Annotated in this window: 56 protein-coding genes, 1 tRNA gene and 4 pseudogenes (1 of these 61 running past the window's edge); 31 read left to right on the forward strand and 30 right to left on the reverse strand. The window is 68.4% G+C overall.

Translation table 11 applies throughout. The features are described 5' to 3' along the window. Positions 1-305: 305 nt before the first annotated feature. Positions 306-500: a hypothetical protein gene (locus IPJ59_RS35880; RefSeq protein ID WP_293275687.1), complete on the reverse strand. Its 195-nt coding sequence runs from the start codon at positions 498-500 to the stop codon at positions 306-308. A gap of 1,408 nt (positions 501-1,908) precedes the next feature. Here IPJ59_RS35880 and IPJ59_RS35885 point away from each other — a divergent pair. After that, complete coding sequence (locus IPJ59_RS35885; RefSeq protein ID WP_293275688.1) at positions 1,909-2,325, forward strand: hypothetical protein; 417 nt, start codon at positions 1,909-1,911, stop codon at positions 2,323-2,325. 269 nt (positions 2,326-2,594) lie between these two features. Here the strand turns inward: IPJ59_RS35885 and IPJ59_RS35890 are convergent, their stop codons facing one another. From IPJ59_RS35890 to IPJ59_RS35910, 8 genes and pseudogenes are all read right to left on the reverse strand, one after another. Continuing rightward, complete coding sequence (locus IPJ59_RS35890) at positions 2,595-3,416, reverse strand: hypothetical protein (protein ID WP_293275689.1); 822 nt, start codon at positions 3,414-3,416, stop codon at positions 2,595-2,597. A 1,219-nt stretch (positions 3,417-4,635) separates the two neighbouring features. Then, the gene (locus IPJ59_RS35895) at positions 4,636-5,427 is read right to left on the reverse strand and encodes a WD40 repeat domain-containing protein (protein ID WP_366524763.1); all 792 of its coding nucleotides are present in this window, start codon (positions 5,425-5,427) and stop codon (positions 4,636-4,638) included. Next, the gene (locus tag IPJ59_RS38555; protein WP_366524765.1) at positions 5,310-5,618 is read right to left on the reverse strand and encodes a WD40 repeat domain-containing protein; all 309 of its coding nucleotides are present in this window, start codon (positions 5,616-5,618) and stop codon (positions 5,310-5,312) included. The genes IPJ59_RS35895 and IPJ59_RS38555 overlap by 118 nt, the downstream gene beginning before the upstream one ends. Then, positions 5,504-5,932: pseudogene (locus IPJ59_RS38560) on the reverse strand (WD40 repeat domain-containing protein); the annotation flags it as partial. The gene IPJ59_RS38555 and the pseudogene IPJ59_RS38560, both read right to left, overlap by 115 nt. Then, complete coding sequence (locus IPJ59_RS35900) at positions 5,869-8,583, reverse strand: NACHT and WD40 repeat domain-containing protein (protein ID WP_293275691.1); 2,715 nt, start codon at positions 8,581-8,583, stop codon at positions 5,869-5,871. The gene IPJ59_RS35900 and the pseudogene IPJ59_RS38560, both read right to left, overlap by 64 nt. A 15-nt stretch (positions 8,584-8,598) precedes the next feature. Continuing rightward, a complete protein-coding gene (locus tag IPJ59_RS35905) occupies positions 8,599-9,873 on the reverse strand; it encodes a metallophosphoesterase family protein (protein WP_293275692.1) in 1,275 nt (424 codons plus the stop codon). Positions 9,874-10,707: 834 nt separating this feature from the next. Continuing rightward, positions 10,708-11,118, reverse strand: a complete 411-nt coding sequence (locus tag IPJ59_RS38565; RefSeq protein WP_366524764.1) for a HEAT repeat domain-containing protein — start codon at positions 11,116-11,118, stop codon at positions 10,708-10,710. 171 nt (positions 11,119-11,289) lie between these two features. After that, the gene (locus IPJ59_RS35910) at positions 11,290-12,045 is read right to left on the reverse strand and encodes a TIGR04255 family protein (protein WP_293275693.1); all 756 of its coding nucleotides are present in this window, start codon (positions 12,043-12,045) and stop codon (positions 11,290-11,292) included. Between the two features lie 787 nt (positions 12,046-12,832). Between IPJ59_RS35910 and IPJ59_RS35915 the strand changes: the two genes are divergently transcribed. Together IPJ59_RS35915 and IPJ59_RS35920 are read left to right on the forward strand one after the other, a co-directional pair. Beyond that, positions 12,833-13,063 carry a hypothetical protein gene (locus tag IPJ59_RS35915; RefSeq protein ID WP_293275694.1) on the forward strand — a complete coding sequence of 77 codons (231 nt, stop codon included), beginning with the start codon at positions 12,833-12,835 and terminating at the stop codon, positions 13,061-13,063. Then, positions 13,060-13,263 carry a hypothetical protein gene (locus tag IPJ59_RS35920; protein ID WP_293275695.1) on the forward strand — a complete coding sequence of 68 codons (204 nt, stop codon included), beginning with the start codon at positions 13,060-13,062 and terminating at the stop codon, positions 13,261-13,263. Before IPJ59_RS35915 ends, IPJ59_RS35920 begins: the two co-directional genes overlap by 4 nt. A 17-nt stretch (positions 13,264-13,280) precedes the next feature. On the opposite strand, the gene IPJ59_RS35925 is transcribed toward IPJ59_RS35920, so the two are convergent. The 8 genes from IPJ59_RS35925 to IPJ59_RS35960 all read right to left on the reverse strand — a co-directional run bounded on the left by IPJ59_RS35925 (position 13,281) and on the right by IPJ59_RS35960 (position 23,323). Continuing rightward, positions 13,281-15,257 (reverse strand): hypothetical protein, encoded by a 1,977-nt coding sequence (locus tag IPJ59_RS35925; RefSeq protein ID WP_293275696.1) that lies wholly within the window; start codon positions 15,255-15,257, stop codon positions 13,281-13,283. 12 nt (positions 15,258-15,269) lie between these two features. Continuing rightward, positions 15,270-15,629, reverse strand: coding sequence for a hypothetical protein (locus tag IPJ59_RS35930; RefSeq protein ID WP_293275697.1), 360 nt, complete (start codon positions 15,627-15,629; stop codon positions 15,270-15,272). Positions 15,630-15,690: 61 nt separating this feature from the next. Further along, positions 15,691-15,960, reverse strand: a complete 270-nt coding sequence (locus tag IPJ59_RS35935) for a hypothetical protein (RefSeq protein ID WP_293245903.1) — start codon at positions 15,958-15,960, stop codon at positions 15,691-15,693. 9 nt (positions 15,961-15,969) lie between these two features. Continuing rightward, positions 15,970-18,066 (reverse strand): beta clamp domain-containing protein, encoded by a 2,097-nt coding sequence (locus tag IPJ59_RS35940; protein ID WP_293275698.1) that lies wholly within the window; start codon positions 18,064-18,066, stop codon positions 15,970-15,972. After that, positions 17,958-20,033 carry a helicase-related protein gene (locus IPJ59_RS35945; RefSeq protein ID WP_293275699.1) on the reverse strand — a complete coding sequence of 692 codons (2,076 nt, stop codon included), beginning with the start codon at positions 20,031-20,033 and terminating at the stop codon, positions 17,958-17,960. The genes IPJ59_RS35940 and IPJ59_RS35945 overlap by 109 nt, the downstream gene beginning before the upstream one ends. Beyond that, a complete protein-coding gene (locus tag IPJ59_RS35950; RefSeq protein ID WP_293275700.1) occupies positions 20,017-20,352 on the reverse strand; it encodes a hypothetical protein in 336 nt (111 codons plus the stop codon). The genes IPJ59_RS35945 and IPJ59_RS35950 overlap by 17 nt, the downstream gene beginning before the upstream one ends. After that, the gene (locus tag IPJ59_RS35955) at positions 20,349-23,006 is read right to left on the reverse strand and encodes an Eco57I restriction-modification methylase domain-containing protein (protein WP_293275701.1); all 2,658 of its coding nucleotides are present in this window, start codon (positions 23,004-23,006) and stop codon (positions 20,349-20,351) included. Before IPJ59_RS35955 ends, IPJ59_RS35950 begins: the two co-directional genes overlap by 4 nt. Then, complete coding sequence (locus IPJ59_RS35960; protein ID WP_293275702.1) at positions 23,003-23,323, reverse strand: hypothetical protein; 321 nt, start codon at positions 23,321-23,323, stop codon at positions 23,003-23,005. The genes IPJ59_RS35955 and IPJ59_RS35960 overlap by 4 nt, the downstream gene beginning before the upstream one ends. 231 nt (positions 23,324-23,554) lie before the next feature. Here IPJ59_RS35960 and IPJ59_RS35965 point away from each other — a divergent pair, with 231 nt between their 5' ends. From IPJ59_RS35965 to IPJ59_RS36050, 18 genes are all read left to right on the forward strand, one after another. After that, entirely contained in the window at positions 23,555-23,869 is a 315-nt protein-coding gene (locus IPJ59_RS35965; RefSeq protein ID WP_293275703.1) for a hypothetical protein, read from the forward strand. An 800-nt stretch (positions 23,870-24,669) separates the two neighbouring features. Then, positions 24,670-24,927 (forward strand): hypothetical protein, encoded by a 258-nt coding sequence (locus tag IPJ59_RS35970; protein WP_293275704.1) that lies wholly within the window; start codon positions 24,670-24,672, stop codon positions 24,925-24,927. 1,069 nt (positions 24,928-25,996) lie between these two features. Then, complete coding sequence (locus IPJ59_RS35975) at positions 25,997-26,278, forward strand: hypothetical protein (RefSeq protein ID WP_293275705.1); 282 nt, start codon at positions 25,997-25,999, stop codon at positions 26,276-26,278. A 224-nt stretch (positions 26,279-26,502) separates the two neighbouring features. Continuing rightward, positions 26,503-26,676, forward strand: a complete 174-nt coding sequence (locus IPJ59_RS35980) for a hypothetical protein (protein ID WP_293275706.1) — start codon at positions 26,503-26,505, stop codon at positions 26,674-26,676. Positions 26,677-26,688: 12 nt separating this feature from the next. Continuing rightward, on the forward strand, positions 26,689-27,234 hold the full coding sequence (locus IPJ59_RS35985; RefSeq protein WP_293275707.1) for a hypothetical protein: 546 nt from the start codon (positions 26,689-26,691) through the stop codon (positions 27,232-27,234). Positions 27,235-27,238: 4 nt separating this feature from the next. Further along, positions 27,239-27,598, forward strand: a complete 360-nt coding sequence (locus tag IPJ59_RS35990) for a hypothetical protein (protein ID WP_293275708.1) — start codon at positions 27,239-27,241, stop codon at positions 27,596-27,598. Further along, entirely contained in the window at positions 27,573-27,866 is a 294-nt protein-coding gene (locus IPJ59_RS35995) for a hypothetical protein (protein ID WP_293275709.1), read from the forward strand. Before IPJ59_RS35990 ends, IPJ59_RS35995 begins: the two co-directional genes overlap by 26 nt. A gap of 12 nt (positions 27,867-27,878) precedes the next feature. Beyond that, the gene (locus IPJ59_RS36000; protein WP_293275710.1) at positions 27,879-28,601 is read left to right on the forward strand and encodes a hypothetical protein; all 723 of its coding nucleotides are present in this window, start codon (positions 27,879-27,881) and stop codon (positions 28,599-28,601) included. Next, the gene (locus IPJ59_RS36005; protein ID WP_293275711.1) at positions 28,602-29,498 is read left to right on the forward strand and encodes a hypothetical protein; all 897 of its coding nucleotides are present in this window, start codon (positions 28,602-28,604) and stop codon (positions 29,496-29,498) included. 828 nt (positions 29,499-30,326) lie between these two features. Further along, complete coding sequence (locus IPJ59_RS36010) at positions 30,327-30,575, forward strand: hypothetical protein (protein ID WP_293275712.1); 249 nt, start codon at positions 30,327-30,329, stop codon at positions 30,573-30,575. Positions 30,576-30,584: 9 nt separating this feature from the next. Further along, positions 30,585-31,172, forward strand: coding sequence for a class I SAM-dependent methyltransferase (locus IPJ59_RS36015; protein ID WP_293275713.1), 588 nt, complete (start codon positions 30,585-30,587; stop codon positions 31,170-31,172). Next, positions 31,169-31,825: a hypothetical protein gene (locus tag IPJ59_RS36020; protein ID WP_293275714.1), complete on the forward strand. Its 657-nt coding sequence runs from the start codon at positions 31,169-31,171 to the stop codon at positions 31,823-31,825. Before IPJ59_RS36015 ends, IPJ59_RS36020 begins: the two co-directional genes overlap by 4 nt. A gap of 3 nt (positions 31,826-31,828) precedes the next feature. Then, a complete protein-coding gene (locus IPJ59_RS36025) occupies positions 31,829-32,620 on the forward strand; it encodes an alpha/beta hydrolase (protein ID WP_293275715.1) in 792 nt (263 codons plus the stop codon). 1,432 nt (positions 32,621-34,052) lie between these two features. Then, on the forward strand, positions 34,053-34,589 hold the full coding sequence (locus IPJ59_RS36030; RefSeq protein ID WP_293275716.1) for a nucleotide exchange factor GrpE: 537 nt from the start codon (positions 34,053-34,055) through the stop codon (positions 34,587-34,589). 15 nt (positions 34,590-34,604) lie between these two features. Beyond that, entirely contained in the window at positions 34,605-35,177 is a 573-nt protein-coding gene (locus IPJ59_RS36035; RefSeq protein WP_293275717.1) for a hypothetical protein, read from the forward strand. A gap of 34 nt (positions 35,178-35,211) precedes the next feature. Beyond that, positions 35,212-35,865 (forward strand): hypothetical protein, encoded by a 654-nt coding sequence (locus IPJ59_RS36040; protein WP_293275718.1) that lies wholly within the window; start codon positions 35,212-35,214, stop codon positions 35,863-35,865. A gap of 419 nt (positions 35,866-36,284) precedes the next feature. Next, positions 36,285-38,768 carry a S8 family serine peptidase gene (locus tag IPJ59_RS36045; protein WP_293275760.1) on the forward strand — a complete coding sequence of 828 codons (2,484 nt, stop codon included), beginning with the start codon at positions 36,285-36,287 and terminating at the stop codon, positions 38,766-38,768. A gap of 19 nt (positions 38,769-38,787) precedes the next feature. Further along, entirely contained in the window at positions 38,788-38,976 is a 189-nt protein-coding gene (locus IPJ59_RS36050; RefSeq protein WP_293275719.1) for a hypothetical protein, read from the forward strand. Between the two features lie 164 nt (positions 38,977-39,140). Here IPJ59_RS36050 and IPJ59_RS36055 read toward each other — a convergent pair whose 3' ends face one another. After that, a complete protein-coding gene (locus IPJ59_RS36055) occupies positions 39,141-40,241 on the reverse strand; it encodes a tyrosine-type recombinase/integrase (RefSeq protein WP_293275720.1) in 1,101 nt (366 codons plus the stop codon). Between IPJ59_RS36055 and IPJ59_RS36060 the strand changes: the two genes are divergently transcribed. Next, positions 40,195-40,608, forward strand: a complete 414-nt coding sequence (locus IPJ59_RS36060) for a hypothetical protein (protein ID WP_293275721.1) — start codon at positions 40,195-40,197, stop codon at positions 40,606-40,608. The two genes, IPJ59_RS36055 and IPJ59_RS36060, sit on opposite strands and share 47 nt — an antisense overlap. Here IPJ59_RS36060 and IPJ59_RS38570 read toward each other — a convergent pair. From IPJ59_RS38570 to IPJ59_RS36085, 6 genes and pseudogenes are all read right to left on the reverse strand, one after another. Further along, positions 40,546-40,713, reverse strand: a pseudogene (locus IPJ59_RS38570) (Arm DNA-binding domain-containing protein); the annotation flags it as partial. The gene IPJ59_RS36060 and the pseudogene IPJ59_RS38570 sit on opposite strands and share 63 nt — an antisense overlap. A gap of 102 nt (positions 40,714-40,815) precedes the next feature. Beyond that, positions 40,816-41,181, reverse strand: a complete 366-nt coding sequence (locus IPJ59_RS36065) for an FG-GAP repeat domain-containing protein (protein WP_293275722.1) — start codon at positions 41,179-41,181, stop codon at positions 40,816-40,818. 113 nt (positions 41,182-41,294) lie between these two features. After that, positions 41,295-42,380, reverse strand: a pseudogene (locus tag IPJ59_RS38575) (FG-GAP repeat domain-containing protein); the annotation flags it as partial. An 87-nt stretch (positions 42,381-42,467) separates the two neighbouring features. Further along, positions 42,468-42,902, reverse strand: a complete 435-nt coding sequence (locus tag IPJ59_RS36075; RefSeq protein WP_293275724.1) for an RCC1 domain-containing protein — start codon at positions 42,900-42,902, stop codon at positions 42,468-42,470. Continuing rightward, the gene (locus tag IPJ59_RS36080) at positions 42,899-43,606 is read right to left on the reverse strand and encodes an RCC1 domain-containing protein (RefSeq protein WP_293275725.1); all 708 of its coding nucleotides are present in this window, start codon (positions 43,604-43,606) and stop codon (positions 42,899-42,901) included. Before IPJ59_RS36080 ends, IPJ59_RS36075 begins: the two co-directional genes overlap by 4 nt. Beyond that, complete coding sequence (locus tag IPJ59_RS36085) at positions 43,587-44,126, reverse strand: RCC1 domain-containing protein (protein WP_293275726.1); 540 nt, start codon at positions 44,124-44,126, stop codon at positions 43,587-43,589. Before IPJ59_RS36085 ends, IPJ59_RS36080 begins: the two co-directional genes overlap by 20 nt. Positions 44,127-44,255: 129 nt before the next feature. Here IPJ59_RS36085 and IPJ59_RS36090 point away from each other — a divergent pair, with 129 nt between their 5' ends. Both IPJ59_RS36090 and IPJ59_RS36095 read left to right on the forward strand, forming a co-directional pair. Further along, on the forward strand, positions 44,256-44,738 hold the full coding sequence (locus IPJ59_RS36090) for a hypothetical protein (protein WP_293275727.1): 483 nt from the start codon (positions 44,256-44,258) through the stop codon (positions 44,736-44,738). Next, positions 44,701-45,354 (forward strand): hypothetical protein, encoded by a 654-nt coding sequence (locus IPJ59_RS36095; protein ID WP_293275728.1) that lies wholly within the window; start codon positions 44,701-44,703, stop codon positions 45,352-45,354. The genes IPJ59_RS36090 and IPJ59_RS36095 overlap by 38 nt, the downstream gene beginning before the upstream one ends. Before the next feature lie 3 nt (positions 45,355-45,357). Here IPJ59_RS36095 and IPJ59_RS36100 read toward each other — a convergent pair whose 3' ends face one another. After that, a complete protein-coding gene (locus IPJ59_RS36100) occupies positions 45,358-46,155 on the reverse strand; it encodes a serine/threonine-protein kinase (protein WP_293275729.1) in 798 nt (265 codons plus the stop codon). Between IPJ59_RS36100 and IPJ59_RS36105 the strand changes: the two genes are divergently transcribed. Continuing rightward, a complete protein-coding gene (locus IPJ59_RS36105) occupies positions 46,141-46,350 on the forward strand; it encodes a hypothetical protein (RefSeq protein WP_293275730.1) in 210 nt (69 codons plus the stop codon). The two genes, IPJ59_RS36100 and IPJ59_RS36105, sit on opposite strands and share 15 nt — an antisense overlap. A gap of 194 nt (positions 46,351-46,544) precedes the next feature. Here the strand turns inward: IPJ59_RS36105 and IPJ59_RS38580 are convergent. The 4 genes and pseudogenes from IPJ59_RS38580 to IPJ59_RS36125 all read right to left on the reverse strand — a co-directional run. Further along, positions 46,545-47,357, reverse strand: a pseudogene (locus IPJ59_RS38580) (CHAT domain-containing protein); the annotation flags it as partial. Between the two features lie 207 nt (positions 47,358-47,564). After that, positions 47,565-49,250, reverse strand: coding sequence for a hypothetical protein (locus IPJ59_RS36115; protein WP_293275732.1), 1,686 nt, complete (start codon positions 49,248-49,250; stop codon positions 47,565-47,567). A gap of 102 nt (positions 49,251-49,352) precedes the next feature. Beyond that, positions 49,353-49,426 (reverse strand) — tRNA-His (locus tag IPJ59_RS36120). Between the two features lie 131 nt (positions 49,427-49,557). Then, entirely contained in the window at positions 49,558-49,818 is a 261-nt protein-coding gene (locus IPJ59_RS36125) for a hypothetical protein (RefSeq protein WP_293275733.1), read from the reverse strand. Here IPJ59_RS36125 and IPJ59_RS36130 point away from each other — a divergent pair. Beyond that, entirely contained in the window at positions 49,810-50,106 is a 297-nt protein-coding gene (locus IPJ59_RS36130) for a hypothetical protein (RefSeq protein ID WP_293275734.1), read from the forward strand. The two genes, IPJ59_RS36125 and IPJ59_RS36130, sit on opposite strands and share 9 nt — an antisense overlap. Positions 50,107-50,357: 251 nt before the next feature. On the opposite strand, the gene IPJ59_RS36135 is transcribed toward IPJ59_RS36130, so the two are convergent. Further along, positions 50,358-50,768, reverse strand: a complete 411-nt coding sequence (locus tag IPJ59_RS36135) for a PilZ domain-containing protein (protein WP_293258772.1) — start codon at positions 50,766-50,768, stop codon at positions 50,358-50,360. A gap of 189 nt (positions 50,769-50,957) precedes the next feature. Between IPJ59_RS36135 and IPJ59_RS36140 the strand changes: the two genes are divergently transcribed. The 5 genes from IPJ59_RS36140 to IPJ59_RS36160 all read left to right on the forward strand — a co-directional run. Then, positions 50,958-52,814, forward strand: a complete 1,857-nt coding sequence (locus tag IPJ59_RS36140; RefSeq protein WP_293275735.1) for a GNAT family N-acetyltransferase — start codon at positions 50,958-50,960, stop codon at positions 52,812-52,814. A gap of 85 nt (positions 52,815-52,899) precedes the next feature. Then, positions 52,900-53,370 carry a hypothetical protein gene (locus tag IPJ59_RS36145; RefSeq protein WP_293258768.1) on the forward strand — a complete coding sequence of 157 codons (471 nt, stop codon included), beginning with the start codon at positions 52,900-52,902 and terminating at the stop codon, positions 53,368-53,370. Positions 53,371-53,382: 12 nt separating this feature from the next. Further along, positions 53,383-53,637 carry an NADH-ubiquinone oxidoreductase chain 4L gene (locus IPJ59_RS36150; protein ID WP_293258766.1) on the forward strand — a complete coding sequence of 85 codons (255 nt, stop codon included), beginning with the start codon at positions 53,383-53,385 and terminating at the stop codon, positions 53,635-53,637. Positions 53,638-53,640: 3 nt separating this feature from the next. Then, positions 53,641-55,782, forward strand: coding sequence for a hypothetical protein (locus IPJ59_RS36155; protein WP_293275736.1), 2,142 nt, complete (start codon positions 53,641-53,643; stop codon positions 55,780-55,782). Then, positions 55,779-56,093, forward strand: partial view of a hypothetical protein gene (locus tag IPJ59_RS36160; protein ID WP_293275737.1) — the 5' portion only. The gene runs 1,179 nt beyond the window's last position; 315 of the gene's 1,494 nt are visible here — the first part of the coding sequence; it begins with the start codon at positions 55,779-55,781; its stop codon lies beyond the right edge, outside the window. Before IPJ59_RS36155 ends, IPJ59_RS36160 begins: the two co-directional genes overlap by 4 nt.

A 56,093-nucleotide genomic window follows, 5' to 3' on the forward strand; every position in this document is an offset into this window, starting at 1 on the left:
TCGGGACAGGATCGGGCCAAGACCCGGGGATCTTGCGGCCGCGCAGGTGCCCGTCCGGGGCTCGTACGGGGGGCACGGTCGACAGCCGCGAGGCCGGATCGGGTCGCCTTTGAACCCTGTCTCGGTGTCTATTGGATATGTCCTTCGGACCAGGTTGCGTGACGCCGCGCTCGCTACCTGTCGCAGCTTGGGGCCCTCGAGACTCCTTCTGGCGCGGCCATGCGAGCGGCGGGTCGACGCGGCCGACACGATGGGCGGCCGATACCAGCGGCGCATCCATCGTCGGATGGGAAATGCCGTGGGGCTCAGCGCCAGCGGATGAGCCAGAGCACCGCGCCGGTGGTGGGATCATGGACCGCCGCGGTGGGTTGGGTCCGTTCGAGTCCGACGACCTCGCCGGTGCCGAGACGATGCAGGCGACGGAGGTCGGGCAGGTCGGGCGTGGCGACCTGCTGCGATCGTGGGAGCAGCAGCCCCGATCGCAAGGCGACGCGCGTCACTCCGGGTCGTGCATGGTGAGTGTGTGGACCAATGACCGACGTCGCGCTGGATGCTCGCAGGGGCGCGTGAAGGGCTGCGCACGACCTCGCCAAAACAGTTACTCTGGTCCGCGTCATGCTTCTTCGCGCTTCCGTGCCAAGCCTGTCGCGGCGATACGTACGAACACCGTTCACGCGGCTTCCCCGGCCAATGCGGGAGATCATGACCCGCCGTGATAGTCTCCCATGAGTGCCGGCTGCACGCCCCCTCGCGCTGACGACCTGTTCATCGCCGCGAACCCCTCGACGACCGAACGGATCCGGCTCGACGCGGAGATCAAGGAGATCGATCGCAAGCTCCGCGACTCGCCGCACCGCGACGGTATCGTCCTCGACGCCTGCTGGGCCGCCGGGGCCGACGACCTCCAGCGCGCGCTCCTCGAGCGGACCCCGCACATCGTCCTGTTCCTCGGGTCGCCAAGACGCGCCTGCAGATCGACTGGCCCGAGCACTCCACACCCCGCAGATCCGGGCCCGCGGCGGCCTGCCTGGCCGACCTCGTCCTGCTGCCCGCCGGCTCGCTGCTCGGGCGGTCGATGCGAGCGGCCGCTGGCTCAACCAAGGTCTTGTTTTAGTGACGCGACATCCGAACCGTTTCGACTCCGATTTCAACGTCATACCATCTTTAGACCCCATGCAACCGTACAATCAGGAAACTCTTGATGCGCTCCTAAATAAGGCTGTACGATTGCCGATCGATTTCGCGCAGCATGCGGTACCTCCACTGACGCCTCAGTACGCTCCACTCTTCGAGGTCCAAAAGACTGGTCTTCGATTTTCTCTGCGCTCTCTATTGCACGCCGTCGGATGTAAAACGGCTCGCTTAAGTATGAGTGAGGCACAAGAAGCCCTCCAGTGTGCATATGTTTACACAAAGGTCTTGGACATGCGGCGGAATGATATTGGCTTCAGTCAGAGGCATCTTGAATACGACTCGGATCTCCTTGGCAATCGTTCGAATGAATTGGAATTGGAGTGGCGTGTCTTCTTGCTTGGGAGGTCTGGAAGGCCCCCTGGGACCAAATGGAACCAATACCTGGAGCGAAGTCCAGATTCGACTATCGCGCAAAAGTGGGCAGTTTACGTGCAATCTTCGAGGCGAAGGGTGCATCAAGTCAGTCAACTCACAATAGACAGATTAAAGACGGATTAAGGAAAAAGGGGGAGCATCGCAAGAGGGGGGAGCGCTTCGACATCGAGCTTGTCATCGCAACCCATTTGGCTTCATATGGTGAAGGGTCGAGAATCACGGTAGCCGATCCACCATTTGATATTCCCGAATGGACATTCACCTCTTTGGCGATCAATCTTTGCTCGCCGCCATTGGACACGAGTCCTAAACTTTATAGGAGATACCACTACGGCAAGGATGGTTTATGAGGAATCACTGGAGATGCTTGGGCGTGAGCCCATGTTTCATCCACCGCCGAGAGTCATGCCGCAGATTCTGGAAGAGATACAGATCGGTAGAACTGTGTTCTCAGGAACGTGGCATCAGGGGATTATTGGCGGCTCGCCGGACAGGTATTGGATCTCAACAGCAGGACGGAAAAATCAGCGAGGTCGCACTATATTGGAACGCATCGAACACCTAGGTCCGTCTATTTCGATTTTTCAAGGTTTGGATTGCAATGTTCTTGAGATCCTTCGGTATGGAGGCATTCCTGAAGGGGGAACATCATATGAGCCTCTGGCGATGCGCCAAGCTGTAACCGATTCTGGAGAAATTGCATCTATCTTTCCAGGTGGCACCGTGCTGGTGGTGCGTTTTGAACCTTCTGAGTGAGCACCGACGGCGAATGCTCGGGGAAGTCCAGTGGAGCAGGTGGCGACCGGGTGCGGGCCCGATCGACGAGCGAGAAGGCATAGTGGCTCATATCGTCTGGCGGCCGTTGGTCCACCACACGAGGGCAACGCTAGCTGCATTGCCCTCAGCGCTCATTGGAACTCGATGTCGCTGGAGGTGCTGCTCCTGGGGAATCCTCCCCGCCCTCTGAGCCGTCTTCATCGGGAACTTGAACAGTGCACGACGCCTCGTACTTGCGCTGTAGCCACTTACATGGCCCCGCGCACGATATACGCAAAGACATGAAAATGCATAGGAGATGTCTCAGATTCGAACGTCGTGCCACCATATCCAAGGCCACCATGTGGCCGCTCCCCATAGCGGCCTTGTCCTCCAGATTCATCTTCCGGGCGGCGAGTCATTGGAGTTGGGAAGGGAAATCCAGCATGCAGGTACTGAGAGCGGTATGCGTATATCTGCTGCAGCGCCGCCCTGAGGCTGTTCCAATCGACTTGGTGATGAGGTGGCCTAACCGAGGGGGGATCAGGGAGATTTTGAATTAGCAGATCTAAAAACTTCTCTTTAACTCCGGTGATCTCCCCAGGGACCTCCGCCAACGTCTCTATCGCGCTCACACACCAGAGCCATGCGAGGTTAGCATCCTCATCACACTCGACAAGCGCCTTTTGGTACATGCGAGCCGATCGAAGAAAGGTGGCTGCATCATGTTTATTGAGATGAAGATACTTCTTGAGAATCTCCTTTGCAGGGTCAAGCCTCTCCGGATCTGTATGTGAATAATAAGGTAAGAGCGACCGCTCGGCGTGATGAAGGTGAGGAGGCGGCCCCGCGTGCTTAGGTTGTCCCTTTGCATCGAACTCAGTTCCAAAGATCCTGATCGTGCTTCCCTCAAGAAGACGCTTGTCGGTCGCCACTGACAAGACGGCCGCCATTTCGCCGCAAAATGAAATAACAATTCTTTCCCGAAATCCCAAGTATTCCCTATGCCCTTTGTGCAGTTCTTTCGGGATATATTGATCGTAAAACGAAAAGGATCTGTGGATACCTGCTCTGAAAACAAGGGCCCCCATGATGGGCTCTTGCTTCGGAACAGTATTGATGATGTCATACGGCGCGAGATCCAGATTTCACCAGCAAAGCGAGCGTCTGAATACATGACCCATTCTTCGGAATACCAAACATTCCCGTCGCGTTTGATCTCGTTCCAGTTTCTGTGCAGGGAGTTCCTTTGAAGGGCTGCAGGATGCGAAGTCCGGCGACGAATCTCTCGATGCTCCTTTGCGATTTATCAGGTGCGTCGTATGGGTTAAGATAGCTAAACATCAAGAACCCTTGAAACAATTCTTGCTTGGCCCCGCTGGGGAGCAGTCTTGATTGTTACTTCGCTTGAAGAAAGCGAACCTACTTCCCACCATTTTTTAAGCCAAGACTTTCCTTTGACGTCTATCTCGTCAATCCAAATTTCGCTGGCTAAGACGTAAGCCGTCCCCCTGTAAACTCGACGCTTTCCAGCTTCGTCCGTAGCGATGAAGAGAACGGGTTGCAGCTCGGGCTGTGTTGACTCGGTCATAAACGAGATCGAACCTCACCCGCTCGCAGAGGTCAAGCCGCCTCTCAACTTCTCGACCCCCGAGGCGCCGTTCATCCGGCTGCGGGGGCCCACACCCGAGCGTGCCGCGGCGATGCAGCGCGCGCAGCGGCTGCTCGCGGACCTCCCGGCGACGGACACGCTGACCGAACGCGGGATGCTCGCGGCCCTCGCGGCCGGCGAAAGCCGCGATGCGGCGGCCTCGCCCTGGCGGTGGGCACGACGTGCGCCGACCTCGGACCATCGCTGTCGATCCTCGATCACGGCGCCCTGGCGATCGCCTGCTTGATCGCGGCGACCGACGTCGCGGCCGCCGGCCCCCACGCGGCGGCGCTCCTCGCAACAGTCCGGACGCGCGCCCACGAATTGTCCGCCACGCTCACCGACATCGCCGAAGCCGTCACGCTGACGTGGACCGCGCGTCTGCTCGCGCACGCCCTCGGGGTCGATCCACCGCTGATCGAGCCGAGCTCCGCTCCGAGCGGCACATGGGCCAGCTGCGCTTGCGGCCGCTGCCGCCCGGGCAGGGCTCGTGGCGGCCTTGGGCCCGGGCTGGAGGCGAGAACTGGCTCTCCGGACTGGAACCGTTCCACTCGTGTTTCTTGTGCTTGTTGTGCGGATGGACAAATAAACGGCGTTCTGGCTCTCGGAGAGCTGAGATATTACTCCTGGGTCTCCGTCGTGCGCCGCTGAACACGCCGCTACGGCGCCTCGCAGAGCGGCAGCAGCAGCGGCTCGTCGTCGGCGAGTCGCAGGCCTTCGACGAACTCGTCGAGTTCGCCGAGCTCGTAGCGCGCGAGGCCAATAGTGTGCCAGACGTGGCCCTCAACGCCGCCCTGAATGCGGTAGCGCCCGTCGCGCGGGCGAAACACGACGGCGCCTGACGGCGTCACGACATGAACCGCGAGACACTGGCCTGTGGCGACGTCCCACACGCGGAGGCTTCCGTCGCTGCCCGCCGAGACGAGGTGACGCCCGTTGCTACACCAACTCGCGGCACGCACCATTCCCACGTGCCCCCACAGCGTGGTGAGAGCCTTGCCGCTGGCGGCCTCCCACACTCGCACGCTGTTGTCGTCGGACCCGCTGGCGAGCCGCGTCCCGTCTGGGCTCCACGCCACGCTCATGACCCCGGCCGTATGTCCCTTCATCGCCTGCAGGGCCTTGCCGCTGGCGGCCTCCCACACGTGCACGCTGTTATCGCCAGACCCGCCAGCGAGCCGCGTCCCGTCCGGGCTCCACGCCACGCTGCTGACCCGGTCCGCGTGCTCCTCCATCGCCTGCAGGGCCTTGCCACTGGCGGCCTCCCATATGCGCACGCTCTTGTCGTTGGACCCGCTGGCGAACCGCGTCCCGTCTGGGCTCCACGCCACGCTCATAACCGTGTCCGTATGTACCTTCCTCGCCCACAGGACCTTGCCGCTGGCAGCCTCCACACGCGCACGCTCCTGTCGTCGGACCCGCTGGCAAGCCGCGTCCCGTCTGGACTCCACGCCACAGTCCTGACCCGGTTGTGTGCCCCTCCATCGCCCACAGGGCCGTGCCGCTGGCGGCCTTCCACACGCGCACGCTCTTGTCGGAGGACCCGCTGGCGAGCCGCGTCCCGTTCGGGCTCCACGCCACGCTCATGACCCGGCTCGTGTGCCCCATCGCCCGCAAGACCTTGCCGCTGGCGGCCTCCCACACACGCACGCTCGTGTCGTCGGACCCGCTGGCGAACCGTGTCCCGTCCGGGCTCCACGCCACGCTCCTGACCCCGCTCGTGTGCCCCTCCATCGCCCGCAGGGCCTTGCCGCTAGCGGCCTCCCACACACGCACGCTGTTATCGTCGGACCCGCTGGCGAGTCGCCTCCCGTCCGGGCTCCACGCCACGCTGCTGACCCTGTTCGTGTGCCCTTCCATCGCCCGCAGGCCCCTACCGCTGGCGGCCTCCCCTACACGCACGCTGTTATCGTTGGACCCGCTGGCGAGTCGCCTCCCGTCCGGGCTCCACGCCACGCTGCTGACCCACCTTGTGTGCCCTCCATCGCCCGCAGGCCCCTGCCACTGGCGACCTCCCACAAGCGTACGCTGTTGTCGTCGGACCCGCTGGCGAGCCGCGTCCCGTCCGGGCTCCACGCCACGCTCCTGACCCAGTCCGTATGCCCTCCATCGTCCGCAGGACCTTGCCGCTGACGGCCTCCCCACACGCGCACGCTGTTATCGGAGGACCCGCTGGCGAGCCGCGTCCCGTCCGGGCTCCACGCCACGCCTATGACCATCCCCGTGTGCCCCTCCATCGCCCGCAGGGACTTGCCGCTGGCGGCCTTCCACACGCGCACACTGTTGTCGGAGGACCCGCTAGCGAGCAGCGTCCCGTCCGGGCTCCACGCCACGCTCCTGACCCCGTCCGTATGTCCCTTCATCACCCGCAGGGCTTTGCCGCTGGCGGCCTCCCACACGCGCACGCTGTTATCGGAGGACCCGCTGGCGAGCCGCGTCCCGTCCGGGCTCCACGTCACGCTCATGATCACGTCCGTGTGCCCCACGAAACCACGAAGTGGGAGCCCGCGCGTGGCATCCCACACCCAAAGCGAACCGTCCCTGTGAGTCGTCGCCAGCAGGAGCCCGTCGGGGCTCCACGCCACGGCAATGCACCCGGCTTCCCCCCCTAGGATGCTGATCACCGCCAACTCCGCTGACCAGGCCGCAGCCTCGGTGTGTCGCGCCGCGGTGCGGTCGAAGGCGCCGCGAGCCGCCAATACTCTCGCCGCCAGGAAACTTGCCCCGGTAAGCTGGGCGCCCTCCAACGTCGCACGGTCGAGCGTAGCGAAGGAAAAGTCGGCATTATCGAGCCTCGCGCCACGGAGGTCCGCTCCCCGAAGATTCGCGTGGCACAGCCTCGTCTCTTTGAGGGAGGCCCCGCGTAGATCACGGCCGGAGAGGTCGGCCCCACGTAGATCGGCCCCGTCCAGGAGGGCCCCGCGGAAGCTCTGCCCCGCCAGCGATTGGCCACGAAGATCTTGCCTCCGCACGTCCGCACTCAACTCCACGATTTCGTGCTGCATGAATGCAAGCACGAGACGCGCATTCTCGGCGAGCCGGGTCCCGGATGCGTCACTGAGCGCCCGCTTCGCCCAGGCCACGAGCCCTGCCTCGCCGACGAGCTCGCATAACACGTCCATCATGAACTCACTGAGCCGCCCCACCTCCAGCTCGGCGCAGCGCTCGGCTCGCTTGAGCTCCTCCGCGATCAACTGCGCGACGAGCCACTCCATCACGGTTTGGTGCACAAACTCAAAGCTGCCGTCGTCCGCGTGGGTGAGCAGGGTGCGACTCTGAACCATCTGACGCGCAACGTCCCGGTCGTCGTCGCAGAGTTTGCGGAGCTGCTCGCTCGTGTGCGCGTCGAGCTCGCTCGCTACGATGCGCTTCACAGTCGAGCGCCACAGGTGCAGCGCCAGGCGCGTCGCCACGTCGAGGAGCACGGCGCGTGTGGGCCCGGGTGCGCCGCCGGGCGGGTTCAAGTGCTCCTCCTGATGACCGAGCCAGTCGTCGACGATGACGAGCCGGTAGAGCTCGGCCGACGTGATCGCGTCACGCCGCGCCGCAGCTGCATCGAGCTGCGCGTCGGTCAGCCGCACGAGAAACGACAGCATCCTCGGCGTCGCCGCAAGGCCCGACAGGTCATGGACCTTCTTGAAGCGGTCCATGCGCCGCTGGCCGGCCTCCTTGCTGCCGAGCACACGCCCGAGGTATTCGGCGATCTCGACCGGGCTGAACTTCTCTGTCACCACCAGCCTGCGCCGCGCGATCGCCTGCCACTGCCCCGCGAGCCCCGCGACGTCGGGTGAAACGCGGCACATCAACGCTTCGACGGCCGCCTTGTGCGTCACGAAGTGTTCTGAACGGCTCGCCACCAGCACGCGGGCGCGATCGCGGGCGGCCCCCGCGATGCGCGCGAAGTGTTCGGGGATCGCTGCCGGCCGCACCCGGATCGCCAGCTCGTCGAATCCGTCGAACAGTAGCGCGATGCGGCCGTCGTGGAGGTCACGCTCGAACGCCCGGACAGGCAACGAGAGCCGGCGGCGCGCGAACTCGAAGGCCACCAACTCGACGACGTTCTGCGCGCGGTCGAGGCCCCGCAGCTCCACGACGATCGGCGTCACCAGGGACTGCCGCTCCATCATCGTACGGGCTACCTCGCGGAGGAGAAACGTCTTGCCCGTACCCGCCGCACCCAGCACGAGGACGAAGCTCCCCTCGGGCTCGCACAGAACCGAGGCAACGCGCTCCACCGCCGGATGGACGGTCTCTGTCCGGTCGTCCACGGGGCTCCAGAGCCTGACGCGCTGCTCGATGTAGAGTTCATGGGCGTACTCGAGGTCGCCGTCGAGACGCGCCCGGAGGAGCTCCTTCACGCGCTCCGTGTCGATGACCCGTTCGTAATCCATCCGCCTAACCAGCGTGATGCCCCCCTCCGCGGCGCGAGCGACCACGCGATCGTCCAGAAGATCATGACTCGCCACAACCAGGTCGCTGACCCGCCCGGGGTTTCCCCTGCGACGGAAGGGATCGTGCACATCGCCCGCCCAGCGGTTGATCAGTTCGAAGCTGGCAGGGCCCTCGTGCGCCCCGAGGACGTAGACTCCGCGAGCCCGGTCCGTCACCCGTGCGTAGTCCTTCTATGGGCCAGGGTTGCGCACCCGTCGAACCTCGACACGGCCCCCCTCGTCGCGGACCTTGCAGATCTCGATCACCTGCGCGAGCAGGTCGTCCCGCGCAGGCTCGAGACGAGCACGCCCGTATGGGTCACCGGAGTCGTCGTCCCCTCCATTGTCCAACTTCAGACTCGCCTGCCGCTCCCGGCCGCCGAACGTTGCGCTACACCGCTGGTGCTTGCACCGCTGGTGGTCCTCCCACTTGTCGCCCTTCGTGGAGATGCGGTTGTCGCCGACCCACTTGCGCTCGTGCGGCACGTACTGCCGTCCCCACCGGTGCAGCCCGTGCCGATGCACCTGTATGATCTGGTACTGGTTCGGGATCTCCTCCGGCCGCTCCTTAGCGACCACCGATGCGCTCCCCGTCGAGACAACCGGAAGTGTCCCCGCCAGCCACTCGATACGACCGTGGTGGGTGTGGCCATGGAGGAGCGCGTTGAGCAGCTCGCCAAGGCGGTCGCGGAGCAGGTCCACGTCGCGGAGGTTGTGGTCGTCACCGACCGGCCCGCGGATGGCGTTGTGGTGGACGAGCCCGATGCGCAGCCACTCCTTCGCCTCATACGCCTCGAGCTGCCGCCGGAACCACTCGAGCTGTGACTCTCCGAGCCAGCCGTAGTGGCCGAAGATGCTCTCGGGGACGTTCGGCTTCTTCGGGTCGGGCGCCTCCTGCTCCTTGTGGCTCTCGCGCATCGTGGAGTTGAGCCCGGCGACCACCGTCTGGAGGTCCGGCAGCTCATACAGCGTCCACGGCTGTTCCTGCGTGAAGCTGTATTTCCCGCCGTACAGGGTGTCGAAGAACTGCGCGAACGGCTCCCACTTGGGCCACCAGGGCTCCTTCGGCGTCTCGTCGTCGCCCGCGCAATTGGCGAAGTAACCCAGGCACTTGTTCCGGTTGATGTCGTGGTTGCCGGGCACCACGAGCACCCGCTCGACGCCGTGGCCCAAATGTGCTGCGAGCCCGCGACAGAAGCCTAGCACATCGTCGTATTCCTTCTTCAATCCCCACTCGGCGAGGTCGCCCGTCAGCGCAACGATGTCCGGATTCGGAACCTTCGCTTTGCGGAGTACGTCGAGGTCGTCTGTCACGCGCCGGAGCAGCGTATCGAATGACTCGTCCTTTGCGCCAAGCCCCAGCCGCCCGAAGCGGTGGTTCACACCGAACTGGATATCGGACAGATGAAGGATTGTGACTGTCTTCTCGTCCGTTGCGCCGGAGGTCTCACGCGGGATCTCTGCCATGCCGGCGCGAGTCTACGCCTAAGTGGCGCGAGAGGATAGTGGGTGCGGAGTCCCTCGAGGTCCAGGCCCTGGTTGATGAGTTGCTCCAGCACAAGGGCAAGCGCCCTGGTGTCGCCAGTGCTCGTCGACGTGGAACGGTTGTGGCGGAGGCTCAGGTAGCCTTCCCAGCCTTGATTCGTCGCGGTATTTGATCAAAGGCAGCCTTTCCGCTAGTTGATACCAGAATCCTCGATCATTTTGGTATTTTATTCGGACGAGTCGTTGGATCGGCTCATGTTCTAGGATGTACTGACGGGCGACCGCGATTTGCAACCATAGTTCGAATTCTTCCTCGAAAAGTCTGGTGATCCGTTTCCAGCCGTTCTCCTTACCCGGCAGGTGCATCGTCTTGGTTCAGCAGATCCGCAATCCCTTCCAACATCACAATGCGGGGGATTTCATTAACACGCGCGTGGTCACTATCATAGAAGTCCGCCATCTTACGCGCTACACTTTCATGGCCTTCATATATATCATGATGGGCGGCATTGTACGCCGCGGGCCAGGGCGGTTCTGCGTCACTCGACCGAAGGCGCCCTCCAGCGTCGAATACCTCAGAGTCGAGGAATCGATAATAAAAGGCCATCACCGGGCCTGGCCCACGACGCGCACCGTGGAGCGAGGCTACAACCAGTTCTGGTGGGCAATCCTCCGTAATGTGGGCCACGCTAATGTCATCTTGTGGACGTCCTCGAAAATCAGCGGCTCGCGCCTCCGGTGTTCCAGAGTCGGTCCACGCGCTTGGCACGTCGACCATCCTACAGAATGGCTTTCCACTCGCGGTCGTCATGATACCTAGCCGAGGACACGGAGGACGTGCTCCATTGTCAATCGGGTGTGCGGGTGCGTCTCTCGCTCCAATGCCGAGCGTAATGCGTCGATGACCGAACGATCGCCAATCTGCCAGATGGCTTCAGCTGCAGCGGTTCGCACGGCCGGATGAGCCAATGTCAGGATGTACAATATGTGAGGGAGTACAGTCTCACGACGCGCGAACCCATCTTCCGCAATGCCACCGAGCAGACGTGTTGCCGCAAGGACTTCAGGTAGGGTCCGCGATGGCATATCTGTGGCAATGTTAGCCAGGTAAGATATGTCGACTCCGGAGACTACGGTAGGGTGCAATTGCAGGTAGTCGAGTATGCTCTCAGGCAAGCAATTCCACAACGCCTCCCGGTGCGCGGCGCTCGCTTGACTCCACTGCATTCTCAGCCACTTTGAGGGACCAACGAGTGGCTTCGCAAGTAGGACGGACTCGCCCTCGCCAATGACGCGCGAACCAACAGCAGTATCGTCGTCAGGCGGCTCGAATGCTGGATCCGTCGTAGGGGTAGAATGGCTGACCCAGCAGACATGCGGCAGTGGCGGTGGTTAGGATCATTGCAGCGACTCCTTTAGCTTCGGCCCCATGAAGCCGAAGAACAAGTCATTCTTGAATTCACGAAGGTCTTCTAGGATATCCCAGATATCTGCGCTCGCCGCCGGCACCTCTTGATCGAGCCAGGCTTGTATATCGTAAATGAAGAATCGAAACGGACCGCCGTCGAAAGGGGCTGGTCTAAAATTTACGATAGCCTTGTGTTCCGGTGACACAGAGTGTGAGAGTGAAATATGTTCGTTGAAACCGTCAATCGGGCCGAGTTCCCGCGGAAACTGAGGGTAAATCTTGAACCAATCAGCGAGCGCGCTCGCCTCGGATGGGATGCGTATACGGTTGATGTAACGCACTCCCAAACGAAGCGTCCGCTCCGGTGCTGTAGCGGTTACGTAGTGGTGCCAGGCGTCCCGGGCTTCGTCACGAAGTTCCTGCCATGAGGTATATCCGTGAAGGCGGCTATACGTAAATCCATCACGTCGCGCCTGGAAGGCGCGTCGTTGGGTATCGTTGATAAACAAGAAACCGCGCACGTCGTGCATTGTACTGGTGACCGAAGCCTGCCCCCCCAGCGAGAGTGCGGCTTCAAACTCACGCTGGGCTAAAATTCGTGGGAAATCCCCGACCTTCAAGCCAACCCCCTGCAGTGTTTCAGCGTCCAGATCCCGGTTCGGCACGCGGATCTCGATCAAGGCCTCCGAGATCGGTGCCTTGGTTCCGAGGTTCCTGCGGTCGGCAATAAGACGAGGAAGACTCATAGTTTCCTGAAGTGGCTGGCGTCGAGGCTAACGCCTGCGAAATCTTGCCGCAAGCGGCTGCACACCTGAGCAGGCCACAGGCTCATCACTGCGGCGAGCCACAGTCTATTCCCTGCATTGGGGCGACAACCATCACCACATCCGCCAGCGCGGGCGCACAGCGCGTCGCATCCACCGAGCTACCGTCACCTGCTGCGGCTGGCGGAGATCTTCGGGGTGCCGAGCTGCTCGGCGGCCGCGGCCTGCGACAGCAGGTGCGAACAAACATTCGCACGTGTGGGCGCTCACCCCAGGCTCCGGCGGCGAGCCCGGATCCTCGTCGTCAACAACCGGCGCTGTGCAAGCGGGGTGTGGACAGGGGCATGCCGTCTTGAGGAGGTCAGCTCTCATGTTGAACGAAGTCGCCGCGGCTAAGCGCCGCACGGATCCCGCCCCAAGACATGTGGGCCTCGAGTTGCTGATGCACCCAGGCTGCCTGCGCCGGGGCGTGGACGGGCCACCGCGCCATGCGACCGCGGGCTCCCCCGAAGTAGATCTCCGGGGCTGGTAGCACGCCCATCTTGGCCCAGCGGAGCGCCGTGCCTGGGGAGACACCCGCGGCGGCTGCCACCTGTGCGGTCGTGACCCAGTCTCCCACCCGGCGCGAGTGTAACTGCGCGGCGCGGCCCGCTTCTACCCTTCCAATTTTGCGTCCGGTGTTGTAGTACGTGAAATAAGCGAAGAATAAGCAGGGAACAAGGGAGAAGTAACTGTGAAACGACCAGCCAAATCCGCTCCCCCGCTCTCTGTGGTCCCGAGCGAAGGGACCCCAGCGCCCTATCTGGGCCGGGTCATCACCCTCGAGCTTTCCAGTGGGCACGTCCTGGAGCTGGGCGTCGCCCACGTCGTGAACATGCGGGTCATGGAGCTGGACCTCCCGCTGAACTCTGCGGCCGTGTACGACGGGCTGGGAACCCTGCTGCACCGGACCAGCTTCGAGAGCTGGCTGGCCAGGTTCAGCCGACGGCAGGCGCCATGAGCCAGCAGGTCGAGTATCTCGGCGATTACCCGACCGTCGACGAGTACTTCAGGTCTCAGCTCGAGGAGCTGGTGATCCCTGCCGGCCTGTGGCTCCTCGACTGCCTCGACCCCGAGCGGATCCGTGAGCGATTCGAGGCCGGTGTGTTCCGCTACTTCGTGGCCAGCGGCTGCGTTTTCAGGGTGTCGACGGACGAATAGCGAGCGCGGGCGGCCAACTACAGCGGCCCGGACTTCCGCTTGTAGACCTTGCTCAGGGCCCACCCGGCGGCGAACAGGGCGCCGAAGCCACCGATGCCCGCCACCATGGCCCGCTCCCGGGTCCACAGCGGCGGCGGGTCGTCGCCCATCACCGCCGGGTCGGCGTCGCGGTCCTGGCGACCCCGGCGGACCGGCGGGTCATCCCACGCCGGGGGCACGGGGTTGCCGACCCGCAGCGGCGGCAGGTCGGGCTCTGGCTCCTCCGGCTTGCCGTCGCCCGCGCTGAGGCGGGCGTGGATCCCGAACCTGCTCGGCACCTTGGGGACGCCCGACGCGAGGAGCTGGGCGCGCCAGTCCTTGCCGTTGTGGCGCTCGCCCTCGGGGACGTCGAGCATGTTGATCGCCATGCGGGCCTCGCTCTTGAGCAGCAGGGCGCGCATGTCGTCGAGCAGCGACTGCAAGCCGGCGTCGCCCGCGAAGGCGGCGTCGCTGCGCCGAACGTAGGCGGACACGAGGCTGTATTTCAGGTTGTGCCGCTGCCGTTTCTGGAGCGCGTTGAGCGTGTCGTAGATGGCCGGGTTCCGATAGTAAATGGTGCCCATGCAGCTCTGAAAGCCCTTGCTCGGGGTGTCGAGAATGGGCAGGAAGGGCCCCGAGTACAGGCTCCCGGGGTAGAGGTTGCTGGTCTTCATCTCCTCGCGGAAGTAGCCGGTGGGGGTGTCGAACTTGGTGTAGATCGGGTGGAGATTCGTTCCGCCGAGGGTTTGGCAGGCCCACGATCCGACGCCGTAGTAGACCGCGGCGCCGAAGAAGCCCTCAAGGTTGCGGCTCTTGATCGTGCCGTCGCCGTTGAGGTTCTTGCCCCACCACGGGAACACGCGCTCGCGGAGGTAGTCGATGCCCGCCTCGCAGTAGGCGAGCCACTCGGCGTGCATGCGGATGCAGTCGAGGCGGTAGAGGTACGGCGAGCCGGGCTTGGTCGCCCACTCCCAGGCGAGACCGGCGAGGCGGGCGGTCGCGGGGTAGAAGCTGCCGGTGTCGATGATGTACTGCGCGCCGTTGACCGGGTTCGAGTGACTGTATGCGCCGCGCGGGTCGCTACCCCGGTTGAGGAACGCTTTGAAGGCGGCGCCGCGGGGGTCGAGGTTGACCTGGATCACCGAGGTCAGGATCGTGGTGCCGGGGATGAGACCCACGCCGCCGGAGGGGACAAACGCCTCGCCCTCGTCGCCGGCGAACTCGTCGCTCCACTTGTCGACCTCGCCCTGGGCGAAGGCGAAGCCCCTGTCGCGCTCGATGCCCACCCACTCACCCTTGAAGCGCGGGAGAAACAGCCGGGTCCAGTCTTGCGTCTGCAGGGTGGTGCGGACCTGATTCTGGACCAGGCCCGAGTCGGTCACGCTGTCGGCGGTCTGGAGCGGCGGGAACGACCGATACATGGCCTCGCGCACGGCGGCGTCGTGCCGGTCCTGCTTGGCCTTCCGCGCCTTGATGATCTTGACGATGCCCGTCACGAGCGCCGCGATCGCGGCGCCGATCTGCCCCACGACGGGGATCGCCGTGCCGACAGCGGCGAGGCCCACACCGAGCGTGACGGTGGCTACGACCTTGCCGGCGTTGCCCTTGCTGGCGGCGTCGAAGATGTCGGCGACGTCGCGCTCCGACAGCGCGGTGCCGATCGGCGTGGCGTCGATGACGGACTTCAACCCGCCGAGCAGGCCCGACGGGTAGTTGTTGAACTTCGTGATCTCGGTGCCGAAGTCGGTGGCGAGATCGAAGAGCAGGAGCCGTGAGCCGGTGTGCAGATCGCGGGCCTGGTGCGCCGCGGTGGTATCGAAGCGGTCGAGGCCGAAGCTCGCGCCCACGGAGGGGTCCAACCAGGCGTTCTGGAGCTCTTGATGCGAGGGGAATTCGGATTTGAAGGTGTCGTACTCGCTCAGCGCAGCGCCGAAGGCGGCCTCGAAGGCGGCGCTACCTGGCCGCAGGGCTACCACGGCGCACCTACTTCATCGCTCGGCCTGACACTCGATGTTCTCGAGACACACGTAGCCGGTCGGGCAGGCGGTTTGCGCGTTGCAAGGGACATAGCAGTGTCCCCCATTGCACTTGCCGCTGATGCCGGATAGCGATGGACACTCCGCGTCCTCCATGCACTCGGGCTGACAAATGCTCGAGTTGCTGGTGAAGCGGCACTGGGAGCCCCCCTCGCACTTGTAGTCGCAAGTACAGGGGGGATAGTTGGGGTCCTTGTCGCCGATGGCGTCGTCGGTGCATGCGTCGCCGGTGCTCGATCCGCCGGTGTCGTCGCCGGAGTCGGGCTTGCAGGCCAGGAGGGCGACGAGGAAGGGCAGGAGGACGGCGCGCATGGTCGGGGTCTTACCATGAGCCCCGCGACCGTCGCCAGGGTCGACGCGGCGATCATGGCGATCATGGGGCCCGCCCCAGGTGGACGGCGCCCTCGCCGTCGATGGCCACACGTGCGACGACGCAGCCCTCGACCGTCTCGAGGCAGCAGTTGCGAGTCACGGGCAGGTGGCGCCAGCGCTCGAGCACCACGCCGTTGCAGCGGGCTTTGCCCGACACGAGGATCACGGCGATGGCCCGCTCGCCGAGCTCCTCGATGCTCGTCTCGCCGGGCGCGAGCACCACGGCGTCGAGCTTGAACGCGCCGAGGGTCAACATTGTGCGGTCAAACATGGTTTCTCCTCAGTTTTGGAGCCGGTACGGCATGACGATCGTGATGTTGTTCGACTCGAGGGCGGCGAGCACCGGGCCGCGGGCGTCGCGGCGGGTCTTCGGCAGGGCGCTGTCGGGCCAGGTGATCACGAGGATCGGGCTGGTCGGGGTGGTGAAGGCGAGCGCGACGAGGGGGCCGCCAGAGCGCAGGCCCTCGAGGACGTCGCGCATGTAGGCCGCGTTGATGCCGATCTCGATGGCGGGGCCGTCGACGAAGACGTCGCGCAGGTTGAAGCTGAAGGTGTCGCTCTTGATCTCCAGCGGAGTCGCGACTTGCACGCGCGCGAGCTCCTTGGCCGACGCGAGGGGCTTCACGGCGTCGAAGAGCTCGGCCCGGTTCACGACGCACACGGTCGTCAGGTCGCCCGCCTTGGGGATGACGTTCTGATAGGCGATCGGTTCGGCGGGGGCGCGGCTGGCGATGAAGGTGAACAGGTCGGTGGCCAGCGCGAGCCGCTTGGTGCCGCCAGTGGCGGTCTGGATCCGCAGCGGGGGCGAGGCCGCGTCCTTGCGGCGACGGCCGGGGCGAACGGTCTTCTCGTACTCTTGCAGGAGCTTTTGCAGGCGGAGCAGCGCCGGGTAGGCGATGCGCTGGCCGTCGAGCGCGGCCGCGTCGGGCGTGTCGATCGAGGCCAGGGCGAGCATGTGGCCGTTGGTGGCGATCGCGGTGAGGCGCTCGCCCTGGGCGTGGAAGGCGAGCATGTGGAGCTGGGGCCGGTTCGCGTCGGTCGAGACGGCGAACATGCTGCGATCGAGGAGGTCCATGAACGCCTCGAGCGGGATCTGGGCGGCGCCCGTGAGGTCGTCGTCGAGGCGGACGGGCACGTACGCGACGGTCGGCACTGATACCTGGCGGCCGACCACGCCGACCTGCAAGATCGCCTCGCGCGGCTTCTTCTGCACCTGCAAGGCGCCGGAGGTCAGGTGCTTCGTGCTGGCCGCGAGCTGCTTGCTCTCCACGGTCGCGTCGCCGGGGCTGACGCAGCGCGTGGTCGTGAAGCGCAGCTCGAAGTACTGGTCGGGCGAGCCGACGCGGAAGAACACGTGGCCGCGACACTCGATCTGGACGAGGCTGAGCTTTGCGTCGCCGGGCACGGACACGCGGCGGATTAGATTGAGGGCGCCCTGCAGCTCCTTGGCGTCGACCGTGAAGGCGAGCTCGCCGGCCACGGCGGGCACTGGCGGTGGAGCGAGCAGGTCGGGCGCGGGGGGCTTCGGCGAGGGGCCGGGCTCGTCGTCGCTGGCGTCGACGTCGTCGGGCGGGGGCACCTGTGCGAGCGGTGCGGGCGCGGAGGTCTCGGGCTCGCCGGGAACGCGTGGCCAGTCGTCAAAGGTGCCACCGGACTGCGCGAGGCCGGCGGTGGCGAGCCGCTCGAGCACGCCGGGAAGATCGGTGCCCTCACGCAGCGAGAGCTCGTGCAGGCGGCCGGATTGACCGGGGAGTTGCTTCTGGTCCCGGCGTGAGAAGTAGAGCGAGCCGCCGGGTACCCTGGCCTGGAAGTCACCGTAGCCCATGTGTTGCGCATTACTCGGGATCAGGGCGGTGTCGCCGAACCAGCGATCGCCGACGCGATAGAAGCGACCCGGCTCCCGAGCGGATGCTGTGGGCGGGGTGCTGATCATTTTGTCGACCGCAGTCAGGTCGCGCTCGATGGCCGCGCGCTCGGTCGGGGTGGCGGGCCTCGCAGGGACGGCCTTCTCGGCCTGCTCGTCGGCGGTGATCTCGTCGATGCTGTCGCGGACGTACTGGCGGATCGCCCGGTACTGCTCCTGCGGCCGCTTGCGGTCGCGGATCGCCTGCTTCAGCTCGGCGTAGTCGCCCAGATCCTCCGGACTGCCCGAGTGCCGTACGGACACGGTGGTGAGCAGCGTCCCGGCGGGGATCTCGGTGAAGACTCGATCGGTGTCCCGCGAGCGCAGGTCGATCACACGGTAGCCGTGGCCGCTGCGGACGGGATTTATTGTGAAGCGCTCGCCGAGTCGGGCGACGATGCGATCGAGGATCTGGACCGAGGACGGATCCTGGTGAACGAGCGGGACTGATCGGTCGGCAGAGGGCGCTCCCACCACAGGCGGGCGGCGGCTCGCAGTTCGGAGACTGTGTAGGCGCTCGCTGCGGCCTGCCGCATGAACTCGGCGAAGCCGGCGACACCTGGCGAGAACAGGCGCATGCCGGCGAGGCTGCGTGTGTTGGCGAGGAACAGCGCGCCAGTGCCGTCCTGCGCCGGGTACAGCTCGTCGCTGTTCGACCATGTCCGTTGCGCGAGGCGGTCGCGTACGGCGTCGGCGATGCGGGGCCAGTACACGCCCAGGAAGCGCTCGCTGGCCCACATGAGGCCGAGGTCTTCCCACGCACCCTGGCGGCCCATCGTCTCGAGCGCTTGGGCGATGGCGGCTTGCGTGGTGGCGGCATCGTCGGGCCAGCCGCCGGTGAAGCTCGCGGGGGTCAACGCGATCGGCTCGAGGCCGTCGAGGCCGACCGTGCTCCACACTGCCCGGCCGGAGCGACGCTCCCCGATCCGGCGGTCCTCGACGCGGCCATATTCGCGGTGGACCGGCTGCCCGTTCTCGAGGTGCCACAGCTGGAGGCCCTCGTAGAACGGGACACCGGTCGCGGGGATCAGCGAGGGGCGCTGCTCGATGGCCCGCGCCTGATCGAAGAAGGGCCAGATCGAGGCGTCGACGTTGCGCAGGTTGGCGAGCTCGGCCTGGCCCTCCTGCCGCAACCTGGCGGCCTCGAGGGGCTCCGCGGCACGCTCCGCGGCGCGAAACCTGGCGTCGGCCGAGCGCATGAGGCGGGCTACCTGGCGCAGCAGTTTGCCGCGACGTGCGGCCACCTCCTGGCGGGCGACCTGCTCGAGCAGCGCGCGAGTCTTCTCGGGGTCCGTGGTCAGGTCGGCGATCAGTTCGATCGGCGAGACATCCACCATGGCGCTCGGGTTGGACACGATGTCGTCCTCCGACTCCATCACTTGATCGATCCACGTGCCCTTGCCCTGGATCTTGGCGAAGCGCGGGCCGTCGCCGGAGCTGCGCGCGAGGTAGTCGTAGATGACGATCGCGTCGAGCTCGTTGCCCTGGCGATCGGCCCGGCCGTTGCGCTGCCGTCGGGTCATGGGATCCCACGGCAGATCGACGTTGTGGACGGCGCAGGTGCGGCGTTGCAGGTTGGCGCCCTCGCCACCGACCGAGTTGGCGATCATGACGATGTAGCGGCCCGCGTTGAAGTCGTCCACGAGCTGGACGCGGTCGGTGGCCGACTTGGCACTCTGCGCATTGAGCAGGGCGATACGGGCGCGGGGGATGCCGTACTCGACGAGTACCTCGCGCAGCCACATCTGCGCCGCGAGAGGTTCCAGGAAGACGATGTGGCCGCAGCCGGGCGTGGCGAGGATGCGCTCCGCGACGGCGACAAACTTCGGCGAACGGAACGAGTCGGGCGCGGGCAGGTCCTTGCCACCGAGGGCGTTGTCCCAGCTGTAGCCCTCGTCGAGCTGGGCGTGGATCGCCACGAGGCCGAGGCGGACGATCAGGCCGAGCGCCATGTTGCCGCCGCCGGTGGCCATCTTGGCCGCGAAGGCGTCGGCGTGGGCGCCGGTCTTGGCCCGCTGCGCGTCGTCGAGGTCGACGCGGACCAGCTCCTGGCGAGCGCGGGGCTTCTTGAGCCGGCCGAGCGCGGCCATCTCCTCGGCGCTGCGCATCTCGAGCAGACGGGTGAGGATCGAGCGCAGGTCGATCAAATTCTTGAAGCCGACCATGGCGGACCGGTCCTCGATCGCCATGCCGACCGTGACCACGGGGCGCTTTTCGATGATGCAGAAGCGGTCGATGAACTGCTCGGCGTCGTGGATCTTGAGGTCGGTCCAGGCCCGCGGGTTGACGTAGCTGACGGCCGTGTACAGCTCGGTCGGGCTGTTCTTCGCAGGGGTCGCGCTGAGACCGATGATCCCCGCGCCGCCGGTGCGATGGCGGATCGCCGCGCTGCGAAAGCACAGCTGCCAGGCCCGATCCGAGCCCTCACCGGGCGAACCCATGAAGGCCGGCACGCCGTACTCGCGCGGCTCCGGCTTGAAGAGATTCTTGAAATTGTGGATCTCGTCGATGACCAGGAGGTCGATGCCGAGGTCGTCCCACTTGATGTCGCCGTCGTACTCCCAGCGTCTCCGGCAGCTCCAGGCGCTCGAGGATCCACGCCGGGATGCCCTCCTCGAGGATCGCCCGCTCGCGCTCGGTGCGGTCCTTCGGGTCCTTGTCGGCGATGCTGCGCCGGGTGAGCGCGAGCTGTCGCATGATCGCTGGGGTGTCCTGCACGAGCGCCGTGGCGGCGTCCATGTCGAGCCGCGTGCGACTCATCGAGCTGTAGGTGAGCAGGGCGAGGTCGTATTCGCCGGCCTGGAATCGGGCCCACTTCTGGGCGCGCTGCTCGGGCTTGTCGGTCTCCGCGGTCTCGACGATTTTGCCGTCCACCTCTGCGTTACCGAGGTTGGTGCCGACGAGCAGCACGCGGTAGTCGGGCAACACGGCGGCGATCTCGTTGCGCCACTGGAGGATAAGAGATTGGGGACTAGCACCACGGGCCGCCGGACCCATCCCTCCTGCCGTGCGGCGGCGATGGTAGCGAGGGCAGTGAAGGTCTTGCCGACGCCGACATCGTAGACGAGGATGCCGCCGCGATTGGACAGCAGGCGCCGCACGCCAGCTCGCTGGTAGTCGAACAGCTGGCGCTTGGGGTCCGTGGTCCAGCGGGCGATGTAGATCGGCTCGTCGCCGTATGTGGGGAGCACGAAGCCGCGGGCGACGCGGTTGTATGCGGCGAGCAAGATCCGCTGGCGCTCGGGCGCCCCGGCGATCCAGTCGCGAAAATCGCGGCTCCACGCGGCGACCTTCTCGTCGCGCGCTTCATTGAGGCTTTGGAGCTTCTTGCGCTCCGGGCTGAAGTTCACCTTGTCGTGGTTGAGCCAGCCGAGGAAGTTGATCGTGAGCGGCGCGAGCTGGGGGCTCTCGTCGAGGTCGCTGTAGTCGATGCCGCGGACCTGCACGAGGCCGGCGTCGCGGATGAGCTCGATCGCCGGGTAGCCGCCGTTGATGGTGTCGCCGAGCCAGTCGGCGATCAGCGGGAGCGGCACCCAGCCCTCGCGCACCGAGTACTCGCCGAGGTCGTGCAGCAGCGCGGGGCGGATCGTCGCCATCAGGCGCCGCGCCTGCTCCTGCGCCTGCATGTTGTCGGGATGCTGGACGGCCCGGTCGTAGCGCGACCACAGATCGCCGGTGTAGTAGTCGGTCTCGGGCAGCAGGAGCGTGAGGCCGGGCCCGTCGACGCACCACCCGGCGCGCATGATCAAGGTGAGGGCCGCGTCGCGCGTCTCAGTGCCACCACGCGCGGTGTTCTCCTGCATGAGCCGCGGGACGCTCAGGCCGCGCTCCTGGCGGTAGATGTGCTCGGCAAGCGCGAGCAGATCACCGGTGGGGATCGTGGGCGCAGCGGCCGGGGGGCGCTCGCGCAGGCCGGGGATCAGGTTGCCGTCGTTCTCGAAGGCGCGGAGGAAGGTGCGGGCGAGGTCGCGGTCCTTCGCCAGCACGCGGACATTCTTCGCGTCGTAGGGGTTGCCGTGGCGTGTCGTCCAGCCACGGAGCGCGTCGACCAGCTCGGGCCAGAGCAGCACGGGGTCGTCGGCGCGGGCGCCCGCGACGGCGGCGAGGTAGGCGTCGACGCGGCGCACGAGGGCCTGCGCCGACGCGATGCGCGGGTCGCCGGGGTCAAGCTCGTCCTTGGCAACGATGCGCGGGGCGGCGACGCGGATCCGGCAGTCCTGGCAGATCGGGCGCTCGATCAGCTCGGGGAGCCGCACGGGCGGGCCGATGATCGCAAGACGGTAGCTGTTGTCGATCTCGCCGAGCACGTGCCGCGGCACCATGTCGAAGTAGCGGCCGTCCGCGATCGGGACGTCCTCCGCGTCGAGCTCGGCCAGCACGCCCGCGCGGCGGCGGAAGAAGATCAGGTCGGTGACATTGTGGGCGCCGGGGAAGTGATCGCGCTGGCGGCCGTCCGGGAGGCGCAGCTGTGAGGGCAGGCGGAAGGCGGTTGCAACGTGGTTGCCGAGGAGGATCGTCTCGCGGAGCTTGCGGCGCTTGGGGTCGCTCATAAAGCCCATCGGCACGATGAAGATCCCGAGGCCGCCGGGTGCGAGCAGATCGAGGCCCCGTCGCAGGAAGTAGGCCATCGCGGTCTTTTCGCGGTAGCTGCGGTCGCGGTCCTCGAACGCTGCCTCACCGCGCTGGCCGAACGGCGGATTGCTGACCACGAGGTTGACGCGGCCGACCTCCTCGTCCCAGTGCTTCGCGATCCAGCGCTCGAAGGGGCCCGTGAACACCGTGAGGCCGGGTCGCACGGCGGACAGAAGCGTGGCGGCCAGCGCCGAGTACTCGATGGCTGTCCAGCGGATCGGCGCGCCGCCGAGGGCGTCGAAGGCGAGGATGAAGCGCCCGATCCCGGCGGAGGGCTCGAGCGCACGGATCACGCCGTCCAGGCCGACGAGATCGGGGAGCAAGAGTCGTGCGACCCTGGCGATCTCGGCCACGAGGGCGGTCGGCGTGTAGTACTCGTGGATCAGGCCGCGCGTGTCGACCTGCAGCGACGGCGGGAACGCGGCCTGTGCCTTGTCGATCGAGAGGCCACCCCAACCGCTGTAGCGGGCGAGCACGCGGCGATCCTCGACGGTGTGCGACCCGGCGGGCTTGCTAACCAGGAGCTGCATGGCTTCGAGGTTGGCGGCCATGCGACGAGATTCGGTCCACGCGTCGGGCTGACCGGGGTCGATCGCTGGCTCGCGCTGCGCGAGGGCGGCGGTGAGGCCGTTCAGGATCTTGATGCGGTTGCGGGCGAGGAAGTCGTCCAGCGCGGCGTCGGAGGGCACGGGCTCGCCGCGGCGACGGGCCTCCTGCAAGCGGCCGCGCACGCGCGCGACCTGCCGCTCGAAGCGCTCGAGGGCCGCCTCCGAGACGATCACGCCTCGTCCCCCATCGCGCCGGCCATGAAGGCCCGCATGAGCGCGGCATCATCGGCGGTGGAGGCTGTGGCCCGCGCCGCGGGTTGGCCTCGCGCGGCCATCTCTTCGGCGACCTTGCGCAGCTTGCCGGCGCTGCCGCTCTCGAGGTGACGCGACTGTCCGTCCGCGTCGTAGAAGTAGAGCGCGTGGCGCTTGCCCTCGGGCTCCACGACGAAGGTGCCATGCTTGGCCGCGCCGCGGGCCTTGCCGTCGACCTCGGTCCACGTGACGCAGCCGCAACTCGCGTCCTCGGGGGCCTTCTCGGACTTCTTGACCATAGTCTCCTCCTTCGCTGGCGGCGTCGGTTTGGCGGGGCCTTCTCCTCCTTCGCTGGTGGCGTCGGCTTGGCGGGGGCCTTCCCCTTCCTCGCTGGTGGCGTCGGCTTGCCTGGGGCCTTCTCCGCGTCGGTGGCGCTGGGCTTGCCGCCCTTGCGTCCGCGAGTCGCTACTGCGGGCGCCTTGGGTGTCCGGGCCCTCGCGGCCATCTTCTTGCCGGCAGCCTTGCCCCGCTTGCCCTTGCTCGCCGCATCGCTCGCCGCCTTGCTCGCTGCCTTGCTCGCCGCCTTGCTCGCCGCTTTGCTCGCCGCCTTGCTCGCCGCCTTGCTCGCCTTGCTCGCCGCCTTGCTCGCCGCCTTGCTCGCGGGTGCTGCGGCGGGTTGTTTCGCGGGCGTCGGCTTCTTCGCAGGGGCGATGGGCTTCGCGGCCCGCTTCGCCACCTTCCGCCGGCCCTTGGCGGCCGGCTTCTCGCTCGAAACCGCCGCCGTCGGCGAGGGTGTGGCGCTCGTCGTCACCACCGCCACAGGCTTAGCTCGCAGCGTGGTGTAGTGGGTCGCGGCGACGCGACAGATCTGCTGCGCCACGGCTGGGTCCGTCCCGGTCGGCACCGACACATTGCCGCTGGGATCTGCGACCCGTGCCGCCCTCGACCTTCCCGCAGATGCAGCCATCCGAGACCTGATCGAACGCCAGGCCGGTCTCCGCTCGTTCGTCGGCGACGCCGCTCGCGGCGGTGGCTCCGGTGTCGCCCGCTCGGCCTGCTTCCTCCCCTGCCGTTTCGCCGGCTTGGCAGCCTCCGCGGCTTGCTTTTCCAGCGCTGCGGCGACCTCGGGCATCGTCGCCGCGTGGGCTTCGGCCCGGCACTGTGCATCGCGGAGGCGCCGGAGCCCGGTCGCCAGCACCTCCGCGCGCCGCCCGATCTTCACCGTGCAGTGCCACCCGTCGTCGCGCTGTTCGACGCGAAAGCTCGCACCCAATTCCGCCGCAGACACACCCTTTTTCAGGTCGCTTCCACGGCAACGTGATTGGCTCGATCGCTCGACTGGCCATAATCCTCCCCTCCTACTTCCCGCGTGGCGGGCCCCCACAACAGCCCTACGGGCTCTCGCTCCAGGCGCGCCGCTCATGAATTCACGGATCACGCTGGCGCCCACGCGAAGCAGGTCGCCGATGTCCTCGACCGAGACGTTGCTCGGCGAGGCGGGCGGGCGACTCTTCATCGAGCTCAGCGCCTCGTCGAGCTGCCGGGCCTGCTCGATGGCCCGCTTGTTCATCTCGTTCGTCTGCTCCGCAGCTCGGCCCGACGCGGCGGCGTGCTTGTGGAAGACATCCCACAGCATCCGCGTCGCGTGCTCCGTCACCGCGAGCGGATCGGTGCTGTTCACCGGGCTCGTGATCGTGGCGTTGTCCTGGCCGTCTGCGTCGCCCGTGTCGTCCGCGTTGCCCGCGTCGGCTGTTTCGCCCGCGTCCCCGGGCCCGTCACCTTCTCCTACATCTTCGGTCTTTGGGCCCCGCGCGACGATCCTGCCGTCGAGTTCCGCGATCTGGCCCAGCTTGAGGCGCGGCTCCTGAAACTTTCGGAACTGTTCGAGGCTCCTCTTCGCTGAGTTCCTCCCACGACATCAACAACGTCGCGCCGCGGTCGTCCCATCTTCTGCTCGGGGTCCCTCGGCAGGACCCGGCACACCTTATACGTATGTCGTTCCACACCCTCCTCTGTTACAGCCCGCTCAACGAGGCAAGATACTACATGTTGATCACGCCCTGTCCACCAAGATAATTGCGCAGCGCACTCCGCGAGCTCGCACACCGCACGGGCGCACGGACGAGCCCGCTTGCTGATCTCTGGGAAGGCAGAATTTGCGGGGATAAGTCGCTAGCCCGCTATAATCATTGTTCCGACGCAAGTCGGCACTTGTCGCGCCTTTCTGGTGGACGGCGAACAGGTGCTGCCAGCGCGCCCGACATAGGTCGCGGGACATCTCTCAACGATGTCGGCGGCCCAGACAAGTTGTCTGGACTTCCCTCTGGATGTCGACTCTTCGGCAAGGAATGTCTGCGGGCCCCGCCGCGGGATGTCGGCACTTCTCTCGAGATGTCGCTCGACATCTCTGTCGGATGTCCCAGATATCCCTCCATTCCCCAACATGCCCCATCAGAGACACGCGAAAAGCACGCAGTCATAAAAACGCCGTAAACCATGGCTGAGCGCCAGGACAGGCACGAATTCGCTAAACAAACATCATCGAAAAAAGCTTCGCGGCCGGCTGTCTATTTATTGGACTCTGGCACTGCGGAGGCTGCTATCTCTTGTCCCCGATGACATGGCATCACCTCATCGTCACCATCCTGCGTGGTGTGCTCAGATTCGTCGCCGACGAGTACTACCCGGTCCCGGGACGTGTACGAAAGAGCCATAAGAGGAAGGCGGCTCCGCCTCCTCCACGGGCCGAAGAACCCGCGCATTCGGCCGGCTGGGCGCCACCGAAGGAGGCGCCGCCCGTGACCGTGATCCGTCTGGAGACCGACGCCGGCTCGACGGTCGCGGCTGCATCCTTTATAGGCGAGGAGTGCTTTGGTGTGACGAAGGTGCAGCGGGAGCGTCAGCCCGGCGAGAGCCGCAGGACACGGCGTAAGGCCCCGGCTGCCCCGGCGTCCACGGAGGTTGCGCCTGCGGTGCCGTCCCTGCGCGACCCGCAATACGCCGAGCGACTCGAGCGCATGCGCCAGTGGGGCATCGCCGAGCACGCCCGCCAGCAGGCCGAATTCCAGGACCAGGCCGCCGAGGTCGAGGCGCAGCGCTCGGCCCCGACGACCGTGCAACGAGTGGTCGAGCAGCCGCGAGCCTCGCGGCTGCGCCCCGCCGGTGAGCCGCTGTCGATCTCGTGGCTCGCCCCCGAGACGCTCCTGTTACTCGAGCTCGGAGAACCGCTGACATACGTGCACGCAGCCGCATAGGAGGGACAAATGGGGAAATTTGGGGAGAAGCAGCGACGCGCCACCGACGTGGTCCACGAGGTGCGCGTCGAGGAGAGCAAAAGCACGAGGAGCAGCTCGCCCGGCACACCGCGCACCTGTGCATCCACGGCTGGCGCGATGTCCTGTGGATCACCGGGGCGCTCGGGGCAGGACTCGCGCTTGGGAAGCTCGGCGAGAGTCAGCTTAAAGGAGGTTGGCGGGCCGTGCCGATGGTGGTCGGCCTCGTGCTGTCGATCGCCGCTCGCCGGACTGACCCGGGGCGGGTTCGATTCGCCAAGAAGGCCGCTCTGGCGGTCGGCGGCCTCGCGCTCATGACGTCCACGATTCACTTCACCATGCAGGGGCGCATCGACGCCGACCGCACGCTGGAAGCCTGAGGAGAACCGCGAATGAACTTTCGTACCGATCTGGAGATCCTCGCGCTGGAACCACAGGGCGGCGGGATGACGCTCATCGAGGCACGCGCCACGGATGGGAGCACGGTGGTGCTGTTGGTCCGCGTGGTCGAGCCGCTCGTCGTGGGCGGCCACATGGCGCTCGCACTGACCGCCGAAGTCGCCGCGCCGACGCAGGCACCGACCGGCAAGTCGATGCGCGACCGGTTGCAGGCGCGCCTCAGTGGCACGGCCCCAGCGGCCACTGCCCCGGCGCCTCGACTGGCGATCAGCCTCAATACGCCGGGCAGCGCGGGCACGTTTGGCTCCCCGCCGGGCGGCGCAGCTGCGTCGGGCAGTGCGGGCACGTCGGGCGCCGCGAGCTCGCCGAACGGCGCGGCCGCGCCGAGTCCGGCGTCGCAGAGTTCGAGCGCGGCGGGTGACGCATCGTCGCTGCTGCTCTCTTCCATCCTGGGGGCTTCCCCCCGCAGCTCCGTAAACGCGGAGCGCGATGTGGACGATGAAATGGACGCGCTCTTTGGGGCGCGCAGAAAGGGCTAGATCGATGGCTGACGAGACCGAGGAGAAGCTCAACTACATGGCCGACCGCATCGCGGCGCGGCTGCAAGGACAAAGCACGCTGCCCGCGATCACGGGACAGATCCAGGCGTGCAGTTTTTCAGCGCCGAGCAACGGCTGCGAGAACTTGCTGTACGCGCCGATCACGACGCAGAAGTTTTACCGCAGCGGGCGGACCGACATCGCCGTCATCCAGATGGGCCATATCCCGGTCGCGCCGGGGGCCCAGGTCACGCTCGCGCAGGAGTCAGCCGCCCTGGCCCACGGGCTGCTTCAGCCTGCGCTACCGCCTCGCCAACAACGGCAACAACCACGATCAGGTGCGCCTCGCGTGGTTTCTGGATGATGAGGAGCTCGACACGCAGATCTGGGGCAGCGAGATCTACAACCTCGACAACACGATCATCGGCGATGGCCTCCTGCCGATCCCGATGGCGATGGGCCAGCACTGCTGCGTTGGTGGCAACAACCGCCTGCGCGCCCGGATCTCCCACACGGGGAACAACAACCAGATCGAGAACATCCGCCTGTTCGTGCACCACGGCAAGGCCGTGAAGTGCTGCTCGTCGTGCGCCATGGGCCGCTCGTGCGACTGCAACGGGGGCCACAAGTAATCGGAGGTCGTCATGGACAAGATCAGACTCATCCTCCGCGGCGGGCTCGACGGCGTGACGCTGGCGACCGCGCCGACAGACTTCGCGCTCGCCGAGGGGTGGACGCAGGGCACGCTCGCTACGAACCCGGTGGGCATCCTACCCGCTGGCCTGTGGGGCAAGGTGCCGGCCGGCGATCCCTACCTCGCGCACATCAATGTGCTGACCACCAACCCGCTCGGCCCGGGCGACTTCTTCGAGCTGCAGAGCGGCGCACCGATCCAGCCGCGCGTCCAGTACGCCCCGGGCCCGGGGAACAGCCGCCTCGTGCTCGTCCGTCCGACCGATCGTCTGCGCTTCGTCGTCGCGCCCCAGGCGAGCGTGGCGATCGAGCTGTTGATCGAGAGCATCGGCGGCGTCAACGAGCTCGGCACGCGCCTGGTGGCGTGGTCCGAACAATCGCGGGCATCGAGCGGTGTTCGTTCGCTCCGTGTCGGGGTCCCGCTGGCGCTCGCGGCCTGGCAGGGGCTGCTCCACGTGATCCACGACTCGGTCAACGCCGACGTGATCACGCTGCCCAGCCGCTCGCTTGTGCCGCTCGACGCGGTGCTCACATTCTCGCGCAAGGGCGCCGGGGTGCCTCTGCTGGCAGCAGCAGCCGGCGACACCATCGCCCGCGGCCTGCCCAACCAGCAGGTCAACCGCGCGGTCATTGTCTACAACAACGGCGAAGAGTGGGCCCTCGCGGGTACGTAGATGGTGGTCAACGAGGACATCAAGGCGCTGGCCAAGCGAGCATTCGAGCTGGCGCAGCTACCCGAGAGCGATCGGCCCGCCCACAAGTGGGAGGCGCTGACCGTGAACGGGCAGATCATCGGCGCGGCGACCCCGGCGGGCATCGAGCAGGCGAAGCTCGAGACAGAGACCCGCTGGGGCGCCCAGATCCGGGCGCAGGGACTCGCCGCGCTCATCGATCCATGGTGGTACCTGCGCTCCGACGACGGCAAGCCGCCGGTAATCGCGGGCCTCGTTGAGAGCGCCATGACCAACCCGGACCGCCCGCTCGGGTCGGTGCTGCGGTCCTTCGCCACCGTGGAAGCTGAGAAGCGGGCGGCGCTCACCGACCAAGTGCGCGCATTCCTGGGGCGCGCCTTCGCGGGCGCCCTCGCGGACGCACGCCTGCGTTACGTCGACGTCATGCGCAGCCGGCCCGCGTTTCAGTGGCCCCGCGATCCGTGGGCAGCGGTGCTGCCATACGAGCAGAACGATCCGCCCGCGCAGATCCTCGTCGACAACCAGGGCAAGACCCACGACGGCGGGATGTTCGACGATCCGAGCGACGACACCAGCTGGGAGAAGCTGAAGTTTGGCGCCAAGGAGGCCGCGTGGGCCTGGGGCCCGGCGCTGCTGCAGTACAACCCGCCGGCCCTGTTCTACCAGGGCGTCGCGTCGGCGGCCGAGGCCGGGGCCGAAGCCGCGAAGGCGCCGCTCATCGCGGCGGCGAGATTCGGCAAGATCCTGATCGCAGGCGCCGCCGTCACCGGCGCGGCCGCGCTGCTTCTGTACGTCTACAACCGCAGCAAGCCCGCTGCGACCAGGCGAGCCGACGACCTCGATCACGCGATCGATGTCGAGGCGGTCGAGGTCTCCTGAGCGAGCGAGGACAACCCATGGCGAACGGCAACGGGAAGAACGGGAAGAATGGCGACGCGAAGCAGGGCGCCGACGAGGGCAGCAAGGGCCCGAAGAACGGCGCGAGCAGCAACGCTGCCGCGAACGCGAAGGCCGGCGAATCTGCAGCGTGGCAGGTCAAGCCCGCGGAGGCGCCCAAGCCCGCGATCATCGTGCCGGCGCGCAGCTTGACCCCGGTGCTCGTCGGCGTGACCGCCTCGCCGCGAGCGCCGGTGCCGTCTACGCGTTGCACCGCTGGCGGCAGCGGCGGCTCATGGCGCAGGATGGTGCCACAGCGCTCCCGGACTCCGAGCAGGCGTCGGGGCAGTCGCAGCCGGCCGCGCCCTCACCATCGCCGCCTGGGCAGTCGCCGATCGCAAAGCCGGGCAACGCCGACCCGAACTACTGGGGGACCACGGCGCGCGGCGAGGTGTACCGCCCGCTGTTCACCAAGCTCGAGGCCGTGACGGGCATGCCGCTGCGCCTTTACCTCTGCGTGGTCGCCAACCGCGAGGGCGGGTGGGTCCGCTCGGCGCGCAACAAGACGAAGGGGGAGGTCAAGGCGTCGCAGGACGCGATCGTGAACGGCGGCAAGCGGGGCAACCCGTCGCCGAAGTTTGCAGCGTCGATCGGCGCGGCCGGGTCCGGCGGCCTGTTCGGGGCGCTCGCACCATACGTCGCCTGGACCGGGCTCGACGAGGACTACACCCCTACCTCGACGAGGACTGGCCGATCATCGAGGACCCGATCGTCGCGGCGATCTGCGCCGCGAAGTACTACCAGCGGATCGTCGGCGGCGGGCGCTACCCCGTGTTCGCCAACCCCGGGCAACCATCGCCCGAGGACAACTACCGCGTGCGCCTCGGGTGGGCGAGCCCGTCCGCGCTCAAGGACAGCCCGAATGGGCAGCTGTTTCAGGACGTGAAGAAGCGCTTCGACGAGGACCTCGCCGAGCTCGGCCTCAAGATCACGGACCTCGCACCGCCGAACGCCGACCGCTGGCCCGGCCTCGCGGCGGTCGTCGCGGCCCTCAAGGTCTTCCCCGTCACCTGGAAGTAGGAGGCTGACATGTCGATCCAGAGCTTCGCCCGCTGGGCGCTCGGCAGCATGGTGATCGCGGAGGGCGTGGCCGCGTGGTCGCGCTTCGACACACGCTCACGCCTGTTCATCGAGGCCGCGCAGCGGGCCAGATCGCTGCAACGCACGCTCGTCGTGATCGGCGATCCCGACGCCGGCCCCACCACCCGCCTGCTCCGCGCGTACGACTGCGGGGATGTGTGCGTCGACGCGAAGGGCTGCCCGATGTGCCCGGTGATGAAGGTCGCGGACATCACGGCCGGACCCATCCCCGGGATCTCGTCGAACTCTGCGGTGGTGTTCGTGTCGTGCGTGCTCGAGTACGTCGCCGACCTGCCCGCCGCGCTGCGGGAGATCCTGCGGATCGCCGGGGACTTCGAGAACATCTACATCGTCACCGTCCAGCCGTGGACGCTCACCGCGTCGCTGTACCCTGGCGCACGCTGGGCCGGCATCGCGGACCGACACGTGGTCGCCATGGCCCGCGTGACCACGACTCACAAGGCGATCGCCGCGGGCGTCGTCGCGGGCGCCTCGTTGCTCGCGCTATGGCCCTCGGGGCGCAAGGAGGAACCATGACCGACGCGCGAATGATCGCCCGCCTGGGCCTGAGCGGTGTCGCGGTCGCGGAGACCGCGGCGACCTGGACGCGCTGGGAGCAACGCCGGCGACTCTTCCTCGCCGCCGACGAGCGCGCCCGCCAACTCGGCCGACCCCTGCTCGTCGTGCTGCCGCGCAAGGAGGGCTGGTTTAGCCGCTCTATGCGGCTGTACGAGTACGGGCCGCGCTACGGCGACATCTTCAACAGCAACGACGCGGCGGTGATCTTCGCCGACTCGCTCGCCCACGGGCTGCCCGCCATCTTGGATGACTCTGCCGTCGTCTACGTCGCCTGCGTGCTCGAGTACGTCACCGACTTGCGGCGATCGATGGACGAGATCCTGCGGATCGCGGGCGAGCTCGAGAATATCTACGTCGTCACCGTGCAGCCCTGGACCCTGACGGCCGCGCTACACCCTGCCGCGCGCTGGGCCGGCATCGCCGACACGCACGCGGTCTCCATGGGCCCCGTGACGATGCTGCACAAAAGCGCCGCAGCCGGGGTGCTGATCGCCCTGGGCGTCATGTCCCTCGCATCGGGCCGGCGGAGCGTCCCGCCTCCACCAGCGCCGGAACCCGCCCTGGAGACCGGGCTCGCGCGCAGCAAGCCGGGCTCGTCGGGAGGCACGTAAACCATGAAGCGCACCACCATCGCCCTCGCCGCAGGCGCCACCGTTGCCGGCGCTGCTCTCGGTCTTCGAGCCCTCATGCGGCGCCAGGCCATCGCGGCCCTGCCGATTCCGACGCCGAACCTCGCGCTGAGCGTGCCGGGCTTCGCCGTGCTCGAGCGCATCACCGGCGGCATCGACCCGGCCCAGCCCATGCCGCTCGTGCTCGTGCTCCACGGCATCGGCGGCGACATGGCACAGCTCGACCGCTACACCCGCATCAAGGTGCCGGCGCGCCTCGTGTACGTCCGCGGCCCGCTGAGCAACCCCCGCGGCGCGGGCTACAGCTACTTCGGAGCCCGCTTCAACAGCGCGAACTTCATGGCCGAGCTCGCGGCGGCGGCTGCCGAGATCGTCCACGTCGCCGACACCGTCGCAAGCCAGCGCGCCGTCACCCGCACGCTCGTGCTCGGCTACTCGCAGGGCGGCCACATCGCCTGGCTGCTCGCCGGTACCGGCCGCTTCGATGTCGTGATCCCCGTCTCCGGCGCCCTCGTCGCCACGTACCAGCCACCGCCATCGACCGGCCGCACGACGATCCACGCGCTCCACGGCGAAGATGATCGCACGCTGCCAGTGACCGCGAGCGCAGCCACCTTCCAGGCCTTCACCGCCGCGGGCTACCGCGGGGACTACAAGCGGGTGCGGGCCGGCCACTCCCCGACGACGATCGGCAGCCATATCACGCCGATCTTGTCCGCCAGTCTCGACCCAAAGCCGGTACGCGGCTCGTTGGCTCCCCAGATCCGGGGCCGGTAGTTCGAATAGCGCTGGTGCTCCTGCTTGTGCGCGTGGTCGAGCCACCGCTGGTGCTCCAGTCACCCGTGCTCGAGTCGATGGTGGTTGCCGGTGCTCCCGGTGGTGTCGACTGTCCCCTCACCAGTCGAGGTGTCACGCCAATGTGTAGCCCGCGCCCGGGCGCCGGTCGGTAGCGCTGGGTCCTTCGCGTCGACGATCTGGTTGCTGCAGTGCCAGTAACCCGGCTGCTCACCGCAGGACGGGCAGCCCCGCGAAGTGGTTGCAGCATGCGCAGATTCCGTGACGTCAGGTGCCGAAGCGAACGAGATAGTTCTTCGCAGCCGGGTCTTGCCGGGAAGGAGCGATCTCCAAGATCGCGTCGGATTATCCATTTTTAAGGTTATTTCCGTCAATCGTTCCCACACGGAGTTCCTGAAACGTGTCGATATTCGAGTGAACGGCGTAAGAAACGCGCTGTCACGTGGTGAATCAAACCCTGATGTCTCGTTCGGGGCAGGCCACCAAGAAGTGAATGAACAGTGAAATAGATTTCGATTGCGTCCAAATTTGTCATGTGAACTACGTTATTGACATTGCGCAGGCGGTGCAAGATCTTGTTGCAAGGCGATCGAGCAAGGAGGTATCATGACTTGAATCCTCGATCGTGAACGCGGTATTGTGAATACGTCAATGAACAGTAGATTACCTCATCTTCGCACGGTTCTGGCCCCGGAATATGCGAGCTTTCGCGACACGGAACTCGGGCCGATTAGCCGCAGTGCTCGGCCCCAAAATATCCCCGAGGATCTGGAATTCTCGCTGTCCGATATCGGAAGCGCCTTCAAAAAGGTGGGATCCGTCGTCGCCAAGCATGCGCCGGCGGTGCTCTCGGTCGCGAAGGGCGCCGCAGCGGGGTCGGCGTTCGGACCGTACGGTGCCCTCGCAGGGGCGCTGCTGACAGGGGTCAGCAGCGGCCTCCAGTCGGCGAGCCCATCGAATTCGACGGCATCAAAGGTGGGTTCGGTCCTGGGTAGCGTGACGTCGCTGGCGGGCCCAGCGACCGGTGGTGGACGCGGTGGTGGCTTGACGTCGCTGGCGGGCCTAGCGACCGGTGGGGGACGCGGTGGTGGCTTGACGTCGCTGGCGGGCCTAGCGACCGGTGGGGGTCGTGGTGGTTCGGTCCTGGGTGGCTTGACGTCGCTGGCGGGCCTAGCGACCGGTGGGGGTCGCGGCGGGGGCGCGAGCGCGTCCTCTGCGACGCAGCTCCTCGGGTTGTTGAGCCGCCCGAGGTCCGTCAGGCGGTAACCGCCATGACGCTCGGAAGGATGGGCCAGGAGAGCGTTCCGGTCGCACACCGGCCGGTCCCGTCGAGATTCCCGTACAGGCGTTCGCCGTCCTCGACCTGGAGATGTGGACAGCCGAGGAGCTCGGCGACTACCCGTGAGGTCCGGCCATGAACGACACGCTCCTCCAAACGTGGCTCGAATCCATCCAAAGCGGCAGGAGGCTCTCGCTGCAGGACATGCTGGCCCAGCTCGCGGAATCTGACCCGAGATTGGCCCCCTTCACCCGCTTCTTGGCGCAGGAGCGGGCGCCGCGGGGCGGGCAGGAGGACCAGGTAGTGGTCGAGTCGACCGCCGAGGACGTCGACGAACCGGACCCGGACCACTCCGAGCTTCATGCGGTCAGATCGCGGCTGAAAGAGGCGCGTCGGGTTGAGCGGACGCTCCTGCGAATGGACGCGGAACTCCAGGAGCTCCGCACGCGAAACGAGACGCTGGCCGCGGCGCTCGGCGCATGCCCGATGTGCTGGGGCGAGGACCCCGAGTGCGAAGAATGCGACGGTCGAGGTCATCCCGGCGCCGCCAAACCCGATTCGGAGCTGTTCCATCACTTCATAATTCCCGCGGTCCGCCGAGTCGAACGTCTCGGGATGTGGGCCCAACAACCCGGTAACACTGCGAAAAGAAAGTCAGAGATCCAGCAATGACGATGCCATACTACGGTGAAGATCTTCCCGAGGACTACGAGAGCGACGAGAGCGACGAGAGCGACGAGAGCGACGAGGCTGCCCGAGGAGGTCGTCGCTTCCGCAGGCGTTCCCGTCGCCCGCGGGTCACGCTCGCCGATCGCGCGACCCGCCGGCAACTATGTCACGCAGGTCCAGCTGCAGGCAGCCTTGGCCGATGTCCGCAGGCAAGTCGCCACCAACGCCACGGCGATCAAGACGCTGGAGGGGCGGATCAACACGGTCAACCAGGAGCAGTCCCGCCTACGTCGCGACGTGACCGAGCAGAAGAAGCAGACCGACGGGCTGCGAAAGGACTTGAAGCAGACCCGCGAGATGGCGGCCTTGATGCCGCTGCTGACGCAGCCGAAATCGGTCGTGCTCAGCCGAGACGTGGATAGTCTCCTGCCTGCGGGCACCAAGGTTGTCGTCGACAACAACGACATCTTCTCGTCCATGCTCCCGATGATGCTGCTCGGGGGCTCGGGGTTCACCGGAGGCGGTAGCAGCGACGGCTCCGACAATCTGACGATGATGATGGTTATGATGCTCGCCTTTAGCAAGCGTTAGGTCGCTCGACGCCGGACCTCGAAGGAACTTCCAAATGAACATCTTCAATTTCGTCATGGGACGGTTGCTGGCAGAGCGGCAGGGGGTGACCGACAGCGACGCCGTCAATCGCACGGGGTTGATCAGCGCCCTGGTACCCGGCACCTCCGGGCTCGTGGCGGGCGCCGTGTTTGCCCGCCGCTCCGCCGAGAATACTCCGATCAGTGATCCGGTCGCGAACACGAACAAATTCGTCACGACGACCGACGCCGGAAAGGTGGACGTCGGGGTCGACAGGTCGGAGGTGGTGACGGTGCCCGATTTCGCAGGATACCCGGACTCAGGTACCCGGAAGATAGTCGCTAACGAACGGGGCCTGTTCTGTCAAGCTTTCGCCAAAGCAGATGAGAAAGACCAGGTGCCCGGGTCGGGCACGGTGGTTAATCGGGGCACGCCAGTCACCCTCACGCTGCCCATGACGCGATCCACCGTCCTCGTGCCCAATTTCAACGGGATTCAAGACGAGGAGGCTGCGCAGAAACTTGCCAAGGACAAAAATGTCACGGTCAAGGTGATCGTGGCGGAGGAGTTCCAGCAGCACCCGGGCGCAGATGAGAAGGTATCCTGGGGTAAGGAGGTTCTAGTGTGCCTGCCGAAAGCCCGAAATCAGCCGGCTCAGCCCAAACAGGCAAAAGCGCAGCACCTATAGACGATGCAAATGGATCCGGGTCTTCAGGAGTTGATCGCCGAGGGCGACTCTGAGGAGGAGGTCCCGCTCTTGATACGTGTCAGGGAGCGGGACCTCGTTCCCCGGAGCATCCGCATCATCGCCGATTTCAGCGACATCGTGACATGCCGCGTGCGTCGCGGGGACATCCTAGCGATTCGGGCCCACCCGGCGGTGCTCAGCATGAAGGCCCCGACCATCGTCGCGTCGGAGGCGGAGATCGACGACGGCGACGACTTGTCGCCCGACGGCATGCAATCTGACGAGCGTCGACCCTCAGAGGTGATCGCTACGGGTAGGGGGATCGTCGTCGGTGTCATCGACTGGGGCCTGCCCTGGGGTACGATCCCGCAGACTTCGACGCGCACGGACGTGGTACGCACGGTACTCATACCACCGGCATCGCGTGCGGGAACGGCCGGGCGGGGGGACCCGTGGGCGTGGCTCCGGAGAGCGACATCGTATTCGTCAACATCTCGCCGCTCAACGTGGGCGTTCAGGAACGGCTCAGCAATTCCGTGGCGCTGCTCGAGGCCGTCGATTTCATAGCGCGGACCGCCGGCGAGCGACCGTGGGTCATCAACGTGAGCATGGGCAACCAGGCGGGCCAGCACGACGGCCTCACACTGGTCGAGCGGGCCCTCGACAACTGCGTGATGGCCGGTCCGGGGCGCGTGTGCGTACAGAGCACCGGGAATTACTACAACCGCAGCGCCCATGCGGCCGGGGTCGTTCGCCCGGGTGAACGGGAGACCATCCCGTTCACCGTCCCGACTCGGCTCGTGGCGCCCTGCGAGATCGATGTGTGGTTTTCGGGTCGGGACCGCATGCACTGCGAGCTTGTCGCGCCGGACGGGGGTGTCGCGCGGGCGACGCCGGGTCACCACGCCGTGATCGAACTCGAGGGGCGGAGGGTGGCGACCCTCTACAATCGACTCACCGATCCGAACAACGGCGACAACGTCATCCGGATCTACTTGTATACCGGGGCGCCGGAGGGCGCCTGGCGAGTGAACCTGGACGCCGACGATGTCGTCGACGGACGGTATCACGTGTGGGTAGAGCGCAGCCGGGAAGGCGTCGCGCAGCAACCTCGCCTCGACGACGCCTGTGTCGCCCCGGCCTCGACGACGAACACGATATGCAACGGTTTTCGCACGATCGCCGTGGGTGGCTACGACCCGCACGCCGACGGCTCTCCGCTGGCGCCGTTTAGCAGCTCTGGGCCAACGCGAGACGGCCGTCAGAAGCCCGACCTCGTCGCGCCAGGGGTCCGGATTCTGGCAGCGAGGAGCGCGCCACGCGGAGCACCTGCGGATCGCAAGTACCTCACCAGGATGTCGGGGACCAGCATGGCCGCGCCGTTCGTGACCGGTACCTGCGCGCTCATGCTGCAGGCGGCCGGACGTCCGCTTGACAATCGCGCGATGCGGTCGCTGTTGTTCGGCAGCACGCGTCCCGCGCCGCAACACGACCCGCAGCGTGTCGGCAGCGGATACCTCGACATCGCTGCGGCCGAGCGGGCGGCCCGTGAGGGCGTCCAGCCCGGATTCTCTGAGCCTCGTGTCCACCAGGAGCCAGATATGATTGACGCACGTTCATTCCTCGATTCGTCGGCCGAAGATGTAGAGTTGGACATCGACAACCCGGTGTGGGTTCGCCCGACGGACGAGCCGGTCGACCGCCGAGCGCCGGTGGTCGCGTGGGCCGACGCCTTGATCGACCATGGGGTGCGCGAGGCGGACGCGTTGCTGCCCGTCCTGCTCGAGCGGAGCGGCCTCCCGGGGGCGCTCGTGCCGTTCCGTGGCGGTGAAGCGCTGTCCGCGGCGGACTTGTTCGACGTCCTCACGGCGCAAGAGGGCGCGTTGAGCCGTTACCTGTTTCGCTTCCTCGCCGTGGTTGCGTTCCCCGGCGGTTTTCTGACCGCGAGAGGCCTTCGGGCTGGCGATCTGGTGATCCGTCGCAGCGTCGAGCGCAACGGCGGCGCACGGCTGGGGGTGCTCGCCGGGGACGAAGTGATCCCGTGGCCGGATCTGGCAGCGCTCGGTCTCGACACGGAGGAGCCGCGCGCCGGGTATTATGTGCATGTTGCCGACGCGGCGCGGGGCTTCACCAGCAGGGGACGCCGCGCGTGGCGCCTCGCAGGGCGGGACGGTCGCGTCCAGTCGGATCTGATGGTCGTGCGGATCCGAACGCCGGCGGCGAATGAGTGGGCCGAGAGCAGCCAGACCCCGACGCCCTCGATCTTCGTGATCTCCGACGGCCAGGCGGTCCTTCGTTCGGCGCCGCCGGAACTGGCGTCCCTGGGCCGCATGATCCCCAAGGGGAGCGAAGTGCGGATCATGGCCTCGCAGACAGTCGGCGGCAGGAGCTATGTCGAAGTGGTACAGTATCTGCCCGATGATATCGTCGACCCGCCCCACTATTGGGGCTGGACGGCGAAGTCCAACGTCAGTCCGAAGAAGATTGCCGTGACTGAGATGATTGCGAAGAACTATGATACCTTCATCCACGAGGCCAGCGAGAAATACGGGATCAAGGTCGAACAGATCCGTGCCATCATGGCGACCGAATCGGGAGGAAAACCCGGGGCGACGAGCGGCTCGGCGTTCGGGTTGATGCAGATGACGAAGGACACCTGGCGCTACACCCGGGACACGTACCACGAGCTCAAGAATTATGATTTCGCAAGCTACTGGAAGAATCCCCAGGTCAACATCCTCTTTGGAACCGCGACCCTCAAGTCCAAGATGGGATTGATCGGCGTCAGCCCTGACCACCCCGCTTCGCCGAGTTGGCGGTCGTCGCCTACAACGCCGGGAAGGCACGGTCAAAGCGGCGATCGCCAATGCGCGCGCCGCCGGCTCCGACGACCCGCCGTCTGATTGTCTGCAGGACGAGTATTTGAGGCCCGCCATCTGGAACAAGGGTAGGGACAAGAGCATCTGGACCTACTATTTCACGGGTCGAGGCAAGAGAGACAACAAATCAGGCACCAAGGAGGAGGCCCTCGAGCTCAAGCTCAAGGAGGTCAAAGGTTACCCGGTGAAGGTGAAGAAGTACCTCGACGAACAGCAACAGCTCGGCCTGTGACGGAGTTCAGGCCCGGAGGGCCCCAAGCCTCCCCTGACCTAGTCCATCGTGAACGCCGGGATCGGCATCGCCGGGATCGGCATCGTGAACGCCCATCGCCCATGTACCGGACGTGCCGACGGGGCCTGACGATGATGAGGCTGGACCGTCGCTTGCGCCACCCGCTACGGACCCCCAGGACGTTCGGCCGAGGCTTTGACCGGTTGCTTGTCGCGTCGTGATTCGCGTGTCGCTGCCAAGGGCGGTGTGATGGCAGCCTCGACCTGCGCCCACGTCCCATCGTCCCGCCACCGCTTGTACCAGCGCCAGCAGGTCGTCGAGGCCGCGTAGGCCTCCGGGATGTCGCGCCAGCGGCCATGCGTGTGCAGCACCCAGCGGATGCCGTCGACCACGTTCCGCAGGTCGACCGGCTTGCCGCCGCGCGGTCGCTCGGCGTCGACGAGCGTGACGATCGCCGCCCACTGGGTATCGCGCAGCGGCTCGTACGGCGCTGCCAGCATGGCGCGGGTGGTGTTGCTCGCCTCGATGATGCGGCTGGCGGTGTGCTCGAGCGCCTGGCGGACGACGGAGTCGGCGAGGTGGGCGTAGCGCTTCGTGGTCGTCGGCTGACGGTGGCCGAGCATCTGGCCGACGATCGCCAGGGGCACGCCGCCCATGAGGGCGTCGCTGGCGAAGGAGTGCCGCAGGTCGTGCAGGCGGACGTCGGGGATGCCGATGGCGGTGCGGATGCTGTTCCAGGTCAGGTTCAGACCCGTGAGCTTGAGGCCGTTGCGGGTGTGGACGACGAGGCCCTGCTTGCGGCTGCCGGTCTCGTCGTGGATCCGCCGGAGCAGGTTCAGCACCGGCGACGAGACCGGGACGCTACGCTGGCCCGTCTTGGTGTCGGGGAGGTTGAGGCAGCTGTGTTGCCAGTCGACCATGGGCCAGGTGAGCTCGCGGATCTCGTCGCGGCGCAGGCCGGTGAGCGAGAGCAGCTGCAGGGCCCAGACGCCCATGCGGTTGATGTGGCCCTTGCAGCCGTGCGAGATCTGGAGGCCGCGCAGCAGCACCTCCTCGACGCGGGCGCGCTCCTCGGGGGTCAGGAAGCGCTCGCGAGTCTTCATCGTGAAGCGCCGGACCCCGTGGGCGGGGTTCTTCATGTCGGCCAGCTCCCAGTCGACGATGATGCGGCGGTACAGGCTGCCGATGATGCAGAGCACGTAGTTGGCCGAGCCCGGGATGTGCTTCAGGCTGGCGTGCAGCGCCTGGACCTCGTGGCGGGTCACGGTCTGGAAGTCGCGGTCGCCGAGCGCGGGGGAGGATGCGGCGGGCGACGAGGCGGCGGTAGCAGGTGGCGCTGTTGGGCTTGAGGTAGACGTCGACGAACTCGCGGACGAAGCGCTCGGCCAGCTCGCCAACTGTCGCTCGCCGTGGTTCCGCCTGTTTCACAGGCTCGACTCGGCGCCCGGATGTCGGCGCGGTGGGGCCCGCGACCGGCTGGTCGGATGCCTCGCTGCGCGCCGCACCGCCGAGCATGAGCAGCGCACGCTGGCGCGCCTCGTCGACACCGAGCGTCGGGCTGAGCTGCCCGATCTTCTCGCGCCGGTACTTGCCGCCGACCTGGTATCGGACGAGAAACACCTTCTTGCCTGACGGCAGGACCCGTACGACGAAGCCGGACACGGCCGCGCAGGTCACCTCGTACACCTTGTCCTGTGGCTTGAGCTCGCGGACGCGGGCGGTCGTAAGCATCTCCATCCCTCCACCCCCACTGTTCGAGACAGAATCGAGACAGGCAAGGGCCAAAAGGCGCCTGTCCGAAAGTACACATTATCTATCACAATGCCGCGCAGGGCGGATCTAAACCACTCGAAGGACATTTGTGATGCTGTACGAATACTGGTTCCAGATCTCGCGGCCGGGGCGCCAGGACTTGTCCATGTCGCCGACGACGGTGATGCCCTTGGGGAATTGCGGGCCGTAGAACTGGTTGTTGCCGAAGACGATCTCGACCTGGCCGTCGGCGTCGAGGTCGGCGACCGACGGGGACTCGTACTGGGTGGCGCTGCCGTGGGCGGCGAGGGAGAGCTTGACGGCGCCGTTTGTGCCGTCGAAGACCCACAGGCGCTGCTCGTCGGCGTGGATGACGTCGGCGACGCCGTCGCCCTCGAAGTCGTAGACGACCGAGCCGGTGGCAGAGTCGGTCCGTCGATCGGCATCTGCCACATGACGGCGCCGTCGGTGTCGAAGACGACGTAGAACTCGCTGCCGGCGACGCCGACCTCGGGCTCGCCGTCGCCGTCGTAGTCGGCGATCGTCGGCGCACCGCCGGCGCCGCCGGGGACGGGGGTCGACCAGATCACCGCGCCGAGGGCGTCTTGCAGGCGCACGGTGCCGCTCGAGCTGACGACGATCTCGGGCTTGCCGTCGGCGTCGAAGTCGGCGACGCCGGGGTAGCCGTCGCCCTTGCCGTTGAACCACACGGTCGCGCCCTTGTCGTCGTAGACGGCGTTGCCGACGATGACCTCCTGCTTGCCGTCCTGGTCGAGGTCGGCGACGGTGGAGATGAAGAAGGCGTTGCCGTGCTGGCCGACGCCACGCTCGCTGCCGTCGGCGTTGAGGATGATCGCGCCAGCGACGATCTCCGGCGTGCCGTCGCCGTCGAGGTCGGCGATCGACGGGTAGCTGCCGCAGTGCAGGGCCTGGGGGCCGTAGATCTTGCTGGTCCAGGTGAGGGTGCCGTCGTGCTCGAAGCGCTTGAGCTCGTTCTTGACGCTGACGCTGATGATCTCGAGGCGGCCGTCGTTGTCGATGTCGCCGACGGCGAGGCCGGAGTGGCCGCAGACCTCCTTGCCGGCGACGTTGAGCACCTCCTTGGCGCCGTCGCCGGACATGGCCCGCAGCACGCCGGGGCCGTAGTGGTTGCCGGGGTTGTAGGTGACGAAGATGACGTCAGGGAGGTCGTTCTCGTCGGCCTTGCCGTCGTTGTTGTCGTCGTCGAGGGAGGCGATGACGGGGTCATGAGCACCTGGTTGGAGGTGGGCTCGACGGCCCAGGCGTCGCGGCTCCACTCGACGACGGGCTTGAACACGCCGATCTGCGGCTCGGCGGCGCAGTCCGGGTTCTGGGCCCCGTCGAAGCCGGGCGGGGGCATATCGAGGCAGGCCATGTCGGCGCCGGTGCTGCTGCTGGCGTCGGTGGAGCTGGTGACCGGGGCGCCGGTGTCGTCGCTGGCGGTGGCGCTCTGGGAGCCGCCGGTGGTCGGTGTCGCCTCGCTGTCGGAGGCGCCGCTGGTGCTGGTCGTCGGGGTGACCGCGCCGGTGCTGGCGCTGGTGCTGCCAGCGCTGGCCTCCATGCCGGCCTCGGCGCTGCTGCTCCCGCTGTCGCCGCACGCGCTCGTGCACGCGAGCCAACCACACACCCATCCCCACCGTCGCGTTGTCATCGGCGTGATGATCGGTGGAGGCGTGCGTGCGGGTCAAGGGCGCGGCCGGCGGGCCTGCGAGCTGTGACTACGGGCTGCCGAGGTCGACGAAGGGGAGCGCGTCGCCCATCTCGCCGGGGCCGTCGCCGCGGGCGTTCATGTCCTCGTAGCCGAGGGCGCTCTGGGTGCCGCCGATGCCCCAGCACTTGACCCCGTGGTTGTCGAGGATGGCGCAGTTGTAGTTGGCGCCGGGGGCGACCTTGATCGCGTGGCGACCCATGCCGAGGTCGATCGGCGGGAGCATGTCGCCCATCTCGCCGGGGCCGTCGCCGCGGTTCTGGGCCTCGCCCTGGCCGTTGGCGCCGCCGCTGCCTGAGCCCCAGCACTTGAGCGAGAGGTCGTCGAGGATCGCGCAGGAGTGGAAGTAGGAGGCGCGCACGCTGATCGCGGTGCGGTCCTTGCCGAGGTCGACGTAGGGGAGGTTGTCGCCCATCTCGCCGGGGTCGTCGCCGCGGTTCTTCATGTCGCCCAGGCCGAGCTGGCCGTAGTTGTTCGAACCCCAGCCCGGCCTTGTCGTTGTCGAGGAGGACGCAGCCGTGGCGGGCGCCGAGCGCCGAGCTGCTTGACGGTGCGACCCTTGCCGAAGTCGAGCGGCTTCAGGACGTCGCCCATCTCGCCGGGGCCGTCGCCGACGGCGCCGAAGCCCGCGAGGCCGTTGCCGAGGTTGCCCTCGGCCTGCTGACCCAGCACTTGACGGTGGCGTCGTCGAGCAGGGCGCAGGCGTGGCTGTTGTCGATGCCGATGCTCTGGACCTTGCGGTCCTTGCCGAGGTCGATCGGCTTGAGGGTGTCGCCCATCTCGCCCGGGCCGTCGCCGCGGTCGTTCTTGTCGCCCCTGGCCGAGCCAGCCGTTGCTGTTCCAGCCCCAGCACTTGGCGCTGTCGTCGTCGAGGATGGCGCAGGTGGTCCACACCGCGGTCGCGACCTGCTTGGCGGTGTGGTTCTTGCCGAGGTCGATCGCCTTGAGCAGGTCGCCCATCTCACCGGGCCCGTCGCCGAGGCTGTCGCTGGCGCCCGTGCCGAGCGCGCCGAAGGTGCCCTGACCCCAGCACTTGAGGCGGCCGTCCGTGATGATGGCGCAGCCGTGGTAGTAGGAGCTCACCGTGGTCGCGAGCAGGTCCTTGCCGAGGTCGACGAAGGGCAGGTTGTTACCCATGGTGCCCGGCATGGTCCCGTAGGGGCTTGGTGTCGCCGACGCCGAGGTCGCCCGAGTCGGTGTAGCCGCCCCAGCACTTGACGCGGCCGCTGTGCAGCAGGGCGCAGGCGTGGCCGTGGCCGGCCTCGAGGTCGTCGACGTCGAAGGGGCCGAGCTCCGGCGGGGGCTCGCCGGTCGAGCTGCTCGAGGCGTCGCTGGTGGTGTCGCTGGTGGTGTCGCCGGTCGTGGTGCCGCCGGTGGTCGAGGTCGAGGGGTCCAGGCTGGTGCTCGCGTCGGTGGCGGGCTCGCCGGTGGTGATGCTGACGGCCCCGGTGCTGCTGTCGCCGCTGGTGCTGCTGGTGGCGCTGGCGCTGCCGGTGCTGGTGGGCAGGTCGCCGCTGGTGCTTGTGGTCGGCGGGGTGCCGCTGGTGCTGGGGTCGCCGGACGAGCTGGCGCCGGATGAGCTGGCCGCCTCGCTGGCGGAGCTGACCCCGCTGTCGCCGCACGCTGTCACGATCCACAGGCTCATCGCCGCCGCCGAGATCCGCCGCATATCCACCACCCTCCGGACGCGGCAGCATCGGCGAGGGCCCGCGGGCTGTCAACGCGGGGGCGCGTGGACGACTCACGCGCGTGGGCTCGCGAGTGCGCGTTGCAGGGAGGGGGCGATCGTGCGGGTGGTATGTCCGGTACAATCAGCGTCCCCGAGGTGGAGATGTTCGAGCGTCCCGGTTGCGTGCACGGCCTCGTCGCGGCCTTGAGTCTCGTGCTGGTCGGCTGTTTCAAGCCGGTGGGCAACAACGCCAGCGACGCCAGCACCGGCCCGGGCAGCAGCGGCGACACGGCCGGCGGGACGGACGCGCCGACCACCGCGAGCGGGCTGACCACGACCGAGGCGCCGGGGACGACGGGCGAGGCGACGACGACGGGTGTGTCGACGACGACGGGCGTGTCGGCCACGAGCTCGACGGACACTGGCGCCGGCGATTGCGGCAACGGGATGGTGGACCCCGGCGAGGAGTGCGACGACGGCGAGGGCAACGGGCCGGCCGCGCAGTGCACCCGGAGTGCCAGCGTGCGAAGTGCGGCGACGGCTACGTGTGCGACGCGTGCTCGCCGGTGGAGGAGTGCGACGACAAGAACGACATGGGGGCGACGGCTGTGAGAACGAGTGCACGCTGGCGAAGTGTGGCGACGGGAAAATAGGGACCAACGAGGAGTGCGAGCCGCCGGCCCTGGGAGTCTGCAGCTCGCGCTGCACGTTTGCGCTGCAGCGTCTGTTCGTGACCTTCGACAAGTACGCGGGGGTGCAAGGCGGGCTCGCGGGTGCTGACCTGCTGTGTCGCACGCTCGGGCGCACGAAGTACACGCGCAAGCGGGAGTTCGTCGCCTGGCTCAGCGGGGACGCGCCGTTGGAGACCGCGGCGATGCGCATCGGCAGCACCGAGAACGCGTACCTCCTGCCCTCGGAGAACGTCGTGGCGCTGAACACGGCGGATCTGCTCGACGGCAGCTTGCTGAAGCCGATCGACGAGACCGAGCAGGGCACGCAGGCGAAGCCGGACACCTCCAACTGCAGCATGGCGGGGGTGTGGACTGGCACCAAGTCGGACGGCACGAGCACTGCGGGGGCGACCTGCGGGGGCTGGGCCGAGCAACGGGTGATGGGCACCGTTGGCAACTTCACCGCGACGGACGGGGGGTGGACCAATGAGGGCACCTGCGGGAAATGCGGGAGCGAGACGCAGCGCTTCTACTGCATCGAGAAGGTCGTGCCGTGAGCCTCAGGCTCGCAGCAGCGCGCAGGTCGTGAGGCCGACGCCGAGGCAGGCGCCGATCGCGATGAGCGCGAACAGGCGGACGCGCGACCACCGGGTCTCGGGTTCGTCGAGGGCGGCGAGGAAGGCGGCGATCGAGGGGAAGCGGTCGCGGGGTTCGAAGGCGCCGGCGCGGAGCAGGGCGCGGCGGACGGCGGGCGGGCAGGGCAGGCGGCCGACGAAGCGCTTGGGGGCGCGCAGGGCCTCGATCGGTGCGGCGCCGTTGTACATGAACAGGGCGGTCATCGCGAGGCCGTAGACGTCGGTCTCGGGTCTCGCCTCGGGGTGGGCCGCGACGCACTCGGGGGCGACGTAGATCGCGGGGCCGAGGTGCGACATGCCGGTGTCGAGGATCTTGCCGAGCTCGAGGGCCATGTCGAAGTCGGCGAGGCGCGGCTGACCGACGTCGTCGAACAGGACGTTGCTCGGCTCGACGTCGCGGTGCAGGAGCTTGTGCTCGTGCGCGTGGGCGAGGGCCGAGCCGAGGGCGCGGACGATCGGGAGGATGTTGTCGACCGCGAGCTTGCGGCGGCGCAGCGCCTCTCGAGGGTGCCGCCGGGCATCAGCGCCATGGCGAAGAAGTGGCGGCCGTGGTCCTCCCTCGGGCGGGCCGAGCACGGGGACGATGTGCGGGTGCTCGAGGGTCCGCATGCGCTCGGCGGCGCGGCGAAACTTCTTGACCACGTCGGCGCGGCGACAAAGCTGCGGGTGCAGGACCTTGAGCGCGACCTCGCGGCCGAGCTTGTGGTCGTGGGTTCGCCACACGGTCGACGAGAGGCCCTCACCGGCGACGGCGAGCAGGAGGTAGCGGCCGTCGGCGAGCAGGTCGCCGGCGTGGAGCTGGCCGTCGCCGCGCAGGCGCAGGCGCAGGCCAGAGATCTCGCCGTCGACGAGCTCGGTCGGTTGGTGCGCGGCGAGCAGGCGTTCGCGGCGCGTAGGCCCGCTGCAGCGCCTCGCTGAAGTCGCGCAGGCCCACGTCGCTCCACTCGGGTCGGGCGCGCCGGGGCGGGTGGCCTGTCGTCGTCGACGGCGAACAGCGGGAGGTTGCCGAGGCGAGTGTAGAGCGAGGGGACGAGCGCGTCGCTGGCACCGGCCAGGCCGGCGCTGGCCTCGACGAGGGCCTGGTCGACGTGGCCGTGGATCTGCAGGCGGGTGTAGAAGCCGCGGGTGAGGGCGGCGGCGTGGTCGACGGCGACGAGGCTGCTCATCGCCAGGACCGCGGGGACGCCGAGCTCGCCGACGATCGATCGACCGAGGCCGCCGAGGCTGTCCTCGCCGGACTCGACGCCGCTCTCGCAGGCGGCGAAGAAGATGAAGTGGGGCAGGCCGCGGGCGAGCAGGCCGAGGCGACTGACGAGCTCGTGCTTCTCGACCACGTCGACACTGCGTTCGGGCTTCTCGAGGAAGAGCAGGGTCTCGCGCGGCTCGGCGCGGGCGCGGCCGTGGGCGACGATGTGGAGGATCGCGTAGCTGTTGCGGGTCAATGCCTCGCACAGGCCGTCGAGGGTGGCCGGGCCGATCGCGCCGAGGACCGGGCCGAGCACGTCGCAGGGGACGCCGGCGAGGCCGTCGCGGGCTGCGGCTGCGGCTGCGTCGGCGGCGAAGGGGGCGAGGCCGTAGGCCGCGAGGCCGTCGGGGCAGGCGACGAGCACGAGGGCTCGCAGGTCGCGGCGCCGCAGCTCGCGGTACTCGCGATCGACGGGGCTGGGGATGTAGCGGGCGTAGCCGAGGCGCTGGTCGAGGGCGAGGAAGCCGAAGCCCGCGCCGGCGGGGCCGCACAGGCGCTCCCACAGCAGTGGTCGCAGCTCGCGGGCGTCGATCGAGAGCAGCAGGTGGAGCGGCGTGGCGCCGGCGACGGCGCGGACGAAGGCGTCGCGGATCGCCCCGCGCAGGAGGGCGTCGCCGAGGTAGGCGCCGTAGGCGGTCGGGTCGACCAGCGAGCGCAGCTCGGCGTCGTCGATGCGCATGCTGCCGGCGATCACGGCGGGGATGGTGCGCGGCCGATCCTGGAGCACCGCCTCGACCGGGTAGGCGTCGTCGACCCGCGGCTTGATCGTGATCAAGAGCGATCGGCGAAACGCGTTGGTGTCGCGAGCCGGCAACGGCCGATGATATCTCAGGCGGCCGCTGGCCCGGTTGCTGCGGTGTGCAAGGTCGTGGCGCGCAAGTACGCGCTACACGGCGCGACCGAGCTGCGCGAGCTCGAGGCCGGCGAGTTGGCGGCCGAGGTCGCCTAAACCACGCGACCGAGCTGCGCGAGCAGGCGCGCGAGTCGGTCGACCTCGAGGCCGGCGAGCTGGCGGCCGAAGTCGAGGTGCACGCCGCCGGGCCACAGGCGGGTGTGGTGGCTCGGGTGGTCGGCGAGGGCGATGAGCAGCGCTTCGGGGAGGGTCTCCAGGCGGCGGGCGTTGCCGACGACGCGGTGACCGCCGGCGCCGGGGAGCAGCTCGACCTCGGGTTTGCCGCGGCCGGGGATGCCGAGGGTGAGCTCGACGCTCCAGCCGCGGCGACTCTCGCGGGCGCGCAGGTGGATGGCGACGTGCTCGAGCTCGCCGCGGAGCGAGAGGACGCGGCCCGCGGCCTGCTCGAGGCTGACGGGGGCGGGCAGGCCGAGGCGGTCGGCGAGGGCGGTGAGGGTGGCGTCGAGCGGGGTGGGCGGGGCGGAGACCACGGCGTCCGGGGTCTGGCGGGGCGCCGGCGGTGGCGTCGAGCAGGACGAGGTAGCCGGCGCAGAGCATGAGCACGAGCTGCGGGCTGCCGAGGCCGAGGCCGCCGGAGATCATGAGGGCGAGGCCGAGGCCGCGGATGTGGTCGCGCTGGGAGATGAGCGCGCCGCTGACGGTGGTGAGCAGGACGAACAGGCCGAGCATCGCGGCGCCGAGGCGCCAGCCGGGGACGTAGCCGGGGTAGGGCAGGTCGAAGCCGAACAGCGAGCGGACCAGGCCGCCGAGGTCGCCCTCGAGGTCGCCGAAGCGCTGCAGGTACACGCGATGCAGGCCGAGGGTCATGACCCCGGCGCCGACGCTGACGATCACCTGGAGGAGGCGGTCGAGCTGGGGGCGCAGCAGCGGCAGGCCGACGAGGCTGGCGATGACGACGGCGCTCATCAGCGGGGTCGCGGCGGCGAGGCCGAGGGGGACGCCGGCGAGGGCCGCGGCGCCGCCGAGGCCGACGCGCACGAGCGCGGGCAGGGTCGAGACGAGCAGCCAGGCGCGCAGGCGCGGCGGGCCGAGGGTCGGCCACAGGACTGCCAGCGCGATCGGCCATGTCGCAAGGGACAGGGCCGTTCCGACCTGTCCGATCGGACCGGTGAGATCGCTGTCGCCGCGCAGGTGCTCGAGCAGCAGGAGCAGCGCGCCGACGGACGCGGGGGCGGCGGGCAGGAAGCGCCAGCGGGCGGCGGCGAGTCGTGGCGCACGCAGCCACTGCAGCGGGATCGCCAGGCACAGGGCGGCGCACACGAGGGCGAGGAAGTGGTGGAGGATGAACTCGCCGTGGTAGGCGAGGCCGAGCTTGGAGAGGCCGCTCTTCCACAGGATGAGGCCGGCGAGCAGCGGGCCGGCGAGGCCGAGGCCGGCGGCGGCGGCGGTGCGGCGGCGAAGGATCCAGGCGAGCAGGCCGCAGCTGGCGAGGGCGAGGACCAGGAGGATCGTGCTGCGGGGGCCGGCACGCGCGGCGCGGTGCAGGGCCTCGGGGCTGGCGAGGCCGAGGGCGACGCCGGCGATCAGCTGCAGCAGGCCGGCGATCGCACCGGCGGCGGCGAGCACGGGCACCGCGACCGGCATGGGCGCCGCGACCAGCACGGGCGCCGCGGCCGGACGCGGCGAGCCTTGCTGGGGGCTGTGACTGGCGTCGGCCACGAACGACCCCGGATCTAACAGATACGGGCGCGTCTGCGGTCTGGAAAGATGCCGGAGACGATGCTGAAGGCGATGCCAGGGACGAATGAAGCGACTAAGGAGGGCGAATAATGGGGGTTGAACCCATGACCTCTCGGACCACAACCGAGCGCTCTGACCAACTGAGCTATATTCGCCGTACGGGACTCTGCGGTTGGAAGGCAGCCCCCACCGGCCGGGCGAGCCCGGGAACGAAGGGGACGGCTGGATAACACAGGCGGGGCTCGCTTGAAAAGCCCGAAGGATGCGGCCCGGATGCGGCGGGTTCTCACGCGGCGCTGGTGGGTTCGCCGGGGTCGCTGGGCTCGCTGGGTTCGCTGGGTTCGCCGGGTTCGCTGACCGGGCTGGTTTGGCTGGGTTCGCTGGCTGGGGCGAGCGGGCTGGTGGGGCTGGTGGGGCTGGGGCGGGGGGCGGTCTGGCCGGCGCCGGGGTGGTCCTTCAGGACGCGGAGCCACAGCGGGAACAGCTGGTGGACGGACTCGGCGAGCGGGCGGGGGACGACGCAGTGGGCCAGGCCGTGGTGCGACATGAAGGCGATGAGGCCGGCCTGACCTTCGGTGAGGGCGGTGTGGGCTTGCGGCTCGAGGGTGAGGCGGGACAGCTGGCCGGTGGCGGTGCTGAAGTGGAAGGGCGTGGCGTGCTCGCCGGGGATGCCGTGGGCCGGGTCGAGTCGGTGGGCCTCGACGGCGCGGCGGATCGCGTCGTAGGCCTCGCCCTTGTTGACCTCGCCGTTGCTGTTGGCCCGCTGCAGCGCGGCGACGTCGAGCAGGGGCGGGCCTTGTTCGGGGCCTGGTGTTGGGCCCGGTGTTGGGCCTGATTCGGGGCCCGGCTTTGGGCCTGATTCGGGGCCCGGTGCTGGGCCTGATTCGGGGCCCGGTTTGGGCTGGCCTTTGGGTCATGTCCCTTGGGACCGGTGGGGCGCGGGGCCTGGTTGTCGCGGGGGTTGTCGCGGGGGTTGTCGCGGGGCCGGGGCTTGGCCTGGCGCTCCGCCGCGGCGACGTCGGCGGCGCTGACCAGACCGGCGGCGGCGAGCTTGGCCTTGAGGTCGAGCATGGAGCGCGAGCTATATCAGAACTCGCTGGGCCGCGGCCACGCGGGGTCGCGGTCGTTGTTGGCGTCGATCAGGGAGCGCAGCGAGGCCTCGTCGATGGCGGTCAGGTCGGTGAAGCGCAGGCCGAGGCCGGGGGCCCGGCCCTCGCGCTGGGTGCCGACGCGGACCACCTCGGCGTCGAGGACGAGCGGGTTGCGCTGGGCGCCGCGATGCAGCACGACGCGGACGGTGGCGCCGATCGGCAGCGGCCTGGCGCTGCGCACGAAGGCGCCGTGGCTCGAGAGGTCGAGGGTCTGCACCGACACTGCTGCGCCGGTCGGGAGGCGCAGCTCGGAGTCGATGTGCACCTGCGCCCGCGGGCGGGTGCGGCGTTCGTGTCCGATGTAGTGCTCGCTGCTCATAACGGGGGTCGCCGTGGCGAAGTACATGCCGACGATAACACGCGAGTGTTGTCGCGGGAACGTCGTTTGTCTGCGTCCTTCAGGCAACATCGGCGGCCGCGGCCGCGAGCTTTGTCTGTGACCCTTGCGGGTATCGCCGGGCCCACGCGGCGGGACGAGTGTCCGGGGGTCCTACGCTTGACCGGTCGGCGACAACGGGTCCATCCTCTCGCCGCTTTGAAGGTCCACCTGATCGGCATCGGCGGCACTGGGATGGGCGCGCTCGCGGGCCTGCTCAAGCAGGCGGGGCACGAGGTCCGCGGCTCGGATGGGCCGCTCTATCCGCCGATGTCGACGCAGCTGGCCGAGGCGGGCGTGGCGGTGATGACGGGCTTCGCGGCGGAGAACCTGGGCTGGGGTCCGGACTGCGTGGTGGTCGGCAACGTCTGTGGCCGCGAGCACGTGGAGGTGCTGGCGGCGCAGGCGCGTGGGCTGGCGCTCGAGAGCTTCCCGTCGCTGCTGGCGAAGTTGTTGCTGCCGGGTCGGCGCTCGCTGGTGGTCGCGGGGACGCACGGCAAGACGACGACCTCGGCGCTGCTGACCTGGTTGCTGGTGGCGGCCGGTCAGCGGCCGTCGGCGCTGATCGGCGGGGTCTCGCAGAACCTCGGACGCGGGGCGCTGTACGGGGCCGGCGAGGCGATCGTGCTCGAGGGCGACGAGTACGACACGGCCTTCTTCGACAAGGGCTCCAAGTTCTTCCACTACGCGCCGCAGCGGGCGATCGTCACCAGCGTCGAGTACGACCACGCGGACATCTTCGCCGACCTCGAGGCGGTCAAGGCGGCGTTCGTGCGCTTCGTGCAGCTGATCCCCGCGGACGGCGACCTGATCGTCTGCGCCGACGATGCCGGGGCGGTCGAGGTCGCGAAGGCGGCGCGCTGCGCCGTCACGACCTACCGCGTGCTGGCGGAGGGCGACGACCCGGCCAGCGCCGACTACACGGCGCGGCCGTCGATCAAGCGCGGCGGCGGGCAGACGCTGTTCGAGCTGTTCGAGCGCGGTCAGAGTCAGGGCGAGTGGGCGACCTCGATGGTCGGCGGCTACAACATCGCCAACATCCTCGCGGCGGTGGCGCTGGCGCGCAAAGAGGGCGCGTCGCTGGCGGCGCTGCGCGACGGGGTGCGGCGGTTTCGCGGGGTGCGGCGGCGGCAGGAGCTGCTCGGCATCGCCGCGGGGATCCGCGTGGTCACGGACTTCGCCCACCACCCGACGGCGGTGAAGGTGACGGTCACGGCGGTGCGGCGGCACTTCCCGAACAACAAGCTGCACGTGCTGTTCGAGCCGCGCAGCGCGTCGTCCCGGCGGGCGGTGTTCTTCGACGGCTACGCGGAGGCGTTCGCGGCGGCGTCGCGGGTGTATGTGGGGCCGCTGTTTCATCCGGAGAAGATCCCGGCGGAGCTGCGCCTCGATCCGACGGCGCTGGCGCGGGCGATCGCGGCGCACGGGGTCGAGGCCTCGGCCTACGCGAGCACCGACGATCTGGGGATCGCGGTGCTGAACCAGGTCGCGCCGGGGGACACGATCTTGCTGCTGTCGAGCGGGGCCTTCGGCGACCTCGGCAGCAAGCTGCTGCAGGGCCTCGGCGACGCGTTCATGTTCGCGACGGCGGAGGACATGCCGGCGGTGCAGGCCCTGTGCGCGGGCTACGGGCTGGCGCCGACGGAGTTCGACGAGAGCACGGAGACGCTGATCCTGCGCGAGCCGGAGGGCGACGTGGTCGGCTGCTGCAGCCTGAAGGTCGCGGGCTCGCAGGGGCTGCTGTTCAACCTGGCGGTGGCGCAGAGCCGGCGCGGCGAGGGGCTCGGGTGGATCCTCGCGGACGGGACGATCCGCCGCGCGCGCAACCTCGGGCTGCGGGCGATCTATTTGGCCACGAGTGACGCGGCCGACTTCTTCGCCAACCGGGTCGGCTTCGTGCCGTCGGGGACGGATGAGGTCGACCCGTCGCTGCGCGAGAGCCCGCACTTTGCGCCGATCCAGCGGGGCGGCGTGTGTATGTCCTTCGATCCGACCTGGAAGCCGCGGCCGGCCTGATGATCTTCTTCGCGGACGCGGCGCTGGCCCTCGCGGCGGGGCTCGTGGGGCACGCGGCCCGGAGCACGCGGGCCTGATGGCGGCGGTGATCTTCTTCGCGTACGCGGTGGTCGCCCTCGCGGCGGGGCTGGTGGTGATCGCGGCCGGGAGCACGCGGGTGGCCACGCGGGCGCTGTTCGTGTGCATGGTCGCGGCGACCTGTGCGTATGTCCAGATGCTGGCGCCGGCGGTCGCGGCGGTGCAGTTGGTGGTGCTCGCGGGGGCGGCGGTCGCCGCGTTGCGGCTGGCGGTGACGGACGAGGTGGTGGTGCGGCGGCGCCTGGTCTCGGGGCTCGCGTTGCTGCCGATCGCCGGGCTGGTGCTGATCTTGGTCGGGACCTGGGCCCGGCAGTATGTGTGGGCGGGGCGCGAGCTGGCGCCGGGCAGCCAGTTCGGCGGGGCGGCGGCGCTGGCCCGGGTGTGGAGCGAGGCGCACGCGCCGGCGCTGCTGGCCGCCCTGCTGGCGCTGCTGGTCGCGGCGATCGCCGGGAGTGCGGGCCGCGGGCATCGGTTATAACCGGGCGCGCCGATGCTCCCGATCACGCACTTCCTTTACCTCGCGAGCGGGCTGTTCGTGCTCGGGCTCGTGGGGCTGACGCTGCGGCGGGCGCCGGGGCGGGTGCTGCTGGCGCTGGTGCTGCTGCTGGCGGCGCCGGGGCTGCTGTGGGCGAGCTTCGCCCGCGCGTGGGGCGACGGCAGCGGGCAGGTGCTGGCGGCGCTGCTGGTGACGCTCGCGGGGGTCTACGCGCTGCTCGGGGCGGCGCTGCTGCGGGGGCGCGGGTAGGCGATGCAGGGGCAGGTCAGTCTGCTGGCGATCGCCGGCCTGCCGCTCGCGGCGGGGCTGATGATCACGGCCATGGAGGCGAGCTGGCGGCGGTGGTTCGGCGACGAGCGGGCGCTGGTGCTGGCCGGGCGGATCGGGCTCGGCGCGACGCTGCTGGCGGCGATGTTGCTGGCGCTCGCGATGTACGCGCTGGCGCTGGCCACCGACTCGGGCGCCGAGCTGGCGGCGACCCAGGCGGTCGCGTGGGCCGGCGCGGGCTGGACGACCAAGCTGGCGCTGGACCTCGAGCTCGGCGGGCTGGCGCGGGTGGTGTGCGTGGTGGCGCTGGCGACCGGGCTGGCGCTGCAGATCGCGGCGCTCGGTGACCCGCGCGCGGGGATCCGCGGGCTCGGGCGCACGGCGCTGCTGCTCGGCGGGGTGCTGCTGCTGGCGCTCGCGTCGACGGTGTGGGGCGCGGCGCTCGGGTGGCAGATCGCGGTGCTGGCGACATGGCGCGGGGGACAGGTCGCGGAGGACAGGTCGGGAGGGACATGGCGCGGAGGACATGGCGCGGAGGACAGGGCGGAAGGGACAGGTGCGTCGGAGCAGGTGAGCGCGTGGCGCTGGAGCGACGGCGGGGTGTGGCTGGCGGTGCTGGCGATCGCGGTCGGGGCTGGCGACCTCGGGATCGAGCTGGTGACCCGCGCGGTGCTGCTCGGTGAGCACTCGACGTTTCTGCACGGCGGGCCGATCGCTGGGCTGGCGCCGGTGACGGTGGCGACGCTGGGGCTTTGCGTGGCGGTGCTCGGGCGTGTGGTTGTGCTGGCGCCGCTGCGCGAGGCGGCGGCTGGGCGGGCGGCGGTGCTCGGGCTGGGGGCGGGCGCGGGGGTGCTGCTGTTGTTGCGCCTGCACGTGGTGCTGGTGCTGGCGCCGGTGGTGATGGCGGCGCTGGTGGTGGTCGGCGGGGTGGCGGCGCTCGGGTACGCGGTGGCCGGGCTGCGGGCGCGGCGGGCCGAGGAGGCGGTGCTCCGGGTGGTGCAGGCGCAGCTCGGGCTCTGCCTGGTGGCGCTGGGGATGGGCGGGTGGATGGCGGCGTGCGGGCTGCTGCTGGCGAGCGGGCTGGCGAGCGCGGCGGCGACGCTGGCGTGGTCGGCGGGCGGGCGCGCGGGTGGCTCGCTGCGCTGGCTGGCCGCGCTGGCGCTGGCGGGGCTGCTGCCGGGCGGGGTAGCCCTGTGGGCGGGCGAGCTCGGCGGGGTCGGGCTCACGTACATGAGCGCGTGGAGCCCGTGGCTCAACTGGGCGGCGGCGGGGCTGGTGGGGTGCAGCTTGCTGGCGATCGCCGGGTCGTTAGGACATGTCCTGCGGGACAGGTCGACGGCGACGGGCGGGCCGGAGCTGGCGCTCGGGGCGGGGCTGCTCGCGGCCCTGGCGGCGGTGCTCGGGGTGATCGATATGCCGGGCAGCGCCGCGGCGCTGCGGGTGTGGCTGGCCCCGGAGTTCACGCCGAGCTGGTTGTTGCGCGGCGAGTTCGCGCTCGGGCCGCTGCCGCCGTACCGGGTCGAGCAGGCGCGCTGGGGCGTGCTGGCGGCGGTCGGGCTGGCGGGCGCGGGGCTGCTGCTGGCGCCGCGGCTGCGCGCGCTGGCGCTGCGGATCGCTACGCCGGCGTGGTCGCCGGGGGCGTGGCTGGCTCGCCGCGCGCGGGCGCTGATCGCCGGGTTGCACGAGCTGGGCGAGCGGCGGGTGCTGGCGCTGCTGCTCGTGGCTGGCTCGCCGGGGGTGGCGCGGGCGCCGGGGCGCGGGGATCTGCAGGGGGCGCTGGTGCTGGCGCTGTTCGGGGCGCTGGGGGTGCTCGCGGTGGTGTTCGCCAATCCAGATGTGGTGCGGGTCGGGCCGACGCGGGTGTACCCGGTCGACCTCGGCGGGCTCGACCCGGCGCTGATCGGGAGCCGGCGCGGGCAGGGCAAGCCGGGGCGGGCTGAGCTGGCCCCAGGGACAGGTGCGGGTGGTGTGGGCGAGCTGGTCCCGGGGACAGGTGCGGGGGAGCTGGCCCCAGGGACAGGTGCGGGGGAGCTGGCCCCAGGGACAGGTGCGGGGGAGCTGGCCCCAGGGACAGGTGCGGGGGAGCTGGCCCCAGGGACAGGTGTGCGGCGGGAGGTGGGGCGGTGAGCGGGCTGGCGGATCTGCGGCTGTTGCTGGCGCTGCCGGTGTTGGGGGCGCTGCTCGTGGCGCTCGGGCCGGTGCGTTGGTGTCGGGCGATCGGCGGGGTCGCGGCCGGGATCGTGCTCATCGTCGGGCTGGCGGTGGTGAGCGTCGAGCCGGCCGGGCTCGCGCTGCGGGTGCCGTGGGTCGCCGCGCTCGGGCTGTCGTTCTCGCTGGGGCTCGGGGCGCTCGGGGTGCCCGGCGTGCTGGTCACCTGTCTCATCGGTCAGGTCGCCGCGCTCGCGCCGGGTGCTTCGCGCGGGTCGATCGCCGGCGGG

The sequence above is a fragment of the Nannocystis sp. genome (genome assembly GCF_016714285.1).
Taxonomy (GTDB): Bacteria; Myxococcota_A; Polyangia; order Nannocystales; family Nannocystaceae; genus Nannocystis.

Excerpts from the sequence above, each read along its gene's own strand:
- IPJ59_RS35885 (WP_293275688.1), top strand. The coding sequence starts at position 1,909 with ATGGTTTATGAGGAATCACTGGAGATGCTTGGGCGTGAGCCCATGTTT.
- IPJ59_RS35890 (WP_293275689.1), bottom strand. The coding sequence starts at position 3,416 with ATGGGGGCCCTTGTTTTCAGAGCAGGTATCCACAGATCCTTTTCGTTT.
- IPJ59_RS35905 (WP_293275692.1), bottom strand. The coding sequence starts at position 9,873 with ATGGCAGAGATCCCGCGTGAGACCTCCGGCGCAACGGACGAGAAGACA.
- IPJ59_RS38565 (WP_366524764.1), bottom strand. The coding sequence starts at position 11,118 with ATGCAGTGGAGTCAAGCGAGCGCCGCGCACCGGGAGGCGTTGTGGAAT.
- IPJ59_RS35910 (WP_293275693.1), bottom strand. The coding sequence starts at position 12,045 with ATGAGTCTTCCTCGTCTTATTGCCGACCGCAGGAACCTCGGAACCAAG.
- IPJ59_RS35920 (WP_293275695.1), top strand. The coding sequence starts at position 13,060 with ATGAGCCAGCAGGTCGAGTATCTCGGCGATTACCCGACCGTCGACGAG.
- IPJ59_RS35930 (WP_293275697.1), bottom strand. The coding sequence starts at position 15,629 with ATGCGCGCCGTCCTCCTGCCCTTCCTCGTCGCCCTCCTGGCCTGCAAG.
- IPJ59_RS35935 (WP_293245903.1), bottom strand. The coding sequence starts at position 15,960 with ATGTTTGACCGCACAATGTTGACCCTCGGCGCGTTCAAGCTCGACGCC.
- IPJ59_RS35945 (WP_293275699.1), bottom strand. The coding sequence starts at position 20,033 with ATGGGTTCGCCCGGTGAGGGCTCGGATCGGGCCTGGCAGCTGTGCTTT.
- IPJ59_RS35950 (WP_293275700.1), bottom strand. The coding sequence starts at position 20,352 with ATGAGTCGCACGCGGCTCGACATGGACGCCGCCACGGCGCTCGTGCAG.
- IPJ59_RS35960 (WP_293275702.1), bottom strand. The coding sequence starts at position 23,323 with ATGGTCAAGAAGTCCGAGAAGGCCCCCGAGGACGCGAGTTGCGGCTGC.
- IPJ59_RS35985 (WP_293275707.1), top strand. The coding sequence starts at position 26,689 with ATGAACTTTCGTACCGATCTGGAGATCCTCGCGCTGGAACCACAGGGC.
- IPJ59_RS35990 (WP_293275708.1), top strand. The coding sequence starts at position 27,239 with ATGGCTGACGAGACCGAGGAGAAGCTCAACTACATGGCCGACCGCATC.
- IPJ59_RS36000 (WP_293275710.1), top strand. The coding sequence starts at position 27,879 with ATGGACAAGATCAGACTCATCCTCCGCGGCGGGCTCGACGGCGTGACG.
- IPJ59_RS36005 (WP_293275711.1), top strand. The coding sequence starts at position 28,602 with ATGGTGGTCAACGAGGACATCAAGGCGCTGGCCAAGCGAGCATTCGAG.
- IPJ59_RS36015 (WP_293275713.1), top strand. The coding sequence starts at position 30,585 with ATGTCGATCCAGAGCTTCGCCCGCTGGGCGCTCGGCAGCATGGTGATC.
- IPJ59_RS36020 (WP_293275714.1), top strand. The coding sequence starts at position 31,169 with ATGACCGACGCGCGAATGATCGCCCGCCTGGGCCTGAGCGGTGTCGCG.
- IPJ59_RS36025 (WP_293275715.1), top strand. The coding sequence starts at position 31,829 with ATGAAGCGCACCACCATCGCCCTCGCCGCAGGCGCCACCGTTGCCGGC.
- IPJ59_RS36030 (WP_293275716.1), top strand. The coding sequence starts at position 34,053 with ATGAACGACACGCTCCTCCAAACGTGGCTCGAATCCATCCAAAGCGGC.
- IPJ59_RS36040 (WP_293275718.1), top strand. The coding sequence starts at position 35,212 with ATGAACATCTTCAATTTCGTCATGGGACGGTTGCTGGCAGAGCGGCAG.
- IPJ59_RS36060 (WP_293275721.1), top strand. The coding sequence starts at position 40,195 with ATGTGCTTCAGGCTGGCGTGCAGCGCCTGGACCTCGTGGCGGGTCACG.
- IPJ59_RS36075 (WP_293275724.1), bottom strand. The coding sequence starts at position 42,902 with ATGAAGAACCGCGGCGACGACCCCGGCGAGATGGGCGACAACCTCCCC.
- IPJ59_RS36080 (WP_293275725.1), bottom strand. The coding sequence starts at position 43,606 with ATGCCGGGCACCATGGGTAACAACCTGCCCTTCGTCGACCTCGGCAAG.
- IPJ59_RS36085 (WP_293275726.1), bottom strand. The coding sequence starts at position 44,126 with ATGCGGCGGATCTCGGCGGCGGCGATGAGCCTGTGGATCGTGACAGCG.
- IPJ59_RS36090 (WP_293275727.1), top strand. The coding sequence starts at position 44,256 with ATGTCCGGTACAATCAGCGTCCCCGAGGTGGAGATGTTCGAGCGTCCC.
- IPJ59_RS36125 (WP_293275733.1), bottom strand. The coding sequence starts at position 49,818 with ATGTCGCACCACGGCCTGGCCCACTGCGTCGTCCCCCGCCCGCTCGCC.
- IPJ59_RS36135 (WP_293258772.1), bottom strand. The coding sequence starts at position 50,768 with ATGTACTTCGCCACGGCGACCCCCGTTATGAGCAGCGAGCACTACATC.
- IPJ59_RS36150 (WP_293258766.1), top strand. The coding sequence starts at position 53,383 with ATGCTCCCGATCACGCACTTCCTTTACCTCGCGAGCGGGCTGTTCGTG.
- IPJ59_RS36155 (WP_293275736.1), top strand. The coding sequence starts at position 53,641 with ATGCAGGGGCAGGTCAGTCTGCTGGCGATCGCCGGCCTGCCGCTCGCG.